This window comes from Intestinimonas sp. MSJ-38 (assembly GCF_018917925.1).
Lineage (GTDB): Bacteria > Bacillota > Clostridia > Oscillospirales > Butyricicoccaceae > Pseudobutyricicoccus.
Map to the genome: position 1 here is coordinate 1 of NZ_JAHLPO010000009.1, position 55829 is coordinate 55829.

At 50.3% G+C, this 55829-nt stretch carries 57 protein-coding genes, 1 tRNA gene, 1 other RNA gene, 5 pseudogenes and 2 riboswitches (1 of these 66 running past the window's edge); of the genes and pseudogenes, 24 read left to right on the forward strand and 40 right to left on the reverse strand.

All coding sequences use genetic code 11. The annotated features are described in order from the left end of the window. Positions 1–191, reverse strand: a pseudogene (locus KQI26_RS07010) (IS481 family transposase); the annotation flags it as partial. Positions 192–595: 404 nt separating this feature from the next. On the opposite strand from KQI26_RS07010, the gene KQI26_RS07015 reads away from it, so the two are divergent. From KQI26_RS07015 to KQI26_RS07045, 7 genes are all read left to right on the forward strand, one after another. After that, the gene (locus tag KQI26_RS07015) at positions 596–991 is read left to right on the forward strand and encodes a radical SAM protein (protein WP_216503873.1); all 396 of its coding nucleotides are present in this window, start codon (positions 596–598) and stop codon (positions 989–991) included. 23 nt (positions 992–1014) lie between these two features. Then, positions 1015–3237: an extracellular solute-binding protein gene (locus KQI26_RS07020; RefSeq protein WP_216503874.1), complete on the forward strand. Its 2223-nt coding sequence runs from the start codon at positions 1015–1017 to the stop codon at positions 3235–3237. 281 nt (positions 3238–3518) lie between these two features. Further along, on the forward strand, positions 3519–5261 hold the full coding sequence (locus KQI26_RS07025) for an ABC transporter ATP-binding protein (RefSeq protein WP_216503875.1): 1743 nt from the start codon (positions 3519–3521) through the stop codon (positions 5259–5261). Positions 5262–5318: 57 nt separating this feature from the next. After that, complete coding sequence (locus KQI26_RS07030; RefSeq protein WP_216503876.1) at positions 5319–6173, forward strand: carbohydrate ABC transporter permease; 855 nt, start codon at positions 5319–5321, stop codon at positions 6171–6173. Then, on the forward strand, positions 6170–7366 hold the full coding sequence (locus tag KQI26_RS07035; RefSeq protein WP_216503877.1) for a carbohydrate ABC transporter permease: 1197 nt from the start codon (positions 6170–6172) through the stop codon (positions 7364–7366). Before KQI26_RS07030 ends, KQI26_RS07035 begins: the two co-directional genes overlap by 4 nt. Continuing rightward, the gene (locus KQI26_RS07040) at positions 7350–8111 is read left to right on the forward strand and encodes a hypothetical protein (RefSeq protein WP_216503878.1); all 762 of its coding nucleotides are present in this window, start codon (positions 7350–7352) and stop codon (positions 8109–8111) included. The genes KQI26_RS07035 and KQI26_RS07040 overlap by 17 nt, the downstream gene beginning before the upstream one ends. Next, complete coding sequence (locus KQI26_RS07045) at positions 8099–9190, forward strand: ABC transporter ATP-binding protein (protein WP_216503879.1); 1092 nt, start codon at positions 8099–8101, stop codon at positions 9188–9190. Before KQI26_RS07040 ends, KQI26_RS07045 begins: the two co-directional genes overlap by 13 nt. Positions 9191–9537: 347 nt before the next feature. On the opposite strand, the gene KQI26_RS07050 is transcribed toward KQI26_RS07045, so the two are convergent. The 11 genes and pseudogenes from KQI26_RS07050 to KQI26_RS07100 form a co-directional block, all read right to left on the reverse strand. After that, positions 9538–11592 (reverse strand): CHAP domain-containing protein, encoded by a 2055-nt coding sequence (locus KQI26_RS07050; protein WP_216503880.1) that lies wholly within the window; start codon positions 11590–11592, stop codon positions 9538–9540. A 43-nt stretch (positions 11593–11635) separates the two neighbouring features. Continuing rightward, positions 11636–13968, reverse strand: a pseudogene (locus tag KQI26_RS07055) (VirB4-like conjugal transfer ATPase, CD1110 family). Further along, a complete protein-coding gene (locus KQI26_RS07060) occupies positions 13961–14326 on the reverse strand; it encodes a PrgI family protein (RefSeq protein ID WP_216503881.1) in 366 nt (121 codons plus the stop codon). Before KQI26_RS07060 ends, KQI26_RS07055 begins: the two are co-directional and overlap by 8 nt. Then, on the reverse strand, positions 14307–14501 hold the full coding sequence (locus tag KQI26_RS07065; protein WP_216503882.1) for a hypothetical protein: 195 nt from the start codon (positions 14499–14501) through the stop codon (positions 14307–14309). Before KQI26_RS07065 ends, KQI26_RS07060 begins: the two co-directional genes overlap by 20 nt. Before the next feature lie 10 nt (positions 14502–14511). Beyond that, positions 14512–15348 carry a hypothetical protein gene (locus KQI26_RS07070; RefSeq protein WP_216503883.1) on the reverse strand — a complete coding sequence of 279 codons (837 nt, stop codon included), beginning with the start codon at positions 15346–15348 and terminating at the stop codon, positions 14512–14514. An 89-nt stretch (positions 15349–15437) separates the two neighbouring features. After that, positions 15438–15794: a glutamyl-tRNA amidotransferase gene (locus KQI26_RS07075; RefSeq protein ID WP_216503884.1), complete on the reverse strand. Its 357-nt coding sequence runs from the start codon at positions 15792–15794 to the stop codon at positions 15438–15440. 15 nt (positions 15795–15809) lie between these two features. Beyond that, positions 15810–16643, reverse strand: a pseudogene (locus KQI26_RS07080) (VirD4-like conjugal transfer protein, CD1115 family); the annotation flags it as partial. Continuing rightward, complete coding sequence (locus KQI26_RS07085) at positions 16609–18114, reverse strand: hypothetical protein (protein WP_216503885.1); 1506 nt, start codon at positions 18112–18114, stop codon at positions 16609–16611. The pseudogene KQI26_RS07080 and the gene KQI26_RS07085, both read right to left, overlap by 35 nt. Positions 18115–18410: 296 nt before the next feature. Next, positions 18411–19361: a ParB/RepB/Spo0J family partition protein gene (locus KQI26_RS07090; RefSeq protein WP_216503886.1), complete on the reverse strand. Its 951-nt coding sequence runs from the start codon at positions 19359–19361 to the stop codon at positions 18411–18413. Continuing rightward, positions 19318–20142, reverse strand: coding sequence for a ParA family protein (locus tag KQI26_RS07095; protein ID WP_216503887.1), 825 nt, complete (start codon positions 20140–20142; stop codon positions 19318–19320). Before KQI26_RS07095 ends, KQI26_RS07090 begins: the two co-directional genes overlap by 44 nt. Before the next feature lie 263 nt (positions 20143–20405). Then, positions 20406–20481 (reverse strand) — tRNA-Ala (locus tag KQI26_RS07100). A 339-nt stretch (positions 20482–20820) separates the two neighbouring features. Between KQI26_RS07100 and KQI26_RS07105 the strand changes: the two genes are divergently transcribed. The 3 genes from KQI26_RS07105 (at position 20821) to KQI26_RS07115 (ending at position 22068) form a co-directional block, all read left to right on the forward strand. Next, on the forward strand, positions 20821–20982 hold the full coding sequence (locus KQI26_RS07105) for a hypothetical protein (protein ID WP_216503888.1): 162 nt from the start codon (positions 20821–20823) through the stop codon (positions 20980–20982). Beyond that, on the forward strand, positions 20979–21440 hold the full coding sequence (locus KQI26_RS07110; protein ID WP_216503889.1) for a glycosyltransferase: 462 nt from the start codon (positions 20979–20981) through the stop codon (positions 21438–21440). The genes KQI26_RS07105 and KQI26_RS07110 overlap by 4 nt, the downstream gene beginning before the upstream one ends. Positions 21441–21504: 64 nt before the next feature. Then, a complete protein-coding gene (locus KQI26_RS07115) occupies positions 21505–22068 on the forward strand; it encodes a M48 family metallopeptidase (RefSeq protein ID WP_216503890.1) in 564 nt (187 codons plus the stop codon). A 283-nt stretch (positions 22069–22351) separates the two neighbouring features. On the opposite strand, the gene KQI26_RS07120 is transcribed toward KQI26_RS07115, so the two are convergent. Beyond that, on the reverse strand, positions 22352–22702 hold the full coding sequence (locus KQI26_RS07120; protein WP_216503891.1) for a helix-turn-helix transcriptional regulator: 351 nt from the start codon (positions 22700–22702) through the stop codon (positions 22352–22354). A gap of 257 nt (positions 22703–22959) precedes the next feature. Between KQI26_RS07120 and KQI26_RS07125 the strand changes: the two genes are divergently transcribed. The 4 genes from KQI26_RS07125 to KQI26_RS07140 are packed head-to-tail and all read left to right on the forward strand — an operon-like array spanning position 22960 to position 25516. Further along, the gene (locus KQI26_RS07125; protein ID WP_216503892.1) at positions 22960–23535 is read left to right on the forward strand and encodes a TetR/AcrR family transcriptional regulator; all 576 of its coding nucleotides are present in this window, start codon (positions 22960–22962) and stop codon (positions 23533–23535) included. After that, on the forward strand, positions 23532–24215 hold the full coding sequence (locus KQI26_RS07130; RefSeq protein ID WP_216503893.1) for an ABC transporter ATP-binding protein: 684 nt from the start codon (positions 23532–23534) through the stop codon (positions 24213–24215). Before KQI26_RS07125 ends, KQI26_RS07130 begins: the two co-directional genes overlap by 4 nt. Before the next feature lie 4 nt (positions 24216–24219). Next, on the forward strand, positions 24220–25359 hold the full coding sequence (locus KQI26_RS07135; protein ID WP_216503894.1) for an FtsX-like permease family protein: 1140 nt from the start codon (positions 24220–24222) through the stop codon (positions 25357–25359). Positions 25360–25372: 13 nt separating this feature from the next. Beyond that, complete coding sequence (locus KQI26_RS07140) at positions 25373–25516, forward strand: cysteine-rich KTR domain-containing protein (RefSeq protein ID WP_216503895.1); 144 nt, start codon at positions 25373–25375, stop codon at positions 25514–25516. Positions 25517–25704: 188 nt separating this feature from the next. On the opposite strand, the gene KQI26_RS07145 is transcribed toward KQI26_RS07140, so the two are convergent. From KQI26_RS07145 to KQI26_RS07175, 7 genes and pseudogenes are all read right to left on the reverse strand, one after another. Further along, positions 25705–26034, reverse strand: coding sequence for a WG repeat-containing protein (locus KQI26_RS07145; protein ID WP_253292730.1), 330 nt, complete (start codon positions 26032–26034; stop codon positions 25705–25707). 12 nt (positions 26035–26046) lie between these two features. Continuing rightward, positions 26047–26178 (reverse strand): annotated as a pseudogene (locus tag KQI26_RS15735) (WG repeat-containing protein); the annotation flags it as partial. Then, positions 26175–26357, reverse strand: a complete 183-nt coding sequence (locus KQI26_RS15740) for a WG repeat-containing protein (RefSeq protein ID WP_216503897.1) — start codon at positions 26355–26357, stop codon at positions 26175–26177. The gene KQI26_RS15740 and the pseudogene KQI26_RS15735, both read right to left, overlap by 4 nt. Beyond that, positions 26344–27075, reverse strand: coding sequence for a hypothetical protein (locus tag KQI26_RS07160; RefSeq protein ID WP_216503898.1), 732 nt, complete (start codon positions 27073–27075; stop codon positions 26344–26346). The genes KQI26_RS15740 and KQI26_RS07160 overlap by 14 nt, the downstream gene beginning before the upstream one ends. 19 nt (positions 27076–27094) lie before the next feature. Beyond that, entirely contained in the window at positions 27095–27397 is a 303-nt protein-coding gene (locus tag KQI26_RS15745; RefSeq protein WP_216503949.1) for an HTH domain-containing protein, read from the reverse strand. After that, a complete protein-coding gene (locus KQI26_RS07170) occupies positions 27301–28173 on the reverse strand; it encodes a cation-transporting P-type ATPase (RefSeq protein WP_216503899.1) in 873 nt (290 codons plus the stop codon). Before KQI26_RS07170 ends, KQI26_RS15745 begins: the two co-directional genes overlap by 97 nt. Positions 28174–28352: 179 nt before the next feature. Next, the gene (locus KQI26_RS07175) at positions 28353–28790 is read right to left on the reverse strand and encodes a helix-turn-helix domain-containing protein (protein WP_216503900.1); all 438 of its coding nucleotides are present in this window, start codon (positions 28788–28790) and stop codon (positions 28353–28355) included. Between the two features lie 168 nt (positions 28791–28958). Between KQI26_RS07175 and ffs the strand changes: the two genes are divergently transcribed. From ffs to recR, 4 genes are all read left to right on the forward strand, one after another. Further along, positions 28959–29226: signal recognition particle sRNA large type (gene ffs / locus KQI26_RS07180), an RNA gene on the forward strand. Positions 29227–29292: 66 nt separating this feature from the next. Continuing rightward, positions 29293–30840 (forward strand): DNA polymerase III subunit gamma/tau, encoded by a 1548-nt coding sequence (dnaX, locus tag KQI26_RS07185; protein ID WP_216503901.1) that lies wholly within the window; start codon positions 29293–29295, stop codon positions 30838–30840. Positions 30841–30909: 69 nt separating this feature from the next. Continuing rightward, entirely contained in the window at positions 30910–31224 is a 315-nt protein-coding gene (locus tag KQI26_RS07190) for a YbaB/EbfC family nucleoid-associated protein (RefSeq protein WP_371744105.1), read from the forward strand. A 2-nt stretch (positions 31225–31226) separates the two neighbouring features. Then, positions 31227–31826: a recombination mediator RecR gene (recR, locus tag KQI26_RS07195; RefSeq protein WP_216503902.1), complete on the forward strand. Its 600-nt coding sequence runs from the start codon at positions 31227–31229 to the stop codon at positions 31824–31826. Between the two features lie 247 nt (positions 31827–32073). On the opposite strand, the gene KQI26_RS07200 is transcribed toward recR, so the two are convergent. After that, positions 32074–32850: an IclR family transcriptional regulator gene (locus KQI26_RS07200; protein WP_216503903.1), complete on the reverse strand. Its 777-nt coding sequence runs from the start codon at positions 32848–32850 to the stop codon at positions 32074–32076. A gap of 195 nt (positions 32851–33045) precedes the next feature. On the opposite strand from KQI26_RS07200, the gene KQI26_RS07205 reads away from it, so the two are divergent. Both KQI26_RS07205 and KQI26_RS07210 read left to right on the forward strand, forming a co-directional pair. Further along, a complete protein-coding gene (locus KQI26_RS07205; protein ID WP_216503904.1) occupies positions 33046–34191 on the forward strand; it encodes an alanine--glyoxylate aminotransferase family protein in 1146 nt (381 codons plus the stop codon). A 271-nt stretch (positions 34192–34462) separates the two neighbouring features. After that, positions 34463–34975 carry an NUDIX domain-containing protein gene (locus KQI26_RS07210; RefSeq protein WP_216503905.1) on the forward strand — a complete coding sequence of 171 codons (513 nt, stop codon included), beginning with the start codon at positions 34463–34465 and terminating at the stop codon, positions 34973–34975. A gap of 40 nt (positions 34976–35015) precedes the next feature. On the opposite strand, the gene KQI26_RS07215 is transcribed toward KQI26_RS07210, so the two are convergent. From KQI26_RS07215 to KQI26_RS07270, 12 genes and pseudogenes are all read right to left on the reverse strand, one after another. Beyond that, positions 35016–35354 carry a P-II family nitrogen regulator gene (locus KQI26_RS07215; RefSeq protein WP_118747598.1) on the reverse strand — a complete coding sequence of 113 codons (339 nt, stop codon included), beginning with the start codon at positions 35352–35354 and terminating at the stop codon, positions 35016–35018. Continuing rightward, entirely contained in the window at positions 35351–35710 is a 360-nt protein-coding gene (locus tag KQI26_RS07220) for a hypothetical protein (protein WP_118747599.1), read from the reverse strand. The genes KQI26_RS07215 and KQI26_RS07220 overlap by 4 nt, the downstream gene beginning before the upstream one ends. Before the next feature lie 2 nt (positions 35711–35712). Continuing rightward, positions 35713–37251, reverse strand: a complete 1539-nt coding sequence (locus tag KQI26_RS07225; protein WP_216503906.1) for a DUF1538 domain-containing protein — start codon at positions 37249–37251, stop codon at positions 35713–35715. Between the two features lie 329 nt (positions 37252–37580). Next, complete coding sequence (locus KQI26_RS07230; RefSeq protein ID WP_106999819.1) at positions 37581–38858, reverse strand: tyrosine-type recombinase/integrase; 1278 nt, start codon at positions 38856–38858, stop codon at positions 37581–37583. Between the two features lie 79 nt (positions 38859–38937). After that, complete coding sequence (locus KQI26_RS07235) at positions 38938–39141, reverse strand: excisionase (RefSeq protein WP_055201461.1); 204 nt, start codon at positions 39139–39141, stop codon at positions 38938–38940. 433 nt (positions 39142–39574) lie between these two features. Continuing rightward, positions 39575–39817, reverse strand: a complete 243-nt coding sequence (locus KQI26_RS07240; protein WP_004611627.1) for a helix-turn-helix domain-containing protein — start codon at positions 39815–39817, stop codon at positions 39575–39577. Between the two features lie 6 nt (positions 39818–39823). Then, positions 39824–40255, reverse strand: coding sequence for a sigma-70 family RNA polymerase sigma factor (locus tag KQI26_RS07245; RefSeq protein ID WP_055201460.1), 432 nt, complete (start codon positions 40253–40255; stop codon positions 39824–39826). A 513-nt stretch (positions 40256–40768) separates the two neighbouring features. Continuing rightward, positions 40769–41538 (reverse strand): annotated as a pseudogene (locus tag KQI26_RS07250) (response regulator). Between the two features lie 187 nt (positions 41539–41725). Beyond that, positions 41726–44098, reverse strand: a complete 2373-nt coding sequence (locus tag KQI26_RS07255; protein WP_216503907.1) for an FtsX-like permease family protein — start codon at positions 44096–44098, stop codon at positions 41726–41728. A 14-nt stretch (positions 44099–44112) separates the two neighbouring features. Further along, on the reverse strand, positions 44113–44778 hold the full coding sequence (locus tag KQI26_RS07260) for an ABC transporter ATP-binding protein (protein ID WP_216503908.1): 666 nt from the start codon (positions 44776–44778) through the stop codon (positions 44113–44115). 177 nt (positions 44779–44955) lie between these two features. Further along, positions 44956–45987: a sensor histidine kinase KdpD gene (locus KQI26_RS07265; RefSeq protein ID WP_216503909.1), complete on the reverse strand. Its 1032-nt coding sequence runs from the start codon at positions 45985–45987 to the stop codon at positions 44956–44958. Further along, positions 45984–46676, reverse strand: coding sequence for a response regulator transcription factor (locus tag KQI26_RS07270; protein WP_216503910.1), 693 nt, complete (start codon positions 46674–46676; stop codon positions 45984–45986). The genes KQI26_RS07265 and KQI26_RS07270 overlap by 4 nt, the downstream gene beginning before the upstream one ends. 220 nt (positions 46677–46896) lie before the next feature. Between KQI26_RS07270 and KQI26_RS07275 the strand changes: the two genes are divergently transcribed. From KQI26_RS07275 to KQI26_RS07290, 4 genes are all read left to right on the forward strand, one after another. Continuing rightward, positions 46897–47265, forward strand: a complete 369-nt coding sequence (locus KQI26_RS07275; RefSeq protein ID WP_216503911.1) for a helix-turn-helix transcriptional regulator — start codon at positions 46897–46899, stop codon at positions 47263–47265. 229 nt (positions 47266–47494) lie between these two features. Further along, a complete protein-coding gene (mobC, locus tag KQI26_RS07280) occupies positions 47495–47824 on the forward strand; it encodes a plasmid mobilization relaxosome protein MobC (RefSeq protein WP_002566656.1) in 330 nt (109 codons plus the stop codon). Further along, the gene (locus tag KQI26_RS07285; RefSeq protein WP_117440195.1) at positions 47785–49119 is read left to right on the forward strand and encodes a relaxase/mobilization nuclease domain-containing protein; all 1335 of its coding nucleotides are present in this window, start codon (positions 47785–47787) and stop codon (positions 49117–49119) included. Before mobC ends, KQI26_RS07285 begins: the two co-directional genes overlap by 40 nt. Continuing rightward, positions 49116–49487, forward strand: coding sequence for a cysteine-rich VLP domain-containing protein (locus tag KQI26_RS07290; protein ID WP_112115380.1), 372 nt, complete (start codon positions 49116–49118; stop codon positions 49485–49487). Before KQI26_RS07285 ends, KQI26_RS07290 begins: the two co-directional genes overlap by 4 nt. A 154-nt stretch (positions 49488–49641) precedes the next feature. On the opposite strand, the gene KQI26_RS07295 is transcribed toward KQI26_RS07290, so the two are convergent. The 7 genes from KQI26_RS07295 to KQI26_RS07325 all read right to left on the reverse strand — a co-directional run. Continuing rightward, positions 49642–50127, reverse strand: a complete 486-nt coding sequence (locus tag KQI26_RS07295) for an NUDIX domain-containing protein (protein WP_233104350.1) — start codon at positions 50125–50127, stop codon at positions 49642–49644. 2 nt (positions 50128–50129) lie between these two features. Beyond that, positions 50130–50786 (reverse strand): HAD family phosphatase, encoded by a 657-nt coding sequence (locus KQI26_RS07300; protein WP_005361145.1) that lies wholly within the window; start codon positions 50784–50786, stop codon positions 50130–50132. Continuing rightward, complete coding sequence (thiE, locus tag KQI26_RS07305) at positions 50776–51417, reverse strand: thiamine phosphate synthase (RefSeq protein ID WP_004611584.1); 642 nt, start codon at positions 51415–51417, stop codon at positions 50776–50778. Before thiE ends, KQI26_RS07300 begins: the two co-directional genes overlap by 11 nt. 11 nt (positions 51418–51428) lie before the next feature. Then, entirely contained in the window at positions 51429–52232 is an 804-nt protein-coding gene (gene thiD, locus KQI26_RS07310) for a bifunctional hydroxymethylpyrimidine kinase/phosphomethylpyrimidine kinase (RefSeq protein WP_004611583.1), read from the reverse strand. Next, a complete protein-coding gene (locus KQI26_RS07315; RefSeq protein WP_117835779.1) occupies positions 52229–52903 on the reverse strand; it encodes a TenA family protein in 675 nt (224 codons plus the stop codon). Before KQI26_RS07315 ends, thiD begins: the two co-directional genes overlap by 4 nt. Before the next feature lie 66 nt (positions 52904–52969). After that, positions 52970–53067, reverse strand: a riboswitch (TPP riboswitch). A 60-nt stretch (positions 53068–53127) separates the two neighbouring features. Continuing rightward, positions 53128–53227, reverse strand: a riboswitch (TPP riboswitch). 209 nt (positions 53228–53436) lie between these two features. Next, positions 53437–53637, reverse strand: coding sequence for a transposon-transfer assisting family protein (locus KQI26_RS07320; protein WP_118037146.1), 201 nt, complete (start codon positions 53635–53637; stop codon positions 53437–53439). Between the two features lie 3 nt (positions 53638–53640). Next, positions 53641–55829: the 3' end of an LPD25 domain-containing protein gene (locus KQI26_RS07325; RefSeq protein WP_216503912.1), read on the reverse strand. Its footprint extends 2476 nt past the window's final position; the window shows 2189 of its 4665 coding nt (coding positions 2477–4665); the start codon falls outside the window, past its right edge; it ends in the stop codon at positions 53641–53643.

Sequence of the window (55829 nt, forward strand, 5' to 3'; positions counted from 1 at the left end):
TTTGGATGGCTGTGGGGGCGTCTGGACTGGCAGGCCAGGGATGCCACACTTCCATCCCAGCGCTGCTTCCAGAAATAGATATACGACCGGCTCTTGTTGTACTTCCGGCTGGCGCGGCTCACGCCGTATTTCTCTGTGTACTTCATTAGTGATTGCCGATAGGCCATGTCTTGTGTTATATTTTTACTCATGAGGGATATGGTCTCCTTTCGGGCTGGTTTGGTGTGGTAACTTAACTATAACCCATGAGACCATATCCTTCATAGCTTTTTATTCACTCGTCCAAGATGTATTGTAGCCCTACACTTCTGTAATAAAATCGTGATTTAAGATTTATAAGGGCAACTTTCTCTTTCAATTATTTATTGGGTATAAATGTAAAATATCAAGATAATACCAAGAGCTCTTACTAATCAGATTATGAGCTATCGTATAAAGTGAGGTACATTTATATGAAAGATTGACTTGACAAAACAATGAACTCGTGATAATGTCAAATCACTTCAATAAAATAAAGAGTCATAAATTGAAAAACAGACAAAACTGCATTTGCTGAATTTTGGTAGATGCAAGTTGAAAACGGGGTGAGATTGAATTGGATAGTAGCTACACAGTGGGCAAAACACCAATCAACTGGAAGGGGAATATGGCCCAGACAGTCACATTTATTGTGACGGACGACTGCAATCTGCGATGCAAATATTGCTATATCACCCACAAATCGCCGGAAAAACGAATGAACTTTGAAACGGCGAAAAAATTTGTGGACTATATGCTGACCGCAGATATCCATTACGCTGATGCGGTGATTCTGGACTTCATCGGCGGAGAACCGATGCTGGAAGCTGAATTGATTAGCCAGATTTGCGATTATTTCAAGATTCGGGCTTATGAGCTGAATCATCCATGGTATTGGAACTATCGCATCAGCATTTGTACCAACGGCGTCAATTACACCAGTGAGCCAGTGCAGTCCTTGATTAATATGTGAAATAATTATGGAGATAAAGGGCGATGAAACTAAGCAAGAAAATACGCCTGATTGGCTTGAGCGCGGCTTTGGTGCTGCTGATTGCCATCGGCATCGGCGGAGGAATTTGGTTCTTCAGCCGGGATACCGAAGAAGCGCCGGGGCCGGAGCTTTCCGGTGTGGAGCGGGCAGGACTCATTCAGGAAGGGGAGATTTATCAGGAGGAACTGATATGGGAGAGACCAGCACAAGGTATCCCGAATGTCAACCGTTACAAAGAGGAAGCGTATCTGTTTGGGGGAGATAAGGAAGAAATTCGTTTGGAAAATCTCCTAACAGGAGAGACAGAAGCAGAAATTCCGACAGAGTGGGTTGCAGATGGGGATTGTGTTGCAGCGGCGTTAAACGAGCAAAAGGATATCAGCATCTTAATAAAAAACGCCAACCAGCAGACAGAAATCAAGATTTATCCTAACGATTCAGCGAAAGAAGGACAGACATTTTTCATTAACGATATGGAAGCTTATTTGCAAAAAATGTCCTTGGATAAGCAGTATATTTATCTAAATGCCTCTTTTGGCTCTTCTGTCGTTTTGCGGGTTTATGATTGGGAAGGAAAACTTTGCCGGCAGATTGAGCGGGTGGCAGCATTTGCTTTGGCTTCGGAAGGAAGCTTTTATGTGGTCGACGAATCTTACAAATTATCCCTCTATGATATGTCGCAAACAGAGCCGGTCTTCCAGCAGGATATCAATTTGTATATACCAAATGGATGTTGGACAGTGGCCTTTGAGCCCCAGCAAAATCTTGTCTATGTAGGGACGCAGGATAAAATTCAGATATTCGATGGAAAGACCGGGGATTTTATTAAAACGGCGTTGGATATGCAAAAAAGCGCTCCCGGCATCGGAAATCGTTATCAAGATATGTGGGTGGATCCTCAACAGAATATCTATTGCGCAGCTCCAGACCATTGGGGCGGCCGGCAGCAAGTAAAAATCCAGCTGTTTCGCTACCATATTGTTGAGGATTTTCGCAAAGATATGCCTTATACGCTGACAGTGACATCGCCTTACCCCACGACTTATATGGCCAGCCTGATTCAAAAATTTGAACAGAACAACCCAGACCAGCGTGTTCATTATGACTGCGCTTATCTCAGCGAACGCGAATTTCTGGATCATGCGGATCAGGATGGTTATTTTGAACGGTTTTCGGCACAAATATTGGCGGGTGATGTGGGAGACATTGTAATGACTGGGGGAGAATGGATCGATGTATATCAGTATTTTGCGAATACAGATCTATTTGAAGATATGAGTTCTTGGCTAAAAGAGATTGATTGCTATCAGGAGCTGGACCCGGTTTTGCTGAAGGCCATTACAATTGATGAGGCTGTGAAGGGGCTCCCTTTGGCAACGACCTATTATTATGCTTTGGTGGATGAAGACCTATGCCGCCAGTTGAATATTGATCTGGATTGGCAAAGCGCAACCTGGAGCGATGTACTGGGCCTGCTGGATCAATTGGAAGGCACAGATTACTATTTATTTGAGGTTTATGGAAACACGGAACGGGCCTTTGTGCGGATGCTGATCAGCAATATGCCGGATCTGATCGATCGAAAAGATCAGAGCTACGACCTGCGGCAGCAGTGGTTTTTGGATTTGATCCAGCAATGGAAAGCGGCGGAAGAACACCCTAATTTCGCCAAGAGAAACTCAAGCCAATTGCAAACGGGAAAGGGCTTAATCTCTATCGATGGAATCGCAAAAGCACATATGGAAGTGGACGGAGTATCATCTGTTTGGATGACACAGCAGGAAACAGGGCATAAAATTTCCATTTGTCCCTTGTTTTGTGGAGAAAAGGCGTCCAATCGCACAGCTTTAGGAGAGGAAATGTATTCTATCTATACAGGCTCCGAAAATCGGGAAAAAGCATGGGAACTTTTGCGTTTGGGGATGACCGAAGAAATGCAGAGCAGCAATCAGCTGAACCATTGTGGACCTATCAACCAAAAGGCAAGAGAAAAGCGGATTGATACTGCTATATTTTGGAATATAGAAAAGAATAGCTTGGTTGAACGGTTTTATCAGCAGTTCCAACCGATTTATGAAAATGTGGACACTCTCTACGATATGAGTAAAATCAAAGAAAATCTGTATAAGACCCTGTGGGGGTATGTGCAGAAGGGTTCCAAGGTATCTTTGGAGGAGGTTTTGGCCAAAGCCGAGCAGCAGCTGATGGTGCAGCTTTATGAATAGGCTTTTGTATGTCATACAAAAGCAAAATTAGTTCGAAGGTGGTTCTCAATCCATTGCGTGAAGTTGGATGTGGTTGTGGTGCAACTTGTACAAATGCTTGTGTTCATGGATGCGGTATGTCTTGTAAAAGCACTTGTGCAAACGCTTGTGGAAACACTTGTTCTCAAATTTGCGAAGTGGGAGGCGGAATGTCCCACATTGTTCCAGAGGGAAAGCTGGAATAGAGCGGCAAATATGGGGAGCGTGACAGCTCCCCATATTTTTGTGAAGGGACAGAAGGTATGGGAAAAAAAGAAAGAAAACAGGAAAATGAGACCTTGCGGCAAATATTTCGGGTCTATTTATGGCCGCAAAAAGGCAGATTAGCAGTGATTACACTGTTGATTTTGTTGGGAGTGCTATTGGGTAATCTTTCCCCTTATTTATATGGGAAAATGGTGGATGCCATCAATGCAGGGGATTTAAAAAAACTGGCAGCGCTAATTGGAGGCTATTGCGCTGTCACATTAACCACTTTAGGGATGAGCCTTTTGGAAAAGTACTTAGGGGAAATCTGTAGTTTTAAGATGGTTCATTCTATGAAACAAACGCTGTTTGAAAAAGTTGTCTATGCTAAAACACAGGCGTATCAGCAGTTTTCTTTGGGAGAATATCTGTCTCGTTTGAACGGAGATGCAGAAAGTGTAATTGATTTTTTCATCAATCTAATTACTAATATTGGACAGATAACGATGAATTTAGCGGTTTCTCTGGGTTTCATTTTGGGAATTTCCTTACGGCTTTCTTCCGTAGCGATTTTTTACTTGCCGGCTTCGTTTTTGGTATCCCATTTGGCACGAAAATATTATAAGAAATTAGCAAAGAAGCAGAGAGAAACAGAAGATAAGCAGTATGGCTTTCTGGCGGAAATCTTGGCGAATCATTTAGGCGTAAAAGCTTTTCAGATGGAGCGAAAAGCAATGGTAAAATATCAATCCATTGTAGAAGAAAAGTACAGCCTGGTGAAACGCTCTGTCAGGCTGGGCAATGTTGTAACTATATTAACTTCCACAGTGCAGTTGATTTCTTCGATGTATATTATCTATATGTCTGCTTTGCTTATTAAAAATGGAACGCTGACCTTAGGGATCATGGTTTCCTTTAATACTTACATCAATGTCATGTTTACTTCGGTCAGCCAGATTTGGAATTTTCATATTAATCAGCAAACTATGCTGGCTGTAGCTGGGCGCATTGCGGCTTTATTAGATATGGAAACAGAAGAGCAACAACAAGGAAGAATATTATCCGACGGAGCAATGGGTTTACGAGCCAAAGGTGTATCGTTTTGTTATCCTGATGGAGAAAAACTGACTTTGCAAGGAGTAGAGTTTGAGATTTCCAGCCCAGGACTTTACGGAATTGTAGGTAAAAATGGGTGTGGAAAAAGTACACTGGCAAAATTATTGGTGGGGTTTTATCAATCAGATGGAATTTTAGAGCTGGCCAAACATCCGGTGAAAGAATACTCTTTAGAAAGCCTACGGCAAGCGATTACTTATATTCAGCGGGATGATTTTTTTCTTCGCGATACCATTCAGAATAATCTATTGTTGGCTAATCCACATGCTGGATGGAAAGAAATCGAGGCCGTTTGTCGTCAGGCCGGAGCACATGATTTTATTATGGCATTGCCGGAAGGCTATTTTACGATTATTGGGGAAGGTGGTTCCACACTATCTAGCGGACAAAAACAGAAGCTGAGTTTGGCTAGAGCATTGTTGAGAGATTCATCGGTTTTGATATTAGATGAAATTACAGCTAATTTAGATGGTGCAGCTGAGCATCAGGTATTAAAAGTGCTTGCGGAACAGAGTCATCAGAAGATCATTTTAGTAATTAGTCATAAGGCAAGTGTTACAGCAGTATGTGACCAGGTTTTTGTATTAGATCAAGGTAAAGTGATAGATAGCGGAAAACATGAACAATTGTTGGAACGCTGCACGGTTTATCAAGAGATTTTCCGACAGCGGTTCGATGTATGACAGATAAAATAGGCTTGTGTGAGCGTATATCAGCTTAATTGAGAGGGAGTGAAAAAGATGAAACGAGGAGGCAGGATTGGGCTGCTGTATGTGCTGCCGGGGCTGGCGGGGCTTTGCGTATTTTATATCGCGCCGTTTTTCTATAGCTTGCGGTATATTTTTACCCGCGGGGTGAGCCAGGTGGAGTTTGTGGGGCTGGCCAATTTCCGGGATTTGTTCCGGAACCCGGCCTTTGGGCTGGCCATGAAAAACACGGTGATTTTCACCGGCATTTCCGTGCCGCTGCTGGTGTTGGCGGCGCTGCTGCTGGCGGCGGCCCTACAGCGGCGGGACAGCAAATTCCTGCGCTGGACGATGCTGGCCCCTATGATTATCCCGGTGGCCTCGGCGCTGCTGGGGTGGAGCGCCATCCTGGGCCAGGACGGGCTGCTGGGCAGGCTGATCCAGGTACTGGGGGGCCAAGGGGCCAATTATCTGGCGGAGCCCTGGGCCCGGTGGTCCCTGATGCTGATGTTCTTCGTGAAAAACCTGGGGTACATGACAGTGATTTTAGGCGGGGCGTTGGCCAGTATCCCCAAGGAATACCGGGAAGCCTATTCCCTGGATTCCAATTCCCTGTGGGGCTATACATTCCGCATTGCGGCGCCCATCATCTCGCCGGTGATTTTCTTCGTGGCGGTGCTGTCTTTGGTGAACAGCTTCCAGATTTTCCGGGAGGTCTATGGGCTTTATGGGGATTATCCGCCCAACAGCCTGTATATGCTCCAGACCTTTATGAACAACAATTTCGCCAAGCTGAATTACAGCCGGCTTTGCACAGCGTCTTTCACTGTCAGCATGGCCATCGCCCTGGCGGTTTCCGTCTACCTGTGGTTCCAGCGTCAGGCGGCAAAGGAGGAAAGCGGGCTATGAGGAAAAAGCTGCTGCTGTGGGCGGTGGGGGGCCTTTGCCTGCTGCCGCTGCTGATGGTGCTGAGGGGGTCCTTATTCTGGGAAGGGGGCCTGAGCCTGCGGCAATATGGGGTGATCCTGCTGCAAACGCCCCGGTTTATGCGGGGCTTCTGGAACTCTGTCTGTTATACCGGGCTGATCCTGCTGGTCAATGTGCCGCTGAGCCTGCTGGCGGCCTATGGGTTTACCCGGTTCCGGTTCCGGGGCAGGACGCCGCTGTTCTGGCTGTATATCGTGATGATCCTGCTGCCCTTTCAAGCAACAGTGGTGCCCCAGTACATGGTACTCAAGGCCCTGGGCCTGCTGGATACGGTGTGGGCCGTGCTGCTGCCCAATTTTTTTGCCACCTTTGGCACTTTCCTGATGGTCCAGTATTTGCAGAATTTTGATCAATCCCTGTATGAGGCGGCGGAAATAGACGGCATGGGCACCTTCCGGATGCTGACAGGGCTGGTTTTGCCGGTGTGCAGGCCGCTGGTGTCCGCCATGGCCATGATTTCTTTCCTGAATTACTGGTCTCTCATGGAGCAGCCCATGATGTTTCTGAAAAATGCCGCCCAGCAGCCGCTGTCCGTGGCGCTGAATGGGGCGGTGTTTGGCCAGGCTTCCTATGGAGCCGGGGTGGTTTTCAGCCTGCTGCCCCTGCTGATTTATTTCTATGCCTATGAGGATTTGCAGACAGGTATGGGCCTTTCCTCGGGCCATGGTATGCAAAAGCCGGGAGAGCAGAAAGAAAAGCCAAAGAAGAAAAAAGCGGGTAAACGGCTGCTGTGGTTCGGCCTGTTCATGGTGGCCTGCACCCTGCTGACCCAGAAGATATCCAATATCATGACGCCTCAGGTTTCTGTGTATTCTGTCAGCCGTCCGGCCCCGGTATTAGATAAATACCCTATGGTGGTGCCTCTTGCCTGCGTCACCCAGGGCCGGGACGGCCCTCAGCTGCTGAAAATCGCCCCCTCCACCTATGACGGGACCAGCTGGCAGGCGGTCAGCGTCAGTGTGGAGGTGGAGCAGGAAGAAGGGGCTTATTGCGCGGTGACGGTGCTGGGTGTGCTGGAGCCGGGCAGCCGGGTGATCTGCCACAGCACCAAGCCGGTGGCGGAAGGGGATCTGGTGCAGGTGATGGGGGAGGCATTTTATGAAGAGGAAAACTAAGCTGATCTTGGGGTTGGCGGTGTGCCTGCTGGCGCTGTTCACGATTCATGGTGTTTTGCTTTGGCGCTTTGGCAAACAGCCGCCCCGGCTGGAAATTCTGAATCCCCTGCCCCGGCAGGCTTTGGACCGGCTGGCCCCCTATCACCCGCAGAACCAGCAGGGAATCTGGGCGATAGAGGGAGAAGGGCTGTTTTGGCAGCAGGAGGTTTCGGATATCCTGGCCGGGGCCGGGGTGGAAGGGATTTTGCTCAATGACCGGACCCAGGCTTGGAAGCTGGCCCGGCAGAGCGGGACCTTGCCCCTGTTTTGTTTCAGCCTGATGGGCCTGGCGCTGCTGGCCCGCTGGCTGGTTCGGGATATGAGGCAGGCCGCCTTTTGGTGGAAACAGCGGCTGGAGGAAGCCTATCCCAAGGGGATTTTCGCAATCTGGGGGGAGAAAATCCTGTCCCGCTGCCTCCGGTGGGCGCTGGCCCTGCTGGCAATGGGGCTGCTGGCCCTTTGGGTGGCGGGCTGCCGGTTCCAGGTGCCCAGCCAGCTGACACCGCCAGATTATATTCTGAATCTTTCATTTTATCGCAATCTAAACCTGACACAGGTATCCGACTCGGCCTATGAGCAGCTGTGCCGCCGGGTGCTGCCCGCCTGCTATGGGCTGACGGCGGCGGAAACGGCGCTGGGGCTGGCTCTGGCCATTTTGCAGGCGGGAAAAGGCAGGGAAAGGGGAGGAAAAGAATGGCCAATGTGAAAATGGAAGGGCTGGGCAAAATCTATCCCAATGGGGTGGAGGCGGTGCGGGATTTCAGCCTGGAAATCCCGCACCGGCAGTTTGTGGTGCTGGCAGGCCCCTCGGGCTGCGGCAAGAGCACCATGCTGCGCATGATTGCCGGGCTGGAATCCATCACCAGCGGCAGGCTGTTGATAGACGGCAAAGAGGTCAATCAGCTGCGGCCCAAGGTTCGGGATATTGCCATGGTGTTCCAGAATTATGCCCTGTACCCCCACATGACGATTTACAAAAACATGGAGATTGGGCTGCGGATGCGCCAGGTGGACCCTAAGGAGATCCGCCGGAAAATCCAGCGCACCGCCCGGATGCTGGATATCGAGCAGCTGCTGGACCGGAAGCCGGGCAAGCTTTCCGGCGGCCAGCAGCAGCGGGCAGCCCTGGGCCGGGCCATTGTCCGGGACCCCAGCGTCTTTCTGATGGATGAGCCCCTTTCTAATTTGGACGCCAAATTGCGCAACCAGATGCGGTTCCGGATCATTGAGCTGCACAAGGAGCTGAAAGCCACCTTTGTCTATGTGACCCATGACCAGACTGAGGCCATGACCATGGCGGACCGGATTGTGGTGATGGACCAGGGCCTGATCCAGCAGGCGGATACCCCGCGGAATCTATATGACAGACCCCGGAATCTGTTTACTGCCGGGTTTATCGGCACACCCCAGATGAACTTTTTCGACTGCCGGCTGGAAAAAACGAAAGACGGCTGGCTGACTCGGTGGGCAGGGGGGCAGGTGCCGCTGCCGGGAAGCCGCTTTGCGCCGGAAGAGCTGAACCAATACCTGGATAGGCCGATGGTGCTGGGAGCGCGCTGCGAGGATATCAAAATAGGCCGGGGGGACAGCCTGGCCCGGCTGGAGCTGGAGGAAAACATCGGCAGCGACTGCTATCTGCATTTGCAGGCCGCCGGTCAGCCCTTCGTCACCAAAATCTCCGCCCAACAGCCCATCCCGGACCCGGAACACCTGACTTTCTCTTTGGACCAGGAAAAGATACACCTGTTTGATAAAGAAAGCGGCATGGCGGTGAAGATAAAATAAAGGCATACAAAACCCAAGCTGGGTAAAAAATTCGCCTGGCTTGGGTTGGTCAGGTCAGCACATGAGGACAGAATTGTCGTCAGGGAGAGCCTCTACTACCTGGATGTGGCGGCGAATCTCCTAGTTGAACTGCTCAACAACATTGTTAGTGAGAATATAAGTCTGGTGTTCATCAAGGAAGCCGCCAAGGAAAAGTTTCAGATGGTGGTCCGGTTAAAGAGATAGTTGAATATGTCAATAAGGCATCTCAAAAAATTTCTCAAAGCCTACAATAAAACTCATTTTTACATTTGCACCTTCTAGGAAAAATATACTGGACAGTGAGTTCGTCACTGCCCAGTACATTATTAGAATTCTGGCACTCCGTACCCTAAAATTTCACTATTTCCAGCGAGATATTGGCGTCTGCGGCAACTATCGCTGGAATTGCCTTCAATGGTATAGACTATACCGTTTTCAACTTTTTCAACAATGCCCACATGATCAGGATGGCCATATTGACCGTTGGAAATCCAATCAAAAAAGATAATGTCCCCTGGACGCGGTGTATAACTGTTATCATGCCACTGACCATGATCTTGAAACCACTGCATTCCTAAAGCACAGCTGGCGAACTTAGGGATCATTCCTGCTTCCAGATAGCCGCATTCATGAGCGCACCAACTGACAAAGCAGGCACACCATTCCACATGGGAGCTGAAACCATACCAGGACCAATAAGGCTGTCCGCCCACATTGCCCAACTGAGACAGAGCGACCATGACAATATTGCCATCTCCTGTACTGTTGACCATGCCATAAAGCACGGTATTCCACAAGCTGCTGTTTTCCTCTGCCAGCAACTCTGTCAACTGTTGAAGCTGGCCGGCGTCAAATCCATATTCCATTGCCATTTCGTTGGCAGTTTTGTGGCTGATCGTAATAATCAGCGTAGTTTCTGTGACCCCTACTTCTTCGGTCACAATATTTCCCTCATCATCCTCGGTTTCCACAGTTTCTGTGGTGGTATGTGTTTCTGTATGGCTGCTGATTTGATTCATCTGCCAAAAAACTTCCTTGAGCAATTCCTTTTTGCTGTCATCCATTGTGGCAATCTCTTGGGCGTTGCTAATATCTGTTGTGGTTTTTACCGCATAGATAGCCAAAACTTCCGGCCAATCAGCCTGCGAACCTGATATCTCTAAAACATCATAAGATACAGCTTCTTTTATTTCCTCAATTCTTTGCTGATACTCCTGGTTGATCTCCTGTACTGCGGTCTGCATTGTCTGGCCTGTGCCACTGTCATAACCAGAAAAAAAGATGCCAAAAGAAGATGATGTGAGCAAGCCAATCAAGCAAATGATGAGAATCAGCGATATTACCACCCAGCCTCCGGCGATCATTGCATGAATGAAAGCCCTTTGGGTGGCGAAGATGGTTTTTAGAGCTGCTGCTGTGAGATCACCTACAGACTTTACTTTTTCAATAGCTGCTTTTGTGGCTGCTTTTTTCATCTGCAGCTTTTCTGATAGTGTTATTTTTAAGTTTGATACCGGAATTTTTGGTATCTGCATTGTATGTGGAAATGCCTTAGCCGCCCGCTCCGCCGCTTTCGCAGCCTCCTTCGTGGTCTTAACCGTCGTTTTCGCTGTCCGCTCTGCGGTCTTGATGGATTTCTTAGCCGTTTTTGCGGCAGCTCGCTGGGTTGTCTTGACAGACTTCTTACCGGCTGACTTAACTGATTCTTTTACCCGTTTGTCCGTCTGCTCCACAATGCGGTGAGATCTGCTCCCAGCGTATCGAGAGCGCATTATGGGATTCTCCTGTCCTAACGGGCTTTCATAGGGTGCCTCCGCCCTCTTCTGGGAGCCGAGCTTCTGCTTTGTCCGAATCGTCTGCTCGGCTCTCTTTCTCCCCTGTTCATATACACGCTTAGGTGGCTCCTCCTGCCTGCCTGAGCGCTGCTTAACAGTCTCACGCTTAGAAGATGGCGAATGATATTCGCTGCTCTTAGTGCCGCCTGTTGGGTCAGATGGTGAATGGGTCTCTGTCTGAGCTGCCTGCTCAATCTGGGATTCACGAGTTTTTATTCCCTTTCCCTTTTTCGATTGTTCAGCTCTTACCGCTTTGAAGTTCTGAACAGCCTGCTTTGCACCGGTAACATCCTCCTTCACATGAGAAAAGCTGTTCCTGCCGATCTTCTGAATTTGATGCCCCGCCTCATGCGTCACAGTCTCAGCTCCGCCCTCAATGCGGGAGGCGGCATATTCCTCCACGCTGCCCTCTGTGGGATTCGTGGAGGTTTCCGCTTTCTCTTTGGTCTGGATATATGCCCTCCGCATACGGTCGGAAGCTATCGCCGCTCGGTCAAGCTGCTTTATCGTGCCCTTTATGGCGTCTTTGGTCTTGATTTTCCCCATTGAAGCCCTCCTTTCTCATTGATGGACAAAACAAAGGCGAGGGTTATGCCCCCTCACCCGGCTTTGTTGTCATCAATTTATAGAGCTTGGTGTTTCTGGGGAACTTGTTTGCAAATGGCACCAACGAACTTCCCACCTTGATAAGCCCATGACCGGCTTCCACATTGGTGATATAACTCATCTGGAGGTCGGAGATATTCAGCAGCTTTGCCAGCTCCAGCCTGTCCGTAGAAGCCTGATTGAGCATGATGATAAACTCGGAGTTGGCAAGCATTGTCCTCGCCGTATGACTCTGGAGCAGATCGTCCACATTCTGCGTGATGCCGGTAGCATAAGCGCCGTACTTTCTCACACGCTTCCAGAGCGTGAACAGGAAGTTGGCACTGTACTCATGCTGGAACAGCAGATAAATCTCGTCGATGAAGATATAGGTGTTCTTGCCTTTCGCCCTGTTCTGGGTGATGCGATTCAGGATAGAGTCCAGCACCACCAGCATACCGATGGGCATGAGCTGTTTGCCCAGGTCAAGAATGTCATAGCAGATCAGCCGGTTGTCGGTGTCCACATTGGTCTCCTTCGCAAAGGTGTTCAGGGAGCCGTTGGTGAACAGCTCAATGGCAAGGGCAATCTCCTGTGCCTCTGGCTCCTCCTGCTTGAGAAGCTCCTGCCGGAAATCCTGCAAGGTAGGAACCGCACCTTCATAGTTGTTCTGCTGATAGCTGCGGTACACAGAAGCGGTGCATCGGTCGATGATGGATTTCTGCTTTGCACCCAGATTGGAGCCGCCGATAAGCTGCTCACACAGCGACATGATGAACTCGGATTTCAGAATAACGGGGTTTGCTCCGTCGCCGTAGTCCTTGTTCATGTCCATTGCGTTGATGTGGCTGGGAGAAGTAGCAGAGATGTTGATGATCTCGCCGCCCATAGCATTTACAAGGGGCGAATACTCCCGCTCAGGGTCGATAATGATAATGTCTGCATTACTGGCAAGCACCTGATTGATGATCTCCCCCTTTGCGGCAAAGGACTTGCCGCCACCGGAAACGCCCAAGATAAAGGCGTTTCCGTTCAAGAGCTGCTTACGGTCTGCAATAATCATGTTCTTGCTGATGACATTCTGACCGTAGTAGATGCCGTTCTCATGGTAAATGTCCTGCACTCGAAACGGGATAAACACCGCAAGGCTCTCGGTTGTCAGCGTTCTGAAAGCATCCACCTTGCGGACGCCAAACGGCATAACCGTATTCAACCCGTCCATCTGCTGAAACTTCAAGACACCAAACTGACACAGGTGCTTTCTGGCGGTAGTCAACAACGCCTCGGTGTCATTGTCGAGCTGCTCTTTTGTCTCTGCGGTGTGTACCATCGTCAGAACGGCAAACATCATGCGCTGGTCTCTGGTAGTCAGATCGTCCAGAAACTCCTTCATCTCACGCTTCTGCTGCTCCATGTCGTAAGGGACGGTGGCGGAGAAGTTGTTGTTCTGATTCTGCTTGCGCTGCCAGTTGGTAATATTCGTCTCGACACCAAGCAGACGGTTCTCCGCCTCCTTAACCGCTTCATCGGTGGGAACCGGCACAACATCAATGCTCATCATCAGGTTACGGTTCATATCCGTCAGTTCCGCCACCATGCTGTCCTTGATATAGGACGCATACTCACGAAGAAACAGCACTCTGCCATACCGGTCTCCCAATTTGAAGTAGTCCTTCTCGAACTCCATCGTGTCAGGGCAGATAAAGTCCTTAAAGCTGTGTCCTTTTTTACGGGTTTTTTTATATCAAACCGGAAAGAGGTTTCCTCACCCACTCGATAGAAGTCATGGAAAATGCGGAGCCTCTCTTCTGTCTCCAGCTCAATGCACTTACTCCCAAGCCGCCCAAAATGAGCAATCAGATCCGCACCTACTCGTGCAAAATAGGTTCTGGCATCCTCCACCGATTTCTTATTGACGGAAATCGTCATATACTTGTCCTGCACGATGGAGTTAGCGCCGGTCGCCTTATCCAAGAGCATCTTGTTATACTCTTCTCGATATTCGTCCAGCTCATCTCCCTTCATGGGAATCAAGATGGTTTTCTCAAAGTCCAAACGGTTCAAGCGCCGGTTGTTGATGGTTATTTTTGTTGTTGCGCCGCTGTCGAGGGAGTTAAGAAGCTCAGAGTATTCGAGGAACATCGCTTCCTTATCCTCCCGACTGGCAACAGCATAGTTGATGTCCGAAAACTTAAAGGTTTTGGAGAACTTGTCCCTACCCACCTGAAAGATACCGTCATCGTAGATGGCGGTGACGGGGATCACATCCTGAACGCTTCTCGGCACAACAAACTTTTCCTTGTCCTGCTTAAACAGGTTCGATAATGTCTTAATCATTCGACTTCAAAGCCTCCTTTGTCTTTTTCTCCATGCTGGGCTTCATCAGCTCGTAGTAGGTGTTGGTCGCTCGAAAAGTCAACCTCTTCGGCATGATGAACTCAGATTTCACCCAAGTGTAGATGAACTTCTCCGCAGTCATGCCGTTATACTTCAAAAACCCAAGCGCCGCAAAGGGCGCTGCGCCCAAAATGCAGACCCACGATACTGTCTCCGTCCCAAGATGGGGCTTCAACAGAAAATAGAGTCCAACAGCCACCACACAGGCGCAGGCAGAAAAAATGAACTGCCGCAGAGACAGTCCAAAAAACATAGATTCGGTGTAGTTGCGAATCTCCCTATTGATCTTGACTTCCATTGTCCTTCCTTTCTCCGCCTTCCTGCTCTATAGCTTCGCAGATTTCTTCAAGGCAAACGCATTTCGCACTTAGGCAAACACGCTCGCCTTTCTTCTTTCCACCGTAATAGAGGCAGTATTGGCAGTCGCAATCGGCAAGAGAATATCCCTGCCATTTGTTATAGATTCGTTTCATGGCATACACCTTACAGTCCCATCATCTCACGAATAATCCGGTCTGCCATCTTCACGCTTCCAACCAACACAAGCATGTTAAAAACCAGCTCTCCGATATAAGACCACACTTGCGTGACTGCCGCCGCATCAGGATTCACGACAGGCGGCGACGAGGCAAACAGGGAGAAGATGATACATGCCAACACAATAACCGCTCCCTCAAGGCAGACCGCACAGAAGCTCTTGATGAACGACTTGCCAACATTTTGAGACGGTTCTCCCGCAAAGGTTGATAGCGGGATCGGCGCAAGCGCTGTGTACATATAGAGCTTGAAAAAGCGCCCATAGACCGTCATTATTAAGATGAAAGACAGCACAGTGATGAACAGTCCACCTATCAGCGTTACCGCCCATAAGGGGATAGACTCAAAGAAACCGCAGTCCTCGATAGTAGTAATCATCTCCGGTGGGAGAACGGTCTGTGATGCGGAGCTGAACCCTGCCGCTGTCATAATTGTCGAGATGGTTCCCTGCACGATGTTGAATAGCGCAAGCATCAGCTCCATGCCGTAGGTGATAGCGCCCTTTGCCAATGCAAATCGAACAAAGAGCTTCAAGGCATGTTCTGGCTTCTTTACATCCGTATAGCTGCCGCAGGTCTTTACCATACCCACAACAAAAAACAGAACGAGCAGCGCAAGACCGATTGCCTGAACCGCTCCGTTGATATTCACGATGACACTCCATATCCCGCCGCCCTTGAACTCCTGCGGGGTCGTTGTGATAAGCGTCCAAATCTCAGCCAGTTTGTCGTTCCATGTCTCAAGGGCATTTTCAAGGTTCTGAACAACCCAATTATCACTCAATCTTCGCACCTCCTCCTATAAACGAAAAGAAGGGGTGTTCCTCGCTGGGAACGCCCCTCCCTGAGTGTTTCGATTTTGGATTTGAGTGTTTATCCGACGATAAGAGTCAGAATCTCCTTTGCGAAGGTGATAATCACGCCGCCGGCAAGGGTCAGGAAGCCGTTAGCACGCTGAGACGGGTCGTGAGATTTCAGAGACAAGCCCACCTGCACGATGCCGAAGCCCAGCAGGATCATACCGACCGCTCGAATCAGACCGAAAATGAAATCGGAAAGGTTGTTGATGACGGACAGAGGATCGCCCGCAGCATACGCCGGAGCCGCCATGCCCACTGCAAGAGTGAGCGCCATTACCAAAGCGCAGTAGGTTCGATACCCTTTCCTGACCTTGCCCTGCATGGGCAGCTTGCCGGTCTCCTTATTGGTGTTATTGTTAAAGATTTTCATAGATATTTCCTCCATTCATTGATTGCCTGCCTCAAAGTCCTCCTCGGACAGAAGCTCGTAGTTTGTTTCTGTGAGTTCCATCTCGGGGACAAGCTCAGGGTCGAGCCAGCCCACAAGGATGGTCGCAACATCGGATTTCACAGTGCCATGTTGGTAAATCTCTCCGTCCCCGTCGGCGGTCAGCTTCACATCAGGGTGTTTCAAGATGTCATACTTGAAATCCATCACAGGGCGCTCCCCTCGGATAAAGAGGATCGCATACTGATTGTCCATCATCCGAACTTCATCGGGGGTCAAAAGCTCACGACCGCTGATCTGGTAGTTAGTGGAGTAGTTTCCGCTCCGTCCCGAACTCTTACCAAAGGTGTTTGTGTCAATCGTCTCCTTGCCCAGCAGTTCAGACACATATTTGTGCGTCGATTGCTCGTTACCGCCCAAATAGAGAAACTCATCGCAGTTGCCCACGATGGACTCCCACTGCTTTTCAAACAGCGCTTTGAGCTGCGCCAGATTTTGCAGGATAATCGAAACCGATACCCCTCTGGAACGCATGACGGATAAAATCTTGTCGAAGTCATCAGGCAGTGAGACATTGGCAAACTCGTCCATCAGGAAGTGAACCGGCACAGGCAAGGAGCCGCCATGCACATGGTCTGCTGAATAGAATAACTGCTGGAAAAGCTGGGTGTAGAGGATTGACACAAGGAAGTTGAAACTGGAGTCGTTGTCGGGAATCAGAGCAAACAGCGCAACCTTTTTCTCGCCCATTGAGGGCAAGTCCAACTCGTCAGTCTGCGTCATCGCCGCAAGGCTCTCAAGGTTGAACTTTTCGAGCCTCGCTGCAAGGGTAGTCGGTGATAAAGGAGCTGCCGCAGCCCTTGCACAGATGCAGGGTATAGCCGCCGTTCTCGCAGTTGGCGGGAGTCGTGATGGCTTCATAGCTGTGGGGCTTGGCGTTCTGAATATCGGTGATATGGCGGTCGCCGCAGACCTCGCATTCCTTGACCGTATAGCCGGGGCTGACGCAGGTCGGCTCCACAACGGAAATGCCGTACTTATGCTCGCCCTTCGGAGTAGTTGTCTCCTCGCACTCGCCGCAGTTTTTGCAGATATTCAGCACCTTGCTCCCTGCCTCGCAGGTAGCGTCACGAACTACAATGCTCTGCCACGCATGACCGATGGCGTTTACATAGTCACGCTTCTCAATCTTCCCGCAGTCTACGCAGAGGTAGCGGGTATAGCCGAGGGTCTTGCAGGTGGGGTTGACCGTCTCAAGGACAACATAATTGTGCTTATCGCCACAGTTTCCCTTATGGCAGCTTCCGTTGCAGTCGGGATTTTTGCAGTCGCAGTCAGGGTCGCCGCAGCCGCAGGGACAGTCGGTATCTTCCTTTTCATCGTGCAGCCAGACATTGGCAACACCGTTTTCGGTCATCGTCATGCCGGAATAGGAATAGGTGATTTCATAGTAAACGGCATACTGTCCCTTTTCGGTGTAGTTGGGAGCACTCGTAAGAGTGCAGGACTCAGCAGAATTGCCATAGCGAATCTGCGTGGATACGCCAGCCTCGGACAGATCGGAAATCGTGACCGTATGTGGCTGACCGTCCACTACGCCGTAGTAGTCGGCAATGACGGACTTCGCCGCCACATAGGTGGTGCTGGTGTACTCGCAGTCTGTGCAATGCTTCACGATGGCGAAACGGTCATTCCCAATCTGGGGAATAATCTCCGTCTGCATACTGTGGCGCTCCAGCACAGAAGAACTGGTGTGATAGGTGCTGTCCGCATACTCATACTTCACCTGTTCGGGCAGTTCCTCGGTGAACTCAGGGGCGCAGTCGTACAGCCAGTATACATTTCTGCCGAAGCTGTAATCCCCGATGCCCATATTGCTGTTCATGGTGCCGCAGGCCTCACAACAGGCTTTAGTCCAATGATAGCCCGTATAATATGCGTTGGAGCCGGGCAGACCGTCCATTACCGCACCTGTACCCTCACCGCCTACCAGCGTACCGTCCGAATAACGAACATTGCGGGTCATAGCGGTCTCACCGTTACGAGTATATTCCGGTGTGCGCCATGCCATAAAGGAGCGAGCGCCGCCGCACACAGCGCAGTTGAAGGTCTCATGCGTGACGGTTGCGTTGGCATCAAGCTCATTGGTTCGGTTTGAAGCATTGAGCCAATGCTCGGCAGGGTCATGGTAGTTATCCTCCTGCGCCGCAAACGCCGTAGTGGAAATCATCGAGAGAGCGAGGACAAGCACCAGAAGCAGGGCTGTCATTCGCTTTCCTTTGCCTTTGATACAATGATTCATTGTCAAATCCTCCATTTTAGATTTTTGGGCATAAAAAAACCGCAGCCCAAGACTGCGGAAACAAAGCCCAGCGTTTTTTCGACAAAAAGATTTTCCTGCCTTACTTCCCGAAAATCAGATAAAACTTGTGGCGGAATTTGCAGGGTAATCTTTTATCATATCAGCCTTTGTTGCTTGGCGTGAATGATGCGATTGTTGAGATAGACTGACTTAGGAGATAGAGAAAAGAGAGATAGTTTATTTTATCTCGGTAAGTCAGGTAGTTCTCAGGGGGTAAGAGTGTGAGATGGGGGATTTTAGCGGGAGTCACGCTCCGCTCTTCGGCGCAGAAAACTGGCATAATGCTCCAACGCCTTGCAGACATAATCCTCCGTCTGGTTCAAAGGCACTGATTTCGGGATAAGCTGCCTGACACGCTCCCCTCGCAACACGATTTTTTCCTTCTGGTTCGGCTTTTCTTCCTCCATGATGGCTTGGATGACCTCGGTTGTCAGCTTGCCCTCTTCAAAGAACTTCCTCATTCGGATAGTCTGGTCGTGAGATGGCGTGGAATCGGTCATGTCGATTTCGTCCACCACATCACGCTGGCAGTCCTCGTCCAGATAGGACAGCTCCACCGCTGGGCGCATCTTGATTCTGCCTTCGTCCACAAACTGAAGCAGCTCAGGGACAAGGTTCGTCAAGCGGACATAGCGACGAATTTGCTCTCGGCTCTCACCCGCTTCTGCGCCTATCTTTGATACGGACAGGGCATTAACTCCAGACAACTTCTCCACCAGTGGTGTAGAAGTTAAATCCGTTCTCTTTCCTTGCCTGCTCATTGCTTCAAGCCGCATTTTGTAGGCAAACGCCTTTTCGCTGGGCAGGATTTGTGAACGCTGGAAATTGCTCTCCACCATCAGAATCGTGGCTTCGTCTCTTGTTAGCTCCACGACCTCACAGCGCAGGGTATCCATACCGGCAAGCTCACACGCCCGTTTTCGCCGGTGTCCTGAGACAAGCTCATAGCGCCCATCGTCCTTTGGTCTCACCGTAGCGGGAGTAATCACCCCTCGCTCCTTGATGCTCTCCACAAGCTGGGTCATATCCTCATCGTCCCTCACCTTAAAAGGGTGGTCGGGAAAGCTGTCTATCAGCTCAATAGGAATGTCCCGTATTCTGGCGAGCTTCGCCTCCTCCCGCTGCTCCTGTGTAGAAAACAGGTCATCGAGCGTTGGCAGAACGAAGTCGCTCTTTCTGCCTTCCACTGGCTAACACCTCCCTTGTGAAGTCGGTATAAGCCTTTGACGCTGGGCTGCTCGGCTCATAGGCAAAAATACTCTTGCCCTTAGAACTCACCTCAGCGGCTTTTACAGCGCTGGGAATGGATGCCTTATAAATCCGCATGACGCTCCCAAAGTTCGCTCTAAGGGCTTCCACAGTGCTTCTGGCGAGGTTTGTCCGCCCATCCACCAGAGTCAGCAGAATACCGTCTATCTTCAGGCTGGGGTTGATGTGCTTCTTGACCTTTGAAACGGTCTGCAAAAGCTGGGTCATTCCCTTTGCCGGAAGATACTGCGCCTGAACAGGGATTATCACGCTGTCCGCCGCAGCAAGGGCGTTAAGCGTTATCATACCAAGCGAAGGCATACAGTCGATCAGGATATAGTCGTAATGGTCTTTTACCTGTTCGAGATATGTCCGCAGGGTGGTCTCTCTGCTCATTACCGTCACAAGGCTCATTTCAAGCGCTGACAGCTCCAGATTGGCGGGCAGGACATCGACCTTTTCCTCATGGTGCAGAATACCGCTCATGGGGTCGCTGGGTTCCTCCCGCATCACCTCAGCCAGCTTTGTCGCCAGCGTGATGGAGAGTGCGTCCGTATCCTGCCAGCCAAGACAGGTGGTAAGGTCGCCCTGGGGGTCTGCGTCAACGAGCAAGACCTTCTTGCCGTTCATGGCAAGCCCGATGCCCAGGTTGACCGCCGTAGTGGTCTTTCCCACGCCGCCTTTCTGGTTGCAGATGGCGATGGTTTTGCAGTCGCTCATTCGGCTTACCTCCTTTCCTTTAGATTCATAACCAAAAGTGTTTGCACACATCGGTTATGTAAGAGGGGAGGAATATCTTCGGAAATAAAAAAAGAGCGCTGGTTCATTCATCGAATGAGCCAGCGCTCTTAATAGGTAGGGGATTATTTGTCGGCAGGGAATTTGTGTTTGAATAGTGGAAATGTCGATTTGTCTATATTTTTGAATACAAAAAAAGACTTGTTACCTTTCGATAACAAGTCTTTTCCGGTCATCAGACCCTATGGTGGAGATAAGCGGGATCGAACCGCTGACCTCTTGAATGCCATTCAAGCGCTCTCCCAGCTGAGCTATACCCCCATATTTTGTTGTTTTCTTTTCTTTTTCTTTGCTGTCTCTCGACTGCTTGTTCATAATACCACAGGCTTTCTGCATTGTCAACGCTTTTTTCAAAATATTTTTCATTTTTTCTGGTCTCTCCGAAAAGAGGAGTTTTACCCCTCTTTTCACAGCATCACAGAAGCTTGAAATTTACGCCCATCATATGTGTAATCACAATAGTAAATGCCATTTTCTTGCCTGGGACAGATGCGTCGCCATCCTTTTCCCATGCATTCTCCTCTTGTCAAACCCGTAGGGCAATGCCAAAATAAAAATATATTTTTTGATTTGTTTTTATTGTGGAAGGAGGTCAGCACCATGCCCAGGGTGGCCTATTCCCTGGAAGAAAAACAGCGGCTGCGGCTGGAAAAGGTGGCCGCGTTGTGCGGCGCCATCCAAAAGGTATCCTCCCGCCAGACCCGGGCGGTGTTCTGCGACTTTCCCTGCACCGACATTCCCCCGGCTCTCTACAAAAAATGATCCGCACCGAAGGAAAAAAATACGGTCTGCCCGCTGACAATCTGCTCTTCACATCCGATATCGGCTATCCTCTGGGCTTTCCCCGAGAGGGTGTGATGGAACTGTTTCAGCTGTCCAATCTGTTCATCTGCCCTTCCTATTCCGAGTCCTTTGGCCTGACGGTGTTGGAAGCCGCCAGCCGGGGAAATTTCCTGGTGCTCAATCAGGCGGTGCCAGCCCTGCAGGAACTGGGTGAAAAACTGGGAGCCTACTTCCTCCGCTGGGATGCCCGGAACTTCGGTTTTGACACCCGAGAGACCTACAATCCTTCAGAACAGGCCTATTATGAGGATCACGGCCGGGATATTCTGCGCCGGATGGACAGCGATCCCACTCTTTTGGCCAAAACGCTGGTGCGCACCCATTACAGCCACTGGTGGGTGATGGAAAACCAGCTGCTTCCCTTACTGAAAGGATAGAGGCTCTTGTCCTGGGAATGAGAAGAGGGTATACTGAAAACAAACACGCCGGAAGGAGATTCCCATGCCCTCATCCCCTCTTTATCCCTATACCCTTCTTCGCAGCAAACGGAAAACACTGGCCCTCCAGATCACCCGGGAGGGCGAGATTGTGGTACGCTCCCCTCTGAAACTGCCGGAAGAAGAGATCCGCCGTTTTGTGGCGGAAAAGTCCCCCTGGATTCAGAAGCATCTGGAGCAAATTTCTGCCCGGCACAGTCAGGCCCTGCCGCCCCTCTCCCAGGAAGAGCGGGTTCGGCTGGGAAACCTGGCTTTGCAGGAGATTCCCCGGCGGGTAGAATATTTTGCCCCTCTGGTGGGGGTGGACTATGGCCGCATCACCATCCGGGCCCAGCACACCCGGTGGGGCAGCTGCTCTTCCAAAGGGAATCTGAATTTCAATTTCCTGCTGGTGCTCTGTCCGCCGGAAGTGTTGGACTATGTAGTGGTGCATGAACTGTGCCACCGGCTGGAAATGAACCACTCCGCCCGCTTTTGGAAGGGAGTGGAGCGGGTGCTGCCCGATTATTGCTCCCGCCGCGGGTGGCTTCGGGAACAGGGCGGCCTGCTGCTGGACAGGCTGAAATAGTCCTCACTCCCCCTTTTATTTTCTTCTCCCCTGGATACAGTGCAGATCGCTGCATCCAGGGGGAGTTTTGTTTTTTTACCCCTTCCCTCTGTTCTTCTCTTGACAAACTAACAGCGTTAGTGATAGCACAACTAATGCTATCGTAACTCTTTCGTACTTTTCCCCTTTACCCTTACTACACTTCGGAAGGGGTAAAATGGCTGATTTTTCGTAAAAAATGAGCAAAAAAGAAAAACGCGGCAAACTCCGTAGAGTCTGCTGCGTTTCAATGCAATTTCGGTGTTCAGTTGTCCTTTTCGACTTCGACGATGGCTTTCGCCGTTTCCGTAACGATATGCAATCCCTTATCATTCATCCCGTCGAGCAGAGTATCAAGCTGACGATGTTGTGTGCTTTTATCAGCGCTCTTGTCGGGGAAAAAGTATTGATCTACGGATATATCGTAACGGGTAACAAGCTCATAAAAGATTTGCAAGCTCGGCCGTTGTCCTTTGTTCTCTATATTCGCAAGATAGCGAGGCGATAAGTTCATATCGTCGCTGACCTTCTTGCGAGACTCGCCTCGTTTTGTTCTTGCCTCTTTTATAGCCTTTCCAAACGCCGTAAAGTCATAAAGTGGTACGGGTCTTTTCATAGCTAATATGTTCCTTTGTGCAAAAACAATTCCTACACTTATATTATACAGTTCATCTTCTTTCTCGGATATGATTACACAATTCATAGTGTTAGCCATTATAATTCCTTTAATTCATTAGGTGCGGTTTCTGTAATGAAACCAAATTAAACTTTTTTATGAATTTATATATATACTAGATTGACATAATTCTTTTTTTATACTATGATATAACAAGCGTTATAGAACAATCAATCCTGATAAAGGAGCTAACACATATGCCACCAAAAGCAAAATTTACGAAACAACAAATAGCGGAAGCAGGGTTAGATATTATTCGTAACGAAGGTATGGAAAATCTGACCGCCAGAGCTTTAGGAAAAAGGCTTGGAAGCTCGGCTTGTCCAATATTTACAGTGTTTGAAAATATGGAAGAGGTGCAAGCAGAAATTAACAAAGCGGCAAGAGCCGTTTATTCCGAATACGTCAAAAAAGGATTGGAAGAAGAATTAGCATTTAAGGGCATAGGCACGCAGTACATTATGTTTGCGATAAAAGAGCCTCGTTTGTTTCAATTATTGTTTATGTCGGAACAATCTCAACAGCCCTCTGTTTCAAACATATTACCCGTGATTGACGATAACTATGAGGCAATCTTGTTATCCGTTCAAAACTGCTATAATCTATCCAAAGAAAAATCAGAACGACTTTATAAGCATTTGTGGATATACACACACGGGATAGCGGTACTTTGTGCGACAAATATGTGTACCTTTGCGGCTGACGAAATTGCAAATATGATTTCCGAGGTTTTCAAAGGCACATTAAAAGAAATTATAGGAGCAGAACAATGATTACAGTATCAAATATTAAGAAGGCATACGGCGAAAAAAATGAGGTTTTGAAAGGCTTTGGTTTGCAAATTACTGACGGAGAATTTACCGTTATTTTAGGTGCTTCTGGATCGGGCAAATCTACGTTTCTAAATTGCCTTTCGGGGCTTGAATGTGTTGACGACGGTAGTATCAAATACAATGATGTGGATATTACAGAACTGTCCGACACAGCTCTTACCAAATTCCGAAAGGATAATATCGGTTTTATCTTTCAACAGTATTATTTGCTCCCCAATATGACCGTTGAAAAAAATGTAAGAATGGGAGCTGATCTTGCGAATAATCAAGAATACGAAGAAATTATAAAAGCCGTAGGGCTTGAAGAAAAAGCGAAGAAATATCCAAGTGAGCTTTCGGGCGGTGAACAACAAAGAGTATCAGTAGCTCGCGCTCTTGCCAAGAAACCCAAAGTTTTATTTTTGGACGAGCCTACGGGGGCGCTTGATGAAGAAACGGGCAGGCAAGTTCTTGATTATATCTGCAAATTACACAAGGAATACGGGTTTACCATTGTTATGGTTACACACAATCAGAACATAGCTGAAATGGCAAATACGGTTATAAAAATGAATAGCGGTAGAATAGCCGAGATTTACTCCAATTCGACACAAAAGACCGCATACGAGATCGGGTGGTAAGGTTATGATAATTGGAATTAAAGACACCTTAAAGTTATTTGGAATATCAATCATAGCTTGTTGCGCCGTTTTTGTTTGTACTCTGTTTTTGAATTACAATATAGATCTTGTTTCGATAGAAAATGAGATCACAACAGAAGCAGGTATTTTGATGTATAACGCACAAGTTTCAATGGGAAAAGTCACGGCAACCGTTACAGGTGGTTGTTTGGTTGCAACATCTATTGTTATGCTTTTGTTCTATGTAAAAAACTATATCGACACACACGGCAAAGAACTTGGAATACTTAAAGCTCTCGGCTATTCCAATATCAAAATTGCAAAACACTTTTGGGTATTCGGACTTTCCGTTTTTGTGGGTTGCATTTTAGGGTTTATAGTAGCTTTTCTCTATCTGCCTACATTTTATGAGATACAAAATGCAGAGGAGCTTTTTCCCGAACTCACCCCGCAATTTCACCCTTTTTTGACATTTGCTTTGGTGGGTATCCCTTCAATCGTTTTTACTGTTATATCGGTGTTATTTGCATACTTCAAGTTGAAAAATCCCGTATTGGATTTGTTACGAGAAAAGCGAGAAAGCAAATCAAAAATCAGCAAAGAAGATAAATCGAACACTCCATTTTTGAAAGGATTATCACATACAACGCTCAAAAGTAAAAAGGCACTTGTTTTCTTCATTGCATTCTCGGCGTTTTGTTTTTCAGCCATGGTACAAATGTCGTTGTCTATGAACGAACTTGCAAGTGAAACATTTGCTTGGATGATCTTGTTGATCGGATTGATACTTGCCTTTATAACTTTATTTCTATCCCTTACAAGTGTTGTAAAAGGTAATACGAAAACGATTGCTATGATGAGGGTATTCGGATATGAGGATAACATTTGCAGTCGTGCCATACTCGGAGCGTATAGACCTATCTCGTATATCGGTTTTGCAATCGGTACGGTTTATCAGTATGTATTACTTAAACTTGTGATGACCTTTGTATTTGCCGATATAGAAAATATGCCTGGATATAATTTTGATTTCAAGGCTCTTGTAATTACGCTAATTGCGTTTGCTATTACCTATGAGCTTATTATGTATCTATACTCCTTGAACATAAAGAAGCTATCTATTAAAAGTATAATGTTAGAATAGGGGCGCAAAATATATGCAAAACACAGAATTTATTTTGTGTCCCGTTTGCAAAAATAAACCCCGGCTGAAAATGCGGGAAGATATTATACTTGAAAACTTCCCGCTATTCTGCCCGAAATGCAAACAAGAAACGCTAATCAGCGTAAAGCGATTTTGAAGCGTTTCTTTTCCCAAAATTGAAATGGGCGGGAAGCCATTTTAGGGCTTTCCCGCCTTGATTACCCGTTAGCAAAGACGGGCGGGACTGTCAACGGCGGCGCATTTTATATGTGCCGTTCATCTTGACCGTTGACTGGCTCGGCTGGCTTTGCTATCTCCCACGCATCTCCCACGCATGATATTTTCTTATTTCTCCTTCATGGATAGTTTTACAATTCCCCATTTGCCGTCTTTCTTAACGCAAATCACCCCAGTATTGCTTTCCCGCATATCGGAGTAAATGGGTGGTAAAATCTCATATCCGCTGTGGTGTAACAACCCCCATTTCCCTTGTAGCTTTATTCTTATCAACTTATCAAAAATAGGATAGGCTTGCTGATACCTTATATCGACAAGGAGTTCACCTGTTATTTCGGAAACAACGCCCCATTTCCCGCCGACCCTCACAGCACATAAATCGTCATAGCCGCACCATATTTCATCAAACCAATCTTTGGTGATATACGCTCCAGCCATATTCAGCAAGCAATATTTTCCGTCTTTTTTACCCCATAAATTCTTTGAGAGAAAATGAAATTCTTCTTCATAAATGCATGGAATGAGAACATTTCCATTTACATCAAGAAGTCCATACAGCCCGTTTTTCTCAACACATATCAGGCCATTTTATTGGACTGAGATACTGTATCATACTCAATAGGAATGGCAATGGTTCCCTTTTCGCTTATAAAGCCCCACAATCCATCCTTTGAAACTTTAATCAGTCCGTTTTCACTGTGCCAGACCTCATCATAAGCCAATTCACATGGAACTTGAATGGTAGCTTTAATACAAGTCACCTTGAACACACCCCTTTTCTTGACATATCAGTGCTTGCTGATAGCTTCCTATCAGCCCGTAATAATTCATTATATCTGGATAACGATTTGACGGATGATAATAGTCCAGCACAATGACATCGTGACCATTCAGCCGTGTAAAATAGTAAAGGTTAGAGTTTTGCCTATCTTTGATGTTATATCCCAAAATGATATTGAGAGATGTTATGGTATATCCGCACACAATAATAGTTGGGTCAATCAGTTCGATTTCACGGCGCAATTCTGTGCAATCGAGCTGTGCATATTGCAAAATATTGTCTTTCTTAGAGTCTTTCGCTCCGTCACTCTTCTTCACATTGACAACGGCAATCTGGCGGAGCTGCTCATTTCCAAAATAGTGCATAGCCGCTTCGTCTCTAAACGGGCATAAATAGGTGGTTGATGTATGTAGTAGTCCTTGCGTCCATTGAGATACCCTTTTCCATGTAATGTGCTTTCCCATTTTTTCTTTGGTTAGCAAATGATCCTTTATTAAATCCCAGTCGCCTGTTCCGTGATATGCTTCTTTGAGCAGAAACAAGGGGCGCACTTTTTGGGAAAACCACTGCTCCGGGCAAACAATACCGTCTCGAATGAACACATTTTTACTGTGGTTAATATCATCCGAAGGTGCTTTGTTTTTCCATTCTTGAAATAGCAATTCAATATCGCTTATATATTTCTCTGTATGTTCCATTCTAAATCCTCCCGCATTTTTAGAAATCATCCCATAGAACCGATTTGCCAACGCTCAATTTCCAGCCTTTTAATGCTGTGTCATACTCGATCCATTCTCCTGCAATCCGAAGTGTTTCAATGTATCGCTGCACAGAGCGTTCTGATACCTCTAATTTTTCAGCTGATTCTCTTGTTGAGATACCAGGTGTTTTTTTAATAGCACTTAGTACAAATAGTGTGTTCGCTACAATGATACTGAAATTTTTATACTTTTTTGTTTGCGATATGCGTCCATAAGTATAAAGGGCATCAGCACCGCCATAAAGCGAATGAGCACCCAGGCAATGGAATGGGCCCCTTGATCAAACCCATCCTTCGGCCGCTTCTGGCTTCTGGGAAAGCCGCCGTAAACAGTATCCGATCCCACGGCCAGCACCACGCCCTCGCCGGTGCCGCCCATGACGGAAGACCCCATAAAAACCAGATTGTGACACTGGCTGTAAGCCCGGAACTTCCCCGGCGGGAGGGTTGTAGCGCGTTTTTCCAAAATCCCGCTTTCGCCGGTGATCACCGACTGGGAGACAAACAGATCCTTGGCCTCCAGCAGGCGAATGTCCGCCGGGATACGGTTTCCAGCCTGCAGCCGGACATAATCTCCCACCACCGGTTCATCGGCGGGAAGCTCCATCCACCGGCCATCCCGCCGCACCAGAACTTCGGAGGCGATCATCTCCGTCAGCCGGTCGGCCACCCGCTTGGCCCTCGGCTCCTGGATAAAGCGGATGATGCCGCTGACAAGCAGCATGCCCAGAATGATGATGGCCGTGGTCATATTGCGGCTGAAATTGGACGCGAGAAACACATCGGTCACAAGGGAGATGCTGGCCAACACCAGCAGAATCACAGCAAAGGGATTGACAAAAGCTCTTCGCAGCCGGTGAAGCACGGTATCGCTCTTTCGCCCTGGCCCGCTGTTTTTGCCGTGCTGCGCCCGGCTTTTTTCCGCTTCCTCCTGGCTGAGCCCCGCAGGAGAAACCCCTAGCTTCTGGTATAATGTTTCGGCATCCATACAGGCATAATCAAAAATCTGTTTTGGGGACAGATGGCTGGGACGCATTTTTCCACCTCCGCAGGATAATTTCCACGCTGCCACAGAATACTCGCAAAATGGCCTCTTCACCATGTTTGCGGTTATTATATCATACATCCCATTATCATACATCCCATTTTTTAAGTCCCATCCTTCTCTTGCTTTTTTCTTGCTTTCCCCGAAAAGTAAAACCTGTACCCTCTGGATCATGGCTGGAGTTCTTCCTGCTCCCAGGTGATGACCTCCACACCTTCTTCGGCTTTCATCTGCTGAAAGGCCACACTGCCCAGCACCACCAGCAGCACATAAAACAACAGGAACAAGGCCACCGCAATTCCTACTGCCTTCCAGATTCGCCGGCCCCTGCGTTTCTTTTCCGCCAGCTGACGGTTGAGCTCCACCAACTGCTCCACCAGCGCTTCCTCCTGTCCCCGGCTTTCTCTTCTGTCAGCCTCTCCACAGAGCAAATGGGATACATCGGTCTCCAGCACATCGGCCAGCTTCACCAGCAGATCGGCATCGGGCACCGACAGCCCTTGCTCCCATTTGGACACCGTCTGCCGCACCACATGAAGCCGCAGGGCCACCTCCTGTTGGGACAGTCCTTTTTCCTTCCGCAACTTTTTCAGGTTTTCTTCAAACATCACTTTCCCTCCTATGCTGCCCACCAATATAGCAAAGGCGCCATAAAAACACAAGCAACGCAAACTAACATAGGGAAAATTTCCGCATCCTCCCTTCTTTCCCCAAGAACCAGTTGATAAATCGGGGAAGATGTATTATAATATCTTTTGCAGCGGCGCTTGCCAAGGCTGCACTAACCGGGGAGTCAGCGGTTCCTTATCACCTGAAATCCGCTATATGCAGGGGTTAATTCCGTTTCAGAGGATTCGTCTTTTTGCCGTCTGCCTCGTATGTAAAGCTGAGAGAGATCGGTCCCGCGCAACAGACCGCCGTGAACCATGTCAGGCGGGGAACCGAGCAGCATTAAGCGGCACAGTCTGTGTGCCGCGGCCAACCGGTTTTGAGCCGAGCATACGGGTTACGGGCAAAGGGCGTCTTCGAGGAAGCGGTGTGCAGCCTTGGGAGTCGCCGCTGTTTTTTGTTTTTTCGTTTGTGTTTCTGCTTTCTTGGGAGGGAACTTTCGTGTCTCATCAGGCCCTTTATCGCAAATGGCGACCCATCACCTTTGACGATGTGGTGGGCCAGCAGCACATCACCGCCGCCCTCAAGGCCCAGGTCCAGACCGGGCGGCTGTCCCATGCCTATCTCTTCACCGGCACCCGGGGCACCGGCAAGACCACCTGCGCCAAAATTCTGGCCCGGGCGGCCAACTGTCTTTCCCCGGTGGACGGCAATCCCTGCAACCAGTGTGAAAACTGCCGGGCCGTGCTGGAAGATGCAGCCATGGATGTATCGGAAATCGACGCCGCTTCCAACAACGGCGTGGACAACATCCGGGAGATCCGGGAGGAGGTCAATTACGCCCCCACCGCTCTCCGTCTGCGTACCTATATCATCGACGAAGTGCATATGCTGTCACCGGGCGCTTTCAACGCTTTGCTGAAAACCCTGGAGGAGCCGCCGGAACACGCCTTGTTCATCCTGGCCACCACCGAGATCCACAAGGTGCCTGCCACCATCCTGTCCCGGTGCCAGCGGTATGATTTCCGCCGGATCTCCCCCGCCGCCATCGGCGACCGTTTGCTCACCATCGCCCGGGCGGAAAACCTGAGTCTTTCCCCCGAGGCCGCTTTGCTTCTGGCCCGGCTGGGCGACGGCTCCATGCGGGATGCCATCTCCCTTCTGGACCGTTGTGTGGCCGGGGATACCCCCATCGATCTGCATCATGTGCAAAGTTGTCTGGGAGTGGCGGAAAACCAGCAGCTTCTATCCCTCTTTTCCGCCTTGTGCAAAAAAGACGCCGCCCAGGCCCTGACGATGTTCTCCCAGTGTTATGACCAAGGCCGGGACATGATCTCTCTGTTTGACGAGCTTCTGTCCCTGATCCGGGATATTTATCTCATCCAATCGGTAAAGAATGCCGATAGCACCTTGACCGGCTCTTTCTTCACCACAGAAGAGCTGAAACAGGCCGCCAGCGAAGCTTCGCCGGAATTTCTGGATTTTGCCGCAGGGGTCATCGGCGAGACTCTTTCCCGGCTGACCCGCTCAGCCATCCGCCGGGCCGATGGGGAAATGTGCCTGCTCCGCCTGTGCCGCGGGCCGGTGCTCCTTTCTCCCGCGCCTCAGCAAAGCGCCCCAGCGGTGCCCGTTCCCCCTGTTTCCGCTCCGGCGGCACCGGCCGCGCCTGCGGCTCCCTCTGCTGCCCCCAAAGGGGAAGGCTCAAAGGGAAAGGGAAGTTCTTCTCCGGGAGATACCGACGCCCGTGACCGGTTTTTTGCCGCTTTGAAGGGCACGCCCATGAACCCGGCGGCTGCCGCCTACATCCGCCTGGCCCACTATTCCCTCAAGGGGGAGCTGCTGGTCATTGGCGTGGATGAAGAGGGGCTTTTGCTTCTGGACCGGCCCCGTGTGGTGACCCTTCTGGAGCAGGCCGCCCATAAGGCCGGATTCTCCAGTGTGCGGCTGCGGAGCAAATCGGCCGTCCCCGCCCAGGAAGAAGGGGCTTTGGATGAAGTGCTGGATACGGCCCGAAGCCTGGGTGTGGATGTACGCGAACAGCAGGATTGAGCTTTTTCGCAAAGCTCCTGGCAATACAATCAAAATACCAAAGAAAAGGTGGTTTATCCCATGAAAAAGATGCCTATGGGCGGTTTCAACATGAATAACCTGATGAAGCAGGCCCAAAAAATGCAGCAGGATATGGCCAAAAAGCAGGCTGAGCTGGAAGAGATGGAGTTCACCGCTTCTGCTGGCGGCGGCGCTGTCACCGCCACCATCAAGCAAAAGCAGCTCACCTCTCTCATCATCAAGCCGGAAGTCATCGATCCGGAGGATGCCGAGATGCTCTGCGACCTGGTGATGGCCGCCGTCAACGAGGCCATGAAGCAGTCTGATGACACCTACACCGCAGAGATGAACAAACTCACCGGCGGAATGGGCGGTCTGTTCTAATCATGAAATATTTCGCGCCGCCGGTGGAAAAGCTCATTGAGCAATTTGAGCGTTTGCCGGGCATCGGCTATAAAACGGCCCAGCGGCTGGCCTTTTTTGTGCTGGATCTGCCAAAGGACCAGGTGGAGGAATTCGCCAAAGCCATTCTGGATGCCAAACAAACGGTACACACCTGCAAGGTGTGCCAGAACCTCACCGATGGTGAGATCTGCTCCATCTGCTCCGACCCCATGCGGGACAAAGGGCTGATCTGCGTGGTCACCGATCCCAAGGATGTGGTAGCCCTGGAGCGTACCCGGGAATACAAGGGTCTTTACCATGTGCTTCACGGGGTGATCTCCCCCCTCAACGGCATCGGCCCCGATCAGCTGCGCATCAAGGAACTGTTGCAGCGGGTGGCCGACGAGGACATCCGGGAGGTCATCATGGCCACAAACCCGGACACCGAAGGGGAAGCCACGGCCATGTATCTTTCCCGGCTGCTCAAGCCATTTGGCGTGGCGGTGACCCGTCTGGCCTATGGTGTGCCTGTGGGCGGGCATCTGGAATATGCCGACGAAGTGACCCTCACCCGGGCCCTGGAAGGCCGCACTCAGATCTGAATACAGCAAAAGAGCGTGCCAAGAGGCACGCTCTTCAGACTGTCGAAAAACCTATATAACGAAAAGGGTCGTCCGCCCTACCCCTATAAATCCGCAAAAAGCCGCGACCTGTGCGTGGCTTTTTGCACTTCTCAAGGGGCAAGTGTGCGCCAGAGGCGTGCATACAGCCCCTTGCAAAAACTCGAAAAAGTGGCCTAAGCCACTTTTTCGACACGCTCAAGAGCGTGCCAAGAGGCACGCTCTTTTTTCATTCTTCATAGGCCAGCAGCTGGGACAGGCGCTGGGCGGTGCGCTGAACCTGGGGAATAATCCGGCGGATGTGTTCCGGCTCCATCCGGTGCAGCGGACCGGAAACGCTGATGCCAGCCACCACTTTTCCCGTGTAATCCCGCACCCCGGCGGCCACGCACCGGGCCCCCTGCTCGCACTCCTCGTCGTCCAGGGCATATCCCTGGCGCCCGATCTTCTCCAGCTCGGAAAGCAGCCCTTCCCGGGTGGTGATGGTATGGGAAGTCAGGGGTTCCAGACCATTTTCTGCAATATACTGCTCCAGGGAGGCGGTATCGTCGTTGAGCAGAAAGATCTTCCCCACGCCGGTACAATACAAGGGCGCCCGTTTTCCGATGCGCTGCATGATTTTCAGCATCCCATCGGGCCCTTCCACCACATCCACATAAACCACCTGCCGGTTTTCCTCAATGGCCAGACAGCAGCTTTCCCCACACCGGCTGGAAAGCTCCAGCAGCCAGGGATGGGCCAGGTTGCGGATATCCATCTGGGAAGAGACCTGGCTGCCGATCTGGGCAAATTTCAGCGTGAGGGAATAGCGCAGCGTCACCGGGTCCTGGTTGGCATAGCCGTGAAGCAGCAGAGTGTTCACCAGTCGCAATGCAGTGCTGGCCGGAAGACCGCAGGCCACCGCCAGATCCCCCAGGCGCATAGGCTCCCGGGAAGAAGCCAGCACCTCCACCAGCTGCAATGCCTTTTCCACCGATTGATTCACTTTGGCCAGCTTCTTTTCCATGGTCCTGCCCCCGTTTTTCATTTTACACAATGAAATTATAGACTATTTGCACGGAATCCTCAACTGATTTTCGTCGCATCCTCCTTTGACTTTCCCCCATGGGGATGCTACAATAAAAACAGAAAAATGGAATCGAAATATCATTTCACTTTGTAAAATCCGCTTCCATCGTTTTGAAAAGGGGTGTTTTTGATAATGAAAGAGAAAACCATGGTGATGATCCCCGGCCCCACGCCGGTGGTACGCTCCATCCAGGAGGAAATGGGCCGGGAGATTCAGGCCTTCGGCGATCCTCGCTTTGTGAAGGATTTCAAGAGCGTCATTGACGATCTGGGCCAGCTGTTCGGCTGCGACGGCAAGACATTCGTGGTGGCCGGCACCGGCACACTGGCAATGGAAATGGCCATCTCCAACATGACCCGCCGGGGAGATAATGTGCTCATCGTCTCCAATGGCTTCTTCGGCGACCGGTTCATCGACATCTGTGAGCACAAAGGGCTCAACGCCGATGTGCTGAAGGCCGAATGGGGCAGCGTGGTCTCTCCGGAAGAGATCCGCAAAAAGCTGAGCGAAAAGCATTACGCCGCTATGACAGTCACCCATGTGGACACCGCCACCGGTGCCGCCGCCGACATCGCCGCCATCGGCGAAGTGATGCGGGACTTCCCCGAGACCATCTACATCGTGGACGGCGTGGCCGCCACCGCCGGTGAATATGAGAACCTGGCAGAGATGAACATCGATGTGCTCTTCACCGCTTCCCAGAAGGCCTTCGGCGTCTGCCCCGGCCTGCTTCTGCTGTGGGCCAACAAAAAGGCCATGGAAAGAAGAGCCACTCTGGGCGTCATTCCCGAGTATTACTGCGACTTTGACAAGTGGGTGCCCATCATGGACGACACCTCCAAATACTTCGCCACCCCGGCCATCAACCTGGTGTGGGCCATGAAGGAATCGGTGCGCATCATCAAGGAAGAGGGCATGAAGGCCCGCTACGAGCGCCACCTGAAGAACGCCCGGGCCATGCAGAAGGCTCTGGAGTCCATCGGCCTTGTGCCTCTGGCCAAGGAAGGCTGCCGGGCTGTGACTCTGAGCAACCTGCTCTATCCCGAAGGCATGGACGATGCCAAGTTCCGGGCCACTCTGCTGGAAGAGGGCATCATCGTTGCCGGCGGTCTGGGCGCCTATGCAGGCAAGATGTTCCGTCTGGGCCATATGGGCAACATCGACATCAATGACGAAGTGGCCGTGCTGGGCGTCATCGAAAGAGCCATGAATCAGTGCGGTCAGAAGGTGCCTTACGGCAAGGCCGTGGGCGTCTATCTGGAAGAAATGGCAAAATAACGATTTTGATTCCATTGACATGCAAAAAGGGGCGGCTCAGCCGCCCCTGAGCGTGTCGAAAAAGTGGCTTAGGCCACTTTTTCGAGTTTTTGCAAGGGGCTGTATGCACGCCTTTGGCGCACACTTGCCCCTTGAGAAGTGCAAAAAGCCACGCACAGGTCGCGGCTTTTTGCGGATTTATAGGGGTAGGGCGGACGACCCTTTTCGTTATATAGGTTTTTCGACAGTCTGAGGGGCGGCTCAGCCGCCCCTTTCTTTTCTCGGAGGATTTATGGAATTCTGGCAGCTTTACGATGAACAAACCGACGCTCCCCTTCCCCGGCCCCATCCCCGGAGCGAGCCCCTGCCCCCCGGCACATTCCACAAAGCGGTAGGCGTGTGGATCGTGGACGAGGAAAACCAATTTCTTCTCACTTTACGCAGCCCGGAGAAAAGGGAATATCCCCTTTGCTGGGAAAATCCCGGCGGCGGTGTGCAGTGGGGGGAAGAAAGCCTTACGGCCGCTTTGCGGGAGCTGAAGGAAGAGACAGGCATCCTGGCCCATCCGGGACAACTGCGCTTTTTATGCTCCACTCGGGCCAAGGGACGACAGATGGACTCCTTTCTGCTGCGCACTTCCGTGCATCCCAAGGAAGTGCGGCTGCAAAAGGGAGAAACGGTGGCGGTGTGCCGCGTTTCCTATGAAATATTGCTGGAAATGGCCCGCACCGGCCGTCTGGCCGCTCCCATCGGCAAAACCCTGCTTCTTCTCCGCCCTGCATTGGAAAAGGCTCTGAACCAATAACGAAAAAGGCTTCTGGCATTTTGCCAGAAGCCTTTTTGAGCTATTGCTGCGAAAAATCGGGCAGGCTGTCCTCGGGCGCCATCCCCACAGCATCCTCCACCGGCAGGGAAAACACCAGACCCCGGGCCTCCTGATTGAGCCCGGCCTGGGCACAAATGGCCTTCATAATGCCCGCCTTGTGCTCTTTTTCCACCAGCAGCAATACCATTTCCTTTTCCGACTGGATGGTCACGCCATAAAACCGGTCCCGGGCCTCATCCCCGGCCCCTCGGGCATGGAGAATGGTGCCTCCCCGGGCCCCGGCTGACCGGGCCGCCTTCATCACATCATCGGCATAGCCCCGCTCCACAATGGCTACAATCAATTCGTTTTCTCTCATTGCTCTCCCTTTCCCCCCAGCAGCAGTTCAAAACTCACCCGGCCTACCACACTGGATACCGGGATGGTAAAGGCAATGCCTTCGCCGGGGCTATCCATGGAAAACTTCTCTTTCATTCCCTCCAGCATCCGCTGGGCCACTGGGCGGGAGGCGGTGCACAGCACCACATCCTTTTTGCTGTCCCCCAGGCCCAGGTAGTTGAGGATATCCTGGCTGGCGGTACCTCGTCCCAGGGCCACCAGACGCACCTTTCCGCCGCAGGAGGCACAAAAGATGGCAATCTTTTCTCCCTGCCCCCGGGCAGCCACCGCCACAAACAGGAGGATCCGCCGGCTCTCTTCTTGCTTTTTTGCCATAGTTATCCCTCCATTTCGATGAGTTCGGTCTCGTCCAAAGCAAATTTCTCTCTGGGCTGCTTCTTCTGGCGATATACCGACCACAGGCCCAGGATCTGAATGGCCAGCAAGGGGGTCATGGCCACCATGGCCACGATGCCGAAAGCATCAGAGAGCACATTGCCCCCCATGGCCTGGCAGGCCCCCATGGCAAAGGGCAGCAGGAATGTGGCCGTCATCGGCCCGGAGGCCACACCACCGGAGTCAAAGGCCACAGCGGTAAATATCTTGGGTACAAACAAAGTGAGCATCAAAGCCACCAGATAGCCGGGTAACAGGAAATACCAGATGCTCACGCCCCAGATCACCCGAGCCATGGCCAGCCCCAGGGAAACGGCCACGCCGCACATCAGGCTGATGAGCATGGCGCTGCGGGAGATGGTACCGCCGGAGATCTCTTCCACCTGCTTGTTGAGCACATGCACCGCAGGCTCGGCGGCCACCACGAAAAATCCCATCACCATGCCGATGGGAACAAGAACCCACCGATAGGAAAGGGCGGCGATGGCGCCTCCCAGGAAATTCCCTGCGGACAAAAAACCGATGTTGGCTCCTGTGAGAAAGAGAACCAGCCCCACATAGGTATAGGCGGCACCCACGCCCACCCGGATCATCTGCCGTCGGGGCAGGTGGAGAAAGAGCACCTGGAACAACGCGAATGCCCCCAGAATGGGCAGGAGGGCAATAAGCACTTCCTTGGCATAATGAGGAAAGGCCTGGATGTATTGAGAAACGATCTCGCCCAGGCTCTGGGGTGTTTCCGGCACCGTGGCGCCATAGGCCCCACCGGCGGCATCATAGAACTGGCTGAGCAGCAGCACTGCCAAAATCGGGCCGATGGAGCACAGCGCCACCAGTCCGAAGCTGTCGTCATGAGCGCTGCGGCCGCCTCGGACCGCAGCCACACCGATGCCTAGCGCTAGGATAAAGGGCACCGTAATGGGGCCGGTGGTGACGCCGCCAGCGTCAAAGGCCACTGGCAGAAACCCCGGCTGCACCCAAATGGCCAGGAAAAACACCAAGCCGTAGCAGACCATCAAAATCAAACGCAGACTTTTTTGAAAAATAATGCGCAGCAACGCGGCCACCAAAAACAGGCCCACCCCTGCCGCCACCAGAAAGATCAGCGGCTTATCCGGCACAGCCGGCACCTGCCGGGCCAGCACCTGGAGATCGGGCTCGGCCACCGTGATGAGTACCCCCATCACCAGCGCAGTAACAATCAAGAATTTCAGGTTTTTGGAGCGAGTCAGCTGTGCGCCGATTCGCTCCCCCATGGGCATCATGGACAGATCGGCCCCCAGGGAAAACAGGCACATTCCCACGATCAACAGGAGCAACCCCACCAAAAAGGAGCCGAACATCCCCCCGGGCATGGGGGCGATGGTAAAATGAAGCAGCAGTACGATCAAACCAATAGGCATTACGGCGCTAAAAGATTCCAGGAACTTTTCCCGAATCTTTCGCAGAGCACTTCTTCTGACTTCCAATTTGTTTGGCATGTTACGACCCCTTCCCCCTTTTTTCTTTTTCATTTGTGAATACAAAATGCATATTCCCTTCTTCATCCCTCCTTTTTGCGCCTTTTACTTTTCGCCATTCCTCTGAATTATTTCAACAAAACAGCAAATTTTAAGGCAATTTTATTTTTTCCAAAATCATTTAATAGATTTCTAATTATCTCTTTAGATGTTCTTATATGCCGGTATAGCCCGTTATTCCGGGCTTTTCCGGCACTTTTCATATCGGAAGAACCTCACAAATCTTTTTATTACCCCTTATGTTTTCGCTCTCAAAAGTAGTAAAAGCAGTAGTAAATTCTGCGTACTACTTATGCCGCCTTGGTTTCCTCGGCGCTTTCCGCCGCAGGCTCCGGCTTGGCCTCTGCGGTGGTTTTTGCCTTGGCTTGCAGCCGTTCCATTTCCTCCTGTGCGGAATGGAAAGTAGCGTGGGCGTAATAGTTCAGCGTCATTACAATGTTGGCGTGTCCCATGATGTACTGCAATGCCTTGGGGTTCATGCCCGCGTTTGCCATTCTGGTACAGAATGTATGCCGCATGGTGTGCGGCGTCATCACATCGGGCAGCGGCTCCTTGTGGCACTTGTTGTACTTCTTGGCAAGGCACTTGAACATGGCGTCATAGTTGACGGCGGTTTTGGGCAGGCCGTCCCGGTTCAGGAACAGGAAGTCCTTATAACCGTCAACCTCAATGCACCTGCCGTCCCTGCGCTTCTTCAACACGCGCTCAAACGCTTCATAGGCGGCTGCGCTCATAGGCACTTGACGGAATCCGCTTTCTGTTTTTGGCGCTTCGGTATAGTAACCGTCCTCGGTGCTTCTCAAAAGCTGGTGGTCTACATTCACAAAGCGCTTCTCAAAATTCAGGTCGGCTGGCGTCAGGCCGCAGAGTTCGGAAATACGAAGCCCGGTTTCCAGCAGGATCACCACCTCGTCATAATACTTGGCATAGACGGGATCGTTCTGCATGAAGTCCAAAAGCTCGTTTTCCTGTGTAGGGGTAAGCGGCACCTTTGGTACGGTATCGTCGTTGATAACCTCATTGATCTGGAAGTCAAAGGGATTCTTGCGGAGGCAATCGTCCTGTACGGCCATATAAAAGATGGCTTTTAAGGAACGCTTGCTGTTGCAGATGGTGTTGTAGGCAACGCCCTTTTCCTGCATACGCAAGGCCCATTCTTTCGCGTCAGACAGCTTCACGCTGTCAATGCTGGCCGCGCCCAGCTTATCTTCGGACAGAAGTTTCATCAACTGCTGGCGGCTCTTTTGGGTTCCTTTCCGCACATTCCCGCGCTGCCGGGTGTACTTTTCATAAAGCTGGCACACGGTCATTTTCTTGCCGATGGTGTCTATCCCGTCGTCAAGGTCTTTCTGTATCTGCTTGATTTTCTCGCGCAGGGAAAGACAGGGCCGTTTCCCGGCAGGTACTTTGTCGGTGGGTACTAACTTCCATGAGTAAACAAACTGGGGTTCTCCAAAGGTGTTAATGTATTTGTAAGCGTATCTTCCATCTGATCGCTGGCTCTCTCCAGACTTCAAAAGGCGGCCTTTGTTGTCCCGTCTTTTTTCATCTCGTTCTTTTCTTGGCATTTCGTCATGCTCCTTTCCATGACGGAAAGAGCCTTGACACGCTTATAACCTATTATAACACGCGCAAGGCCCTTTTTCACTATATTGTGTCAAGGGAATCAATGATTTTTTCAAACTGCTTCCGCTTGATCTGGATGCGGTTGCCGTTCAGGATCACCCAGCCAGCGGTGGGGTTTTCCTCGGAAAGCCGACGCAGTTTGTTTTCCCCAATCCGAAAATATTTGGACGCTTCCTCAATGGTAAGCGTGTATTTTTCCCAAATAGGCACATCGTTATTACTCATAACAAGGCCCCCTTTCTTTTCAAAACAAAGGTTGTTTTTGTGAAAGTGGGCAGAAAAGAACGGACGGCTGCTGGCACAGCTCCACGGGAATCTCACCCCCGCGTGGTTCTCACGCGGCCCTGCTCGTTGCCTGCGACGCTTCAAACGCTCGGACTACGACGGCAAGGGAGTATCATTGTCCTATCTGCGCGTCGTCGCCCGCAGGCTGCCACACCTGCTTTACGGCACGGTAAAATCGCTCCGCTTACCCCAATGAGGGAAAGCCTCTTGGCGCACCTGCCGCCCGGCTCGGCACAGACAGAATGTATCCGTCTGCCCTATGACGCGCCGCCATTGTCCTGCGGGCGTATTTGTCAAGGAGCAAAGGGGCCGCCGGGAAAACAGGCAGGCGGGGAAAGGGAAAGCCGCCTGTCTATGGCCGGGGCCTTAACCGTCAGTCGCCAATGGGACTAACGATGGAATGGATCAGCTTGATTTGCAATCGGCGCTTCATATACTCGTCAATGCAGATATGAGGCTGGCCGCTGCCGTCATAGAGCGTCCGGGTACACAGCTTATTGATATAGCCGTCGTAATGCTGCAAGACACGCTCCACGGCTTCGGCGTTACCGGCGCAGGCCGCGTCGATCACAAAATCCGGCAGAGGGCTTTTGCCCTTGTAACTGGATTGCTTCATCCGCGTTTAACCTCCCTCCGGCATGAACGCCATCAATTTTATACGCAAGTCTTTCAGGGTGCTTGTCCTGTGGCGCTGTACTGCGCTGCGGGACATTCCCATCAGGCGGCCGATTTCTTCGTCAGTCAAATCCAGAACAAAGCGGAGAATCAAAATACTCTGCTCGTCTTTTGGCAGGCTGGCAAACGCTTCGGCCACAAGCTCGTTGTCGATATGTAGGTCATAGCCATGCGAACTGAATGTAAAGCTGTCGCAGGAATACCGATCTACGGTCGAGAGCTTGTCCCAATCAGCCGGGGAAACAGCGTCCAGCGACACTTCACGGTCGCGGCGGCACTTCATTTCCCGCAGATAATCTATCGCCTCATGGTACAGAACCAGCTTGCAATAGCGGTCAAACTGGCTCCATTCACCGTATTTGCGGGGGATCGCTTCCATCTTCTCACCCCCTTTCTATGGGGGATGTGGTGGTTCTCTCCCTTTCCGCCAATAGAGCGAATGGAATCTCTCTGGCTGCCCGCTAAACGCCTCCTTTTTTCACTTTTTTGAAATTTCTTTTTGCGCCGGATAGCAGGCCGCAGGAAATAACAAAATTCGCCCGGCAGGTCAAAGACCCACAGGGCGAAACAAAAAGCAATATGTTCTTTTCCTACATGGTATAGTACATACTCATAGCCGCTTGTCCCCGCTGCCGGGGGACGGCTTTTTTTGACAGGCTAACCCCTGTCGGATTTTGTCGAAGTAGTTTTCGTTGCATAGCGGCTCCCTCCTAAAGCCGCCATGCCAGAACACGGTGCAGGGGTCGTCGAAGCAAACAGAAACGGCGGCCTTGATCTACTCAAAACCGCCGTATCGTCAGTGATACAGGAAAGCGCACGAAATCCTCTGCCCGTCAGCGGTTTTTTTCTTTTCCCCGCTGTGGAGGCAGATGTTTGGATATGTAAGCTCGTTTCATTCCACAAAGAACAGAACCCGCCGGATCAGCTCTGGGATATTGACCGGGGCGGTGATATAGTCGTTCACGCCCTCATGCCGGTATTCATATTCCGTGGCAAGGTCGTTGTTCTCGGTGAGGATAAAGAACGGAAGAAGCCGGACAGGGGGATTCTTCATTTGGAACATCCCCGCCACCCGCCGCAGCGTATGAAACAACTCCATTGCTGTGCCGTCCGGCAGTTCCACATCGCACAAGATCAGGTCTATTTCCTTATCCTCAAAAATCCGGCGCTTGGCCTCCCCAATCGAGGAAACCAGAATCAGGTCAAAGCCCTTTTGCAGCATGGCAGCCCGCAGCACTTCAGCGCTGGTATCTTCCACATGGACAAAGAGCAGCTTGTGAAAAGTCGGGGCCTTTTCGCCGGATAACTGCCGGTAAGCGTATTCCACCAGCTTATCTTGCAGCAATAGCCCTTTCATTTTGTCCATGCACAGCGTCGCGCCCCGGCGCATAGCCTCTTGTTCGTAGTCGTCCCTGTCATGGCAGGACGCCAGAATAAAAGGCAGCTCCTTGTCTGCGGCCCGCACCTCGTCCAGAAAGTCCATGCCGGAACCGTCCGGCAGGTCGAGATCACAGCAGACCACCAGCGGCATTTCCTCTTGGATGGCGGCCGCGCTTCTTTCAGCGTACAAGCCGTTTTCACCGGGTAGCCCCGGTGCTGTAAGTATTTTTGCAGACACCATGTATAGGTGTCGCTGTCGTCGATCAGCAGTATCTTTTTCATGTGTCCTCACCCCCAATATTGATTTACCACAAGCATAAACTACAAATGTTACACAAATGTCCGAGGTACCTTTGATTTCGACAGAAAAACAGGCTGAATTGTTACAACGCTCGGACATTTCAAAAATTTTTTTGAGAAATGGCGAAAAAAGCGGGGCAGCACACGCCGCCCCGCCACTTCCAAAAGGTTATTCCATTGCCCGCATTTGTTCAATCAGGGATTGTTTTTTCTGTCTGCGGACTGTCCATACAGACAAAATCAGCTCCATTCCGAACAATACCAGAATGAACAGACCCATTTCCAAAACCGGGAATTTGTAAGGCACTACTTTTCCGGCAAAAGCTCCTACACTAAATTTGCTGCAAGCAAAGATGGAAGCCGGAAGCCCAACGATCAGCGTCGCCAATGTTGCAAAGAGCGCATAGCACAGCCCCTCACAGATGTTCATTTTACATAGCTGCTTTTGCGTCAGTCCGATGGAACGCAAAACACTGTTTTCCTGTTTTCTGGACATTTGATTAGAGAGGGTCGTGTTGATCAGGTTGATAACGCCAAAGAGGAATACCAGCCATGAAAGTACCTCTATACTGCCAAATACAAAAGCATTTATATTTTTTTCATACTCAATTATAGTGTCAATATTTTCTAACGCAATATCAGTATGAGTGGCTACAATATTTTTCAATTCAGACTCTACATTGTCCGCTTTTTTCGGATCACTTGCAATGTTCCATGAATAGTCAAACGAAGCTATTTCTGGATGTAATTCATGGAATAATGCTTCCGTTGCAAATTCAAGTGGAGCGTCAACTGGGACTGTTCCATGTCCATCAGTTGGTATGCTATCGTTGTCAAACACCCCTGATATAGTAACAGGAATAGTTGATTTCCCAGAGGTAACTTCAACCGTTTCTCCCACTCTTATATTATCACGATTACTTGTATGCGAATCAATTATGATGCTGTGTGCATCCGCTGGCATAGTTCCCTCTATCAATGCAGCTTCAACCGCAGAATAATTTTGTTCAGTTAGTATATCACACCAACCAGCCTCATCAATTCCGTTGGCACGATAATTTATATGAAGGCTTTGCCTTTTTGTAATCACATCGGTTACACCATCAATGGCCAAAATTTCCTGCTTCAATTTCTCATTCAATGGATTTCCCGCTGCCATAGCTTCTTCTACTGCCAACTCGGAATGTAAATAAATTTTATAGTCACCATACGGATAAATCTGCCTTGCAAGTGCCTCTGGGGAGCGCAGCAAAACCATGGAGGATACCACAAGCAGGATAATTCCGCCCAAACTCAAAGACGCTATAATAGAGATTGTCTTTTTGCGGTCACGCTTAAAATTCGCAATTCCCATTGAAACAGGATTGAGCTTGATATTCTTTTTCCGGCTGCGGATGTCCTTTTGCACCGGGGTAAAACGGACGGCTTCAATGGGGGAAATCCCTGCCGCGATTTTCACCGGCTTACGGATGGAAATAGACACCATGATCCAACTGCTTATGAGTGTCAGGGAAACCATAACGACATAGGAAACAGCGTTAAATCCCTTGGAAAACAGAAGAAAACCGCAGCATACGCCCAGCACTGTACCAACCAAAATTCCGATACTGCCGAGTTTGCGTCCCTCCCGCTTTACAATCCGCTTGATTTGCTTTGGCGTTGCACCAATCGTCCGAAGCTGTCCGTAGCTCCTAATTTTGTCATTGATGGAGATACGGAAGATACTCTGAATCACAATATAGCCGCCGATCAGAACAATAACAATCACACCAACAATCGGTAAAAAATCAAAGGATTTAGAAGCATAAGCAAAATACTTGTTGTTCATGCTGGGATTAGGAAGCTGATATTCCTCTGCAATCTCCCTGCAATAAGAGGTTATCAGTTCCTCGCCCAACTGGTCGCTGTTTTTGAAATGGACATAGGCGCGATACCCAGCCGGATCAAACCCTTTCCATTCTGTCAGGGCAGCTTTGGAAAGAATGATAGCGCAGGTATTCGCTTCTTTTTCATTTACGCTGTCCATAATGCCGGTAACGACATAATCACCATGAAAACTCTCGGTATCTAAGGTCACAGTGTCCCCGATCTTGGCATTGTTTCCATAGGTGGAGAGAAAGTATTCGCTTACGACAACTTCATTTGCTTTTTGGGGCAGATTCCCCTCCAATAGCTTCATTTGGTCGCGCCCAATCTCCATCATTTCTGCGTCATTATATACATAAGAGGCATGATAGCCCTGTTCCGAAAGTTCCTCACCGAGCATATAGTAGCCGCCTACGCGCTCAAACTCCGGCAGTCCTTTCAGGGTTTCAATGTCGTTTTCCTCTACGCCCAGCCAGACCGCCTCATAAGTATCGACAACCTGATTGCGCTGCATTTGTGTCAGGGAAGTAGCTACAATTCCCGTAAAGCAGATCAGAAATGCCGCCAGCGCAACGGCAATCACTACCATCAGATTCCGGCGCTTCTCGCTTTTCAAACTTTTATTTGCCAGCTTCTTTGTAATGGCGCTGGTATCATTTTCAAAAGGCCATGTCATAGCCTGCCACCTCCTTACTCCACAATCTTGCCGTCCTCAATGCGGACTATCCGATCTGCAAGGCGGGCTATGTCGTCATTGTGGGTAATCATCACAACAGTTTGCCGGAACTCTGCACTGGTGCGCTTGATAAGCCCCAACACCTCAGCGCTGGTCTTGCTGTCAAGGTTGCCGGTCGGCTCATCGGCCAGCACAATAGCCGGTTTGGTAATCAGGGCGCGGGCAATCGCCACACGCTGCTGCTGGCCGCCGGAAAGATTGTTCGGCATATTTTTCAGTTTATCTTCCAGCCCCAGCAGGTGAACGATCTCGTTCAAAAACTTCTGATCCACCGTGTCCCCGTCCAGCTCCACCGGCAGGACGATGTTCTCATACACATTCAGGATGGGAACAAGGTTATAGTTCTGGAAGATAAAACCGATGTTGCGGCGGCGGAAGATGGTGAGCTGTTCGTCGTTCATTTTCGACAGCTCTTTGTCCCGGACAATCACGGTTCCGCTGGTGGGAGTGTCCAGCCCGCCCATCATGTGAAGCAGGGTAGACTTGCCGCTGCCAGAGGTTCCCACAACGGCCACAAATTCACCGTCATTTACAGAGAAGTTCACACCGTCAAGGGCGCGAGTGATGTTCGGCTCTGTGCCGTAATACTTTTTCAGATCAATCGTCTGCAAAACGCTCATACTCAAAACTCCTTTCAAGGCTTTCTGCCTGTTGATAAGGCTATTGTAAAACCCAAATGTCCGCGAAATGTTACAGCGGCCAAAAAATTTCATTGAAAATCGGGGTGAAATGTTACAACGCTCGGACATTTCAAAAAAATTTACGGCGGGCAGCCGGAAATGGCCGTCCGCCGCGTTCTATTTTGTCGGCAGCATAATGGAAAATTCCGAACCCTTGCCCGGCTCCGAAACCACTTTGATATAGCCGCCCTGCCGCGTTACGATCTCGCGGGCCAGATACAGGCCAATGCCCACGCCCTGCTGTTCGTGTACTTCTTCCTCACGATAGAAGCGCCGGAAGATGGCGGCCTGATTGCTTTCGGAAATGCCCTTGCCGGTGTCGGTCACTTTGATCTCCACATACATTTCCCACAATACCACCGACACCGTGATTTTCCCGCCTGCCGGGGTGTACTTCACTGCATTGTCCAGCAGGTTAAAGAGGGCTTCGGATGTCCACTTGCTGTCATGGAAAACGGTCAAATCCTCCGGGCAGTCCACGGATACGGCAATTTCCTTTTTCTCCGCTGCATACACGATCCCACTCATGGCCTGCGCCACGGTATCAAAGAGGCGGCCCGGTTTCTTATCCAACTGGATCACGCCCGTTTCCAGCCGGGAGGTTTTCACAAGGGCCTGAAAGAGAAAGTCCAGCTTATCCGTCTGGGTGCGGATTCCCCGGATAAAGTCGGTGCGCTCCGCCTCGGTCATAGGCTTTTCCAGCAGGGTGTCCGTCGCCATTTTCAGATTGCTTACCGGCGTTTTCACCTGATGGGAAATATCCGATACAAGGGTCTGTAACTCCTGCCGTTCCTCGTCCACCCGGCGGCGGTTCTCCTGCATGATCTGGTAAAGCCTTGCCAGCCGGTGTCCGATTCTGGCAAGCTGGGTTTCGCTGTCCTCTGGCCGCTGGGGTGCTTCATTTCCGGCGATCATGTGGTCTAAAGTCTGGCACAGGTCAGCGGTAAACTGCGACAGCCGCTTTCCAAACGCCTGCGTCAGTACAAAAATCCCCACAAGGGCGCACAACAGCAGCGCCCCGCCCGTCAGCACCACCGCCGTCTGTTTCGTCACAAGAAACAGAGCTATGGTGATCCCGGACATGGAGAGGACAAGTCCTATTGCCACCCGACCAAACAGCCGCTTTACCGAGAGGTTTTGAAACTTCATTTTGCCTCGCCTCCCGTCCATTGATAACCCATGCCGTAAACGGTCTTGATGTAGGGCGCGCCACCGTCGGATTCGATCTTGCTGCGAATCCGGCTGATGGAGGTTGTCAGGGTGTGTTCGTCTACAAACCTCTCGTCTATATCCCACAGCTTTTCCAAAAGCTGCCCACGGGTCAGCACTTGCCGGGGATTTTTACGGAACAGGTTCAGCATTTTATACTCCATCGGAGATAGGGTCAGGGGCTTGCCATTTAAGGAAGCCGTCTGCTCCGAGAAGTCCAGAAACAGCCGCCCGTCGTCGTAAATGTCCTTAGCCGGTTTGTGGTGTTCCAGCATGGCGAACATGGCTTTGATCTTCCGCTGCAAGGCCCCGATTACAAAGGGCTTTGTGATGTAGTCCACCGCGCCCACCTCATAGCCCCGTATCTGGTCGCTCTCCTGATCGTTGGAGGTCAGGAAAATCACGATGGTATCCGGGTGCTGGGGCTTTATCAGCTTGCACAGTTCAAAACCGTTGCCGTCCGGCAGGTTGATGTCCAGCAGCACCAAATCAAATTCCCGCTGGCGGATGGCGTCGGCTGCGGTTCTGGCATTTAGGGCAGAAGTCACGCCGTAGCCATCTGCGGTCAGGTTATAGTCTAACATCTTATTCAAAAAACTGTCGTCCTCGACAATCAAAATCTGCTTCATATTCTCACTTCCTTTGCTTTTTGCAGATAGTATAACAGGCAAATGTCCGCGAAATGTTACAGCGGACGGATTTTTTCAAAAAAGTGCTTTTTCTTTATTATAGGATAGCCCGCTTTTCCGTACAAGGCACAAAATATGAATTATAAAGTTTAATCTTACTACATATAGCAACATTCCATTGAGAAAATATGAAATATACAATGTAGATGGGTGGTGCTATATGGCAAATATCAAAGATTGTCCCGGCTTTGAAACTTTCGGCGCGGATGTAAAAGCGGCGCGGAAAGTCAAGCAGTTATCGCGTAAGACGCTGGCGGAACAGGTCAATATCGACTGGCGCTATCTTGCCAACATCGAAAATGACGGCACGATTCCCAGCCTGCCAGTTATCATACAGCTTATTAAAATCTGCGGGCTTCCCGTGGAACGGTATTTTAACCCGGAGGTCATGCGGGAGGAAAGTGCACAGCGGCAGCGGGTCAGCCACAAACTGAAACTCTGCTCGGAAGAATTTCTGCCGATCATCGAGGGCGCGATTGACGGGGCCATTCAAATTCAACAGAAGAATGACGAAACGGAGGGTGCATGACAACCCTCTGTTTTGTTTTTGGGAGGACGCAAGGCTGCGCCCTCTCTTTTTTTGTGCGGTTTTCGGAAAAACCGGGATTTTGCGGGTATTTCCTTGGGGTCAGAACGCTTTTTAGGGGAAGAAGAACAAAGACAGCAAGCATAGGGAGTGTAGCCACACTCCCGGCAAACGGCTTCCCGTTTGTATCTTGGGGAAGTCCCCAAACCCCTGAATGAATGGAGGTGCGAAAGTGGCAAACCGAAAACGGAAGTTTGTGCTGCGCGTCCCGGTGACGCCGGAGGAACGGGCGCTGATCCAGCAGAAGATGGCCCAGCTTGGCACAAAGAACTTTTCTGCCTACGCCCGGAAAATGCTGATTGACGGCTATATCGTCCATATCGACACCGGCCCCGTCCGGGCGCAGACCGCAGAGCTGCAAAAGATCGGCGTCAACATCAACCAGATTGCAAGGCGTATCAACAGTACCGGGACTGTGTACGCGCAGGACTTAGAGGACATCAAGGGGGCGCTGGCACAGATATGGCAGTTACAAAGATCCATCCTATCAAGTCAACGCTGAAAAAGGCGCTGGACTACATCGAGAACCCGGACAAGACCGATGAAAAGCTGTTCGTTTCTTCCTATGGCTGTTCCTATGAAACGGCGGATATTGAATTTCAAATGCTATTAGATCAGGCGTACCAAAAGGGCAACAATCTGGCCCACCACCTGATACAAGCCTTTGAACCGGGGGAAACCACGGCGGAGCAGGCCCATGAGATCGGGCGGCAGCTTGCCGATGAAGTGCTGCAAGGTAAATATCCCTATGTGATTACCACCCACATAGACAAGGGCCACCTGCATAACCACATTATTTTCTGCGCCGTGGATATGGCGAACCAACGCAAGTACATTTCCAACCGCCAGAGCTACGCCTTTATCCGGCGCACCAGCGACCGGCTGTGCAAGGAACACGGCCTGTCTGTGGTAAAGCCCGGCAAAGACAAGGGCAAGACCTACGCCGAGTGGGACGCACAGAAAAAGGGCAAGAGCTGGAAAGCAAAACTGAAAATCGCTATCGACGCGGCCATTCCGCAGGCCAAAGACTTTGACGGTTTTCTGCGGCTCATGGAGGCGCAGGGCTATGAAGTCAAACAGGGCAAGTTTATTTCATTCCGCGCCCCCGGACAGGAACGCTTCACCCGCTGCAAGACCTTGGGGGAGGATTACACCGAGGAACGGATCACCCAGCGGATCAAGGGCATTGCCATTGACCGGGGGTCGCGCAGAAGAAGCGCCGGGGAAATCTCCCTGCGGATTGCCTTGGAGGACAGTATCAAGGCCCAGCAGTCGGCGGGCTATGCGCGGTGGGCGAAGCTGCACAACTTGAAGCAGGCCGCCAATTCCTTAAACTTCATCACAGAACACCAGATTGACAGCTACGAGGGCTTGGAAAGCAGGCTGGCCGAGATCAGCGCGGCAAACGACGCGGCGGCCTCCGCCCTGAAAGACGCGGAACGCCGCCTTGGGGATATGGCGCTGCTGATAAAAAACCTCTCCGCCTACAAGCAGCTCCGGCCTGTGGCGCTGGAACTGCGAAACGCCAAAGACAAGGCCGCGTTCCGGCGGCAGCATGAAAGCCAACTGATCTTGTATGAGGCGGCGGCAAAGACGCTCAAAGAGGCCGGGGTCACAAAGCTCCCCAACCTGTACGCCCTCAAAACCGAGTATAAAAAGCTGGACGCAGAACGGGAACGGCTGTCCGCACAGTACAGCGAAGCAAAACAGAAATTGAAAGAATACGGCATTGTCAAACAGAATATAGACAGCATTTTGCGGACAGCGCCGGGAAAGGAGCATACGCAGGAACGATGAACATACCGAGAATGAGTTACCCCCAATACCGCAAGGCACGCAGGCTCACCCATGAGTGCTGCAACTACTGTAACGGAAACTGCCTCCTGCTGGACGATGGGGAGGAATGTGTCTGTGTGCAGAGTATTTCCTATTCGCTGCTGTGCCGGTGGTTCAAGGTAGCCGTCCTGCCGCTGGACGCGGCCCTGTGCGCCGAGATCACCAAAGGCCGGGACGAAATCAAACGCTGCGCCGTCTGCGGGGCGGCGTTTACTCCCAACTCCAACCGGGCTAAATACTGCCCGGATTGTGCGGTGCAGGTGCGCCGGAAGAAAGAGGCGGAACGCCAGCGGAAAAGATACCTCCTGTCTACGCATTTAAGGCGGTAAAAGTCCACGGAAATCAAGGGTTTTTCCGCATGGTCGGCAGGCAGGTGGATAAAGTTATCCTGTTCCCCTTAAAACGGGGTTCTAAATGCGGGAAAATGGACAAAAAAGAAGCGCCGGGCGCAGAGGCTTTGACACCTCCGCGCCCGGCGTTTTTTCAGCCTATTAACTGATCTACATAGGTAATCAGGGGATGCAGTTGTTTCAGGCGAAACATCTCAAATAACTTATCTGAACTTACCCATTGAACATCTACAACTTCTGTTTCCTGTAAACGCATTTCTTCAATCTTTATATCCCTATGAAACAGCCAAACATCGTAAAAATCCTGCACATTTTCCCGTCTGGTCTGATAAATCAATTTTTCACTTCCGGGAGTAAGCAGTATTCCTAATTCTTCTTTTACCTCTCGGATTGCTCCTTGCAAGCTGGTTTCCCCGGAAAATACAGAACCACCCGTACATTCCCAATAAAGAGGGTATTGCTTTTTCGGATGCCGCTGTGATAAAAGATACTGCCCCTGCTGGTTGACGATCCATACACTCACAGATAAATGATACAGCCCTTTGGGTATGATTTCTCCACGGCACATTGTTATTCCAGACTTTTCCCGTTTTGCATTATATAAATCCCATTTTTCCATTTTCATACCTCTTTGTGTGGGATCGGTGCTTGCCGAAAATCAAGTAAGTAAATATCCGCAATCCTTTCTATTTCTGTACGCTGATCTGCGGAATACTTATCATAAATCCCACCTGCTAACATACGGGCTGCCTTTGCGCTTTTAATTGCTGGAAGCACATCATCAAACACAATACAGTGTTCAGGTGCAACCCCTAATTTTCTTGCGGCCAATTCAAAGACATCCGAATATTCTTTTCCCCGCTGAACCTCATCTGTTGAACATAGAGCGTCAAATAATTCTAAAATAGAATTGTTCTTTAAGCATGGAATATAGAGCTTTTCCGGCAACCCCGTAGCAACTGCAAGTTTTATTCCATGTTCTTTTAAGCGCAGAAGATAATCAAGGGCATGGGGCAGCAGACCGACATGGTTACTGTATTCCTCGACCGCCATATTATTCCATTCCTCAATAATTCCCTCTACCGTTTCCTGCAATCCAAAAAGATCAATGGTATATTGTGCGGCTTCCTCAAAACTCCTTGCACATATTTCAGTTACATAATTTTCCGGGACGGGAAGATTTCTCTTTTTCAAAAACTGAATATCTATATGCTCCCATACATCCATTGAATCCAGAATTGTTCCATCTAAATCAAAGATTGCCGCATTAAAATCCATTTTTCTTTTCCTTTCCGCAAAATAAATCTTTCAGTTCCGCAGCAGCAGCTTTTATATCAGACTGCGCTATGATGGCAGATACAACAGCCAGCCCGTCAATTCCCATGGGCTTGAAACGCCCTGCATTTCCCTTATTGATACCGCCAATAACAACTATCGGCAAAGAAACGGCTGCGCGGATTTTCTGTAATTCTTCCATTGATACAGAATCAGCGTCGGTTTTAGTTCCAGTAGGGAACATTGCGCCAACTCCCAAATAATCTGCACCATCCTGTTGTGCCTGTATTGCTTCTGCAATGGAAGATGCAGATACTCCCAACAGCATATTTTCCCCAATTACTTTGCGGACGGCAGCCGCAGGTAAATCATGCTGTCCAATATGTACCCCCGTAGCCTGCACAGCCATTGCAATATCTATCCGGTCGTTTATGATAAGGGGAATATGGTATTTATCCGTAACCTGTTTCACGGCAACAGCCTGATTGTAAAATTCTAATGAGGACAATTCTTTTTCTCGGAGTTGTATCATTGTGCAGCCTCCTAAAATTGCCTGTTCTACCGCTTCTGTCAGGCTATCGCAGCTCATTAGTTGACGATCAGTAACAAGATAAAGTGTATAATCAAAGTTCATTTTGCACCTGCCTATTCTTTAGATAAACCATGCTGATACAATTCGTAGAAATGGTGCGTCGGGCCACAGCCTTTTCCAATCGCAAGAGAGTGTTCGATTGCCATTGTGACATAAGCCTTTGCAGATTCGACTGCAAGCGGAACACTTTTTCCCTTTGCAAGCTGGGAAGCGATTGCAGAAGAAAAGGTACAGCCTGTCCCATGAGTATTTTTCGTATCAATGCGGGATGTTTCAAAATGGTAGAAATTTTCTCCATCAAATAGGACATCAACAGCATTTCCTATATGATGTCCACCCTTGACAACAATCGCCTTACAACCCATGGCATATATTTTTCTTGCGGCAGCCTCCATATCTGAAACTGTGGAAATCTGCATATCCGCTATTTTCTCTGCCTCTGGAATATTTGGAGTAAGTACATCGGCAAGTGGAATTACTGTGTCTATCAAGGTGGAAACCGCCGTAGGATTCATCAATGGGCAGCCATTTTTGGCATACATAACCGGGTCGATTACAACATTTTGGGGCTTATATTGTAATAGTTTCTTTGCCACCGCTTTCATACATTCTGGTGTAGAAAGCATACCGATTTTTACTGCGTCCACTTCAATATCTTCAAATACGGCGTCAATCTGTTTTTCAATCATATCAGGGGTAATATCTTGGATGTCGATAACGCGGCTGGTGTTCTCTGCAACAACAGAAACAATAACACTCATTCCAAATACGCCGTGAGCAGAAAAAGTTTTCAAATCAGCCTGAATACCTGCACCTCCGCTGCAATCTGATCCGGCAATGGACAATACTTTTTTCATTTTGCATTTTCCTCCATTCTTTCGTTCCGATAGGCCATCTTCCAAAAAGCAAGCTCTAACAAACTTGCTTTCTCAAAAATATCAGCCAGATACTTTTTATTTGCTTCTGATAACCCAGCACATTTATACTCTGCAAAAGCAGACCATTCTTTGCAACTTTCTGCATATTGTTCATCGGCATAATCTTTGATAAAGTCCCAATATCTTGATTCTCTGCTTGTAGGGACAGCCGCCAGTTTGCGGAATATATAGCTGTAACTTAACATACAGGGAAGAACCGCCATTAAAATTTCTTCATTCTTTCCATGTGACGCAATCTCAAACATGAAATCAATGTAATTTTGATTTTCAGGCAAAGGGGCGATCAGTTCAATATCATCATCTGTTATGCAAAATTGCTTTAGATAATCCAGCCGCACTTCCGATTCCGTATCATTTACAAAGTTCAGCATGGAGTAGTAAAGCTGAATTTCTCTTAATGTATCAGCATGAAAAATTGCCTTGCCGTATATACGGGCATAGTTTTTCAGATAGATACTATCCTGAATCATATATCTCTTGAACTTTTCAAGAGGTAGCTTTCCAGTTTGCACTTCCTGCACAAATGGGGTAGCTGCACATTCTTCCCAAATGGGAATGTTGTGGGTTAAGATGTCTTTCATAAATGCCATGTTTGATCCTCCTAAGATAAAAAAATAGAGCCTCTAAAACAATTAGAAGCTCTTTCAGACGCAATACGAGCGTAAGAAATTGCTTCCCTACGCCGGTATTAGCCGACAGGTCCAGAGGTCAGGTCTTACCTTTTTCAACTTGTTCAGTTCCCTCGCAAACACATATCATATCTTATTCAATTAAAAAAGGACATTCCCAAAACAGAGAATGTCCAAAAAATACGAATCTGTATTCTTTAGCTCCCTGCGTTGGTATTAGCCAACAGGTTCAAAGGGTCAGGTTTTAACCTTCTCAACTACAAGGTAGTCCCCCTGCTTGAGTATTATTATAGTTAGAAAGTCCCCAAAAGTCAAGTCTACGCATTTAGGGCGGTAAAAGTCCACAGAAATCAAGGTTTTTTCCGCATGGTCGGCAGGCAGTTGGATAAAGTTATCCTGTTCCCCTTAAAACGGGGTTCTAAATGCGGGCAAATGGACAAAAAAAGAAATGCCGGACGCAGAGGCTTTGACAGCCCCCGCGCCCGGCGTTTTGCTTATTCGTCTGTGAAGTGGAACCGCTGCGCCGCAAAGTCGGCGTCGCTCATGGCGTCCAGCTTATTTGCGGTCTGGCAGGCCAGCGCCACCATTTCCTTGTCCATGTCCGGCAGTGCTGCCCGGAGATTTGCCGCCGTCCTGCGGCGGTCGGCGTTGTGGTACAGACAGATCAGGTTTTCTTCTTCCACGGTGAAATACATTCCTCATACCTCCATTTCTTTTGATTTTTCCCGCGCCGGGGGCTTCTTTTTCTGCTCCTCCTTGGCGGCGGCAAGCTGCGCCCGGATGGACGGCTTCTTTTGTTTCTGCGTTGTCTTTTGGGTCTGCTTGGGCTTTTTGGCCTCCGCCTTGGTTGCCTCGGCCACATCCAAAAGGGAAATCTGTTCCCCGGCTTTTGCCCTTGCTTCCAGTTCCTCCATAGACGGGGCGTTGTTCATCATGCCGTCGATCATGTTGTAGTTCTGCTCGGTGGACATTTCCGCCGTCTTGATATGGCTTTCTGGCTGGGCGGGGATGGCAAAGGCTCTTGTGCCGTTTGCCATAATAAGATACCTGCCGTCCTCCGACTGGTGGTGGAATCCATACCCGGCGGCCTCCATCTGTTCCCGGCTCCTGTCGGTCAGATAGAAACGGCCTCTCGGCGTCTGGATTTGTTCGCCGGTCATGCACTCGTCCGGCGTGAGCTGCTTTTCCGGCTGGGCGAAAAACTCCGGCACCTGCCGGTAGTCGGCCCCCTCGTCCACATAGTAGGCGGTCTGTTTTCCATCCTGCCGGAACACCACAATATCCCCCATCGAGAGGGAATGTCCCTTGTAATCGGCGGGATGTTCCATGTTGAAGCGGCGGTAAATCTCGTCCAGTGTGATGTCCTTGTCCAGCGGCGCGGAGTAGATAAGCTGGTAATTCTTCCTGTCCACCGAAAGCCCATCCGCCTGCAATTCCTCATAGGAACGATAGCGGAAGTCGCGCCCCTCCGGGCCGGGCGGCACTTGGTAGATGGAAAAGTTGGGCTGCGCCGGGGCCTCATAGTCAGAGGCAACATATTCCTCCACCGTCAGCCCGGCAGCGGCGGCCTCCTGTTCCAGCTCTGCCTCGATCTGTTTTTTGTGGTCCTGCAAGCTCTGGTCGAAGTCGGCAAGCTGCGGCGGCTCCGGCAAGTGGTACTGTCCCTGATTGAGAAGCGGGCGGCACTCCTTTACATAGTCCAAAACCGCATTGAAATAAGCGGTCTGTTCCGGCGTCAGGGTTTCCCCGGATCGCAGGGGGCGCTGGGCCTCCTGCTCCATAGCGGCCAGATTGCAATGCAGCTCCATATACGGGATGAACTCATGCAGCAGCATATCCCGCTGGGCCTTGTCCGCCTCCCATGCCTCCGGCCCCTCATGGTGCAGCACATGGTTTTTCCAGCTTTCATCCTGTGCGTAGTATTCGTGGTAGCCCCGGATATGCTGGATCATGGAACCGTCCCCGTCGCCAAAGTCCTGCCGTCCCTCGTAGCTGTCCGGCTGGCCCTGCATGGTAAAATCAATGCGGAACTTGGTCTTGTCGTACCAATGGCCCGTATAGCCCGGCTGCTCCCGTTCATGGCGTCTGGCGCTGTCCAGCTCCTTAAAAACGGCCTCGGCTTCATGCAGCGGCATTTGCTGGCCGTCTTTCAGATGGGGGCTTTCACTCCAAAGGATCGTGACAACCGGCTCCGCTGCCGGATTCTGGGGGATCTGCCGCTTGGCGTTTGCAACGGCAATCTCACTTTCGATCTCGCTTTTCACAAAGGAATCCATCTGGCCCTTTTGCAGCTCATAGCCCTGTTCACACAGGCGGTTGATAAGCCCGATTACCTTGTCGTTATCGCCCACGGCCTCGGCATAGGCCACGATCAACTGCCGTTCCTCGCTGCCCAAACGCGGGGCGTTTTTCTCTGCCAGTTCAATCAGAGCGGCAGCCCGGTCAGCCGGGGACGCCTCCGGCATGAACGGCTTTCCATTCAAAAGGCCGTCGATCCCATTCCACGCCTGCGGCTGGGGAATGGCGTTGGCCTGTTCGGTTGCTTCCAGAAAATCATCCAGCCTGTCGCCGGTCAGGGGTTCTATTGTCCCAGCCGGTCGCTCATGGATGGCAAGGATTTCTTTTCCGGCTTCCGCAAGGGACAGGTCGGGATTGTCAAGCTGGCCTCCGTCCAGTTCTTTGTAGTCGGGACCGTACAGCGTGTAATCGTAGCCGGTTTCTGATGTCTGGATATACAGATATTCGCCGCTTTCCAGACGGTAGGCGGCCTCCTGCGGGGCTTTGGCCTGTTCCAGCGTTCCATCCCCGGCAATGGTAAAGCCCTGCGCCTGCGCCGCCTCCTTGGTTCCCTGCGACACTTCGCCGGTGGATTTCAAATCCGCGTCAA

What these genes read in the sequence shown, in the direction of transcription:
- KQI26_RS07020 (WP_216503874.1), top strand. Translation starts at nt 1,015, where the DNA reads ATGAAACTAAGCAAGAAAATACGCCTGATTGGCTTGAGCGCGGCTTTG.
- KQI26_RS07025 (WP_216503875.1), top strand. Translation starts at nt 3,519, where the DNA reads ATGGGAAAAAAAGAAAGAAAACAGGAAAATGAGACCTTGCGGCAAATA.
- KQI26_RS07030 (WP_216503876.1), top strand. Translation starts at nt 5,319, where the DNA reads ATGAAACGAGGAGGCAGGATTGGGCTGCTGTATGTGCTGCCGGGGCTG.
- KQI26_RS07035 (WP_216503877.1), top strand. Translation starts at nt 6,170, where the DNA reads ATGAGGAAAAAGCTGCTGCTGTGGGCGGTGGGGGGCCTTTGCCTGCTG.
- KQI26_RS07040 (WP_216503878.1), top strand. Translation starts at nt 7,350, where the DNA reads ATGAAGAGGAAAACTAAGCTGATCTTGGGGTTGGCGGTGTGCCTGCTG.
- KQI26_RS07045 (WP_216503879.1), top strand. Translation starts at nt 8,099, where the DNA reads ATGGCCAATGTGAAAATGGAAGGGCTGGGCAAAATCTATCCCAATGGG.
- KQI26_RS07050 (WP_216503880.1), bottom strand. Translation starts at nt 11,592, where the DNA reads ATGGGGAAAATCAAGACCAAAGACGCCATAAAGGGCACGATAAAGCAG.
- KQI26_RS07060 (WP_216503881.1), bottom strand. Translation starts at nt 14,326, where the DNA reads ATGGAAGTCAAGATCAATAGGGAGATTCGCAACTACACCGAATCTATG.
- KQI26_RS07065 (WP_216503882.1), bottom strand. Translation starts at nt 14,501, where the DNA reads ATGAAACGAATCTATAACAAATGGCAGGGATATTCTCTTGCCGATTGC.
- KQI26_RS07075 (WP_216503884.1), bottom strand. Translation starts at nt 15,794, where the DNA reads ATGAAAATCTTTAACAATAACACCAATAAGGAGACCGGCAAGCTGCCC.
- KQI26_RS07085 (WP_216503885.1), bottom strand. Translation starts at nt 18,114, where the DNA reads ATGAATCATTGTATCAAAGGCAAAGGAAAGCGAATGACAGCCCTGCTT.
- KQI26_RS07095 (WP_216503887.1), bottom strand. Translation starts at nt 20,142, where the DNA reads ATGAGCGACTGCAAAACCATCGCCATCTGCAACCAGAAAGGCGGCGTG.
- KQI26_RS07105 (WP_216503888.1), top strand. Translation starts at nt 20,821, where the DNA reads ATGCCCAGGGTGGCCTATTCCCTGGAAGAAAAACAGCGGCTGCGGCTG.
- KQI26_RS07110 (WP_216503889.1), top strand. Translation starts at nt 20,979, where the DNA reads ATGATCCGCACCGAAGGAAAAAAATACGGTCTGCCCGCTGACAATCTG.
- KQI26_RS07115 (WP_216503890.1), top strand. Translation starts at nt 21,505, where the DNA reads ATGCCCTCATCCCCTCTTTATCCCTATACCCTTCTTCGCAGCAAACGG.
- KQI26_RS07120 (WP_216503891.1), bottom strand. Translation starts at nt 22,702, where the DNA reads ATGAAAAGACCCGTACCACTTTATGACTTTACGGCGTTTGGAAAGGCT.
- KQI26_RS07125 (WP_216503892.1), top strand. Translation starts at nt 22,960, where the DNA reads ATGCCACCAAAAGCAAAATTTACGAAACAACAAATAGCGGAAGCAGGG.
- KQI26_RS07130 (WP_216503893.1), top strand. Translation starts at nt 23,532, where the DNA reads ATGATTACAGTATCAAATATTAAGAAGGCATACGGCGAAAAAAATGAG.
- KQI26_RS07135 (WP_216503894.1), top strand. Translation starts at nt 24,220, where the DNA reads ATGATAATTGGAATTAAAGACACCTTAAAGTTATTTGGAATATCAATC.
- KQI26_RS07140 (WP_216503895.1), top strand. Translation starts at nt 25,373, where the DNA reads ATGCAAAACACAGAATTTATTTTGTGTCCCGTTTGCAAAAATAAACCC.
- KQI26_RS07145 (WP_253292730.1), bottom strand. Translation starts at nt 26,034, where the DNA reads ATGGCTGGAGCGTATATCACCAAAGATTGGTTTGATGAAATATGGTGC.
- KQI26_RS07160 (WP_216503898.1), bottom strand. Translation starts at nt 27,075, where the DNA reads ATGGAACATACAGAGAAATATATAAGCGATATTGAATTGCTATTTCAA.
- KQI26_RS07170 (WP_216503899.1), bottom strand. Translation starts at nt 28,173, where the DNA reads ATGCGTCCCAGCCATCTGTCCCCAAAACAGATTTTTGATTATGCCTGT.
- KQI26_RS07175 (WP_216503900.1), bottom strand. Translation starts at nt 28,790, where the DNA reads ATGTTTGAAGAAAACCTGAAAAAGTTGCGGAAGGAAAAAGGACTGTCC.
- KQI26_RS07190 (WP_371744105.1), top strand. Translation starts at nt 30,910, where the DNA reads ATGCCTATGGGCGGTTTCAACATGAATAACCTGATGAAGCAGGCCCAA.
- recR (WP_216503902.1), top strand. Translation starts at nt 31,227, where the DNA reads ATGAAATATTTCGCGCCGCCGGTGGAAAAGCTCATTGAGCAATTTGAG.
- KQI26_RS07200 (WP_216503903.1), bottom strand. Translation starts at nt 32,850, where the DNA reads ATGGAAAAGAAGCTGGCCAAAGTGAATCAATCGGTGGAAAAGGCATTG.
- KQI26_RS07205 (WP_216503904.1), top strand. Translation starts at nt 33,046, where the DNA reads ATGAAAGAGAAAACCATGGTGATGATCCCCGGCCCCACGCCGGTGGTA.
- KQI26_RS07210 (WP_216503905.1), top strand. Translation starts at nt 34,463, where the DNA reads ATGGAATTCTGGCAGCTTTACGATGAACAAACCGACGCTCCCCTTCCC.
- KQI26_RS07215 (WP_118747598.1), bottom strand. Translation starts at nt 35,354, where the DNA reads ATGAGAGAAAACGAATTGATTGTAGCCATTGTGGAGCGGGGCTATGCC.
- KQI26_RS07220 (WP_118747599.1), bottom strand. Translation starts at nt 35,710, where the DNA reads ATGGCAAAAAAGCAAGAAGAGAGCCGGCGGATCCTCCTGTTTGTGGCG.
- KQI26_RS07225 (WP_216503906.1), bottom strand. Translation starts at nt 37,251, where the DNA reads ATGCCAAACAAATTGGAAGTCAGAAGAAGTGCTCTGCGAAAGATTCGG.
- KQI26_RS07230 (WP_106999819.1), bottom strand. Translation starts at nt 38,858, where the DNA reads ATGCCAAGAAAAGAACGAGATGAAAAAAGACGGGACAACAAAGGCCGC.
- KQI26_RS07235 (WP_055201461.1), bottom strand. Translation starts at nt 39,141, where the DNA reads ATGAGTAATAACGATGTGCCTATTTGGGAAAAATACACGCTTACCATT.
- KQI26_RS07240 (WP_004611627.1), bottom strand. Translation starts at nt 39,817, where the DNA reads ATGAAGCAATCCAGTTACAAGGGCAAAAGCCCTCTGCCGGATTTTGTG.
- KQI26_RS07245 (WP_055201460.1), bottom strand. Translation starts at nt 40,255, where the DNA reads ATGGAAGCGATCCCCCGCAAATACGGTGAATGGAGCCAGTTTGACCGC.
- KQI26_RS07255 (WP_216503907.1), bottom strand. Translation starts at nt 44,098, where the DNA reads ATGACATGGCCTTTTGAAAATGATACCAGCGCCATTACAAAGAAGCTG.
- KQI26_RS07260 (WP_216503908.1), bottom strand. Translation starts at nt 44,778, where the DNA reads ATGAGCGTTTTGCAGACGATTGATCTGAAAAAGTATTACGGCACAGAG.
- KQI26_RS07265 (WP_216503909.1), bottom strand. Translation starts at nt 45,987, where the DNA reads ATGAAGTTTCAAAACCTCTCGGTAAAGCGGCTGTTTGGTCGGGTGGCA.
- KQI26_RS07270 (WP_216503910.1), bottom strand. Translation starts at nt 46,676, where the DNA reads ATGAAGCAGATTTTGATTGTCGAGGACGACAGTTTTTTGAATAAGATG.
- KQI26_RS07275 (WP_216503911.1), top strand. Translation starts at nt 46,897, where the DNA reads ATGGCAAATATCAAAGATTGTCCCGGCTTTGAAACTTTCGGCGCGGAT.
- KQI26_RS07285 (WP_117440195.1), top strand. Translation starts at nt 47,785, where the DNA reads ATGGCAGTTACAAAGATCCATCCTATCAAGTCAACGCTGAAAAAGGCG.
- KQI26_RS07290 (WP_112115380.1), top strand. Translation starts at nt 49,116, where the DNA reads ATGAACATACCGAGAATGAGTTACCCCCAATACCGCAAGGCACGCAGG.
- KQI26_RS07295 (WP_233104350.1), bottom strand. Translation starts at nt 50,127, where the DNA reads ATGGAAAAATGGGATTTATATAATGCAAAACGGGAAAAGTCTGGAATA.
- KQI26_RS07300 (WP_005361145.1), bottom strand. Translation starts at nt 50,786, where the DNA reads ATGGATTTTAATGCGGCAATCTTTGATTTAGATGGAACAATTCTGGAT.
- thiE (WP_004611584.1), bottom strand. Translation starts at nt 51,417, where the DNA reads ATGAACTTTGATTATACACTTTATCTTGTTACTGATCGTCAACTAATG.
- thiD (WP_004611583.1), bottom strand. Translation starts at nt 52,232, where the DNA reads ATGAAAAAAGTATTGTCCATTGCCGGATCAGATTGCAGCGGAGGTGCA.
- KQI26_RS07315 (WP_117835779.1), bottom strand. Translation starts at nt 52,903, where the DNA reads ATGGCATTTATGAAAGACATCTTAACCCACAACATTCCCATTTGGGAA.
- KQI26_RS07320 (WP_118037146.1), bottom strand. Translation starts at nt 53,637, where the DNA reads ATGTATTTCACCGTGGAAGAAGAAAACCTGATCTGTCTGTACCACAAC.